Raw genomic sequence first — 57,671 nt, forward strand, 5'->3', positions numbered from 1 at the left:
TCGATAGTGGCCTGGGCAATCTCTTCCACAGCCTCCAGGCGCAGCATGCTGCGGGCAAATTTCAACAGTGTGGCCCCGTCCTGTCCCTTTTCAGCAAGGGTCAGTGCATCGAACTCCAGGGCACGGGTTTCCAGCTCATTGAACATCAGGATGCGGCCATCCCCACAGGTCACCTCGGGCATCAGCGCCGTGGCCCGGGCAAACAGATCGCGGCGCAGGGACGGTTTTTTATCCATCGCCTCCAGCAGCGCCCACACCCGTTGCGTCAGGTCCGCTGGCGTCTCAAGAAAGTCCTCGGTATTGCGCAATTGCGAGAGCGTGAAGAAAAAGTCGCCACTGCCTTCCTGGGCGAACAGTTGCTGCCACAGCCGGTGCTTTGACGAATACGGCGCGACACCGCCAAACCAGCGAGCTTTCTGCTCCTGGGGCGTTTCGATGTCGGGATGATTGAGGGAGTAATCCGGGGAGTCGAAAGCAGCCAGTTCGTCGCGTTCCTGATAGCTGCGGATCATGGCGTCGAGTTGCTCGGTGGAAAAGCCCAGGCCGCTGCCGGTCTGGGCTAGATAGACCTGTAGGCGCTCACAGGCAGCTTGCTCAAGGCGGTTGCCTGACAAACTGGTCCCCGCCAGCAGTTGCCGATACTGGAGTGCGAGTGCCGCCTCCGGCAGGTTCTCGATCCAGTTGTCTTGCAAGTTCAGGCTGCGTAGGTGTCGCAGTTCCAGGACCGCCATGGGCCAATCGTCCAGCAGGTTGTGCTGCAGATACAGTGTATTCAGCCGGGCCAGGCCGCCCAGTTCCACCTCGGTCAACAGGTTTTCGCTCAAGTCCAGCCACTCCAGTTCGCCCAGCTCCGACAGTGGCGCCGTGGTCTGCAGTTCATTGCTGGCCATATCCAGGTGTCGCAGCCCCCGAAACTCAGCGATGGCATCGGGTATGGCGCGCAAGCCGTTGTGGCTCAGGGTCAATTTACGCACATGGGTAAAGGCCCGCAGAAACCCATTGGAGCCCTGGGCGGTAAGCCGGATTCGGCTCAGGTTCAGTTCGCTGACATGCGCAAAATAGTCAGGCAACGTGGGCAGATCCCCCAACGAGAGCTGGGAAAAGTCCAGCAATTGCACGCCATCCAGCCCAGGTGCGGGCGGTGTGGCGCGCAGGGTGTGCCGCCAACTCTCCAACAGGCGATCCGCCGCCCGGCGGCGATCCAGGGCACTGACCCAACTGCCGTCCAAATAGCCGTGAACATCCATCCAGTCGTTGAGCAGCGACACCCATTGCGCGTATTGCGCTTCCCATTCATCCAGGCGGGCGTGGACCTGCTGCGCATCCAGGCCATGGCTGTGCAGCTCGTCTATGCGAGCCGCCGCCTGCAGGTCATCCAGGGCTGGGGCCAGCCGTTGCAAGCGGGCGCTTGGCGCTAACTGCACCGCGTCGGCAGCGGACGCCGTGGGCAGCGCCACCAGCAGCTCAGGACGGCGCAAGGCATCTTCGGGAAAATATTCGGGCTTGCCCCCCGTCAGCCCCTGGGCAAGAAGGTCGCGGGGGATACCCAGGGGGGGGTCCAGCCGGGTTGCTGGGTACCTGCGCGCAAAAAGCCGCGCCTCGGCGCGCGTCGCCATGTCGAGGCGGCAACCCCGCAGGTGGGTGTTGAGCAACAAGGGGTCATGCCCGCTCAAGGCCGCCTCGGGGATACCGGTCACGGCGCTGTAACTCAGATCCAGACGTTGCAACGACGTCAGTTCCAGCACCCCTTGCGGCCACTCGTCGAGCGCACTGTGGCTCAGGTCCAGAGTGTGCAGGTCATGCAGGTCACTGACATCCAGGCTGCGGATCGGGTTGTACGATAGGCGCAGCGACACCAGCCCCGTCAGTTGGCTGACCTGGGCCTGTATCGTCGGGCTGACGACCAGCCAGTTATGGGAAAGGTCCAAATGGCGCAGGGATGGGCATTGCGCAAGCACTGACGGCAGTTCGGCCAGATTGTTTCGGGCCAGGCTCAATGTGTCGAGCTGGGCGAATTGGCCGATCCAGCCATCGATGCCTTCCAATGAGACGCCTATATCACTCAGGTCCAGGCTGCGCACATGGCTGAACCCAGGGGCAGGCAACCGTGGCAAATCGACCAGTGTGGCGCCGGACAGATCCAGGTGCGCGCCCATGGCAGGCAACTCGCCGTCGGTCACCAAACGCGGCTGCAGCCCGTGGCGCCAGCAATCGAGGATTTTTTCAGTCGCCACCTGACGCTCGACCTCCACTCTACCGACACTGGACTCGTGATCCGACCATTGCTCCAGCACCTCGAACAACTCGCGGTATTCCTTGCGCAAGGTATTGACCCGATCCAAGCGTTGACGCGCGCTCAGGCCCTGGGCCCTGAACCCGGCGAGGACTTTATCGACAAAGCCCTGGTCGCCATCTTTCAAGCCGGACAAGGCCCCCTCGCAATAGGTTTGCACCAGGCGCTGTTCATCCACCAGGTGGGCCGGGTTGTCATGCAGGTGCTCATACACCCTCATGAAATCCTGGGGTTGGTATTCCGACCAATTCATGTGCAAGCCCCGCCACAGGCGATGGTGCCCGGCAAACATTTCGGGCGGCACGTTACGCAGCGGCGTGCCTGTGAAATCCACAAACTCCAGGTGCTCAAGTGCCAATAGCCCTTGAGGCCAGGCAGACAGCGTGCCGGATACGCTCAAGCGGCGTAATGAGGTCAGGCCACTGAGGTCCAGGGCCGGCAAGCTACCGACCAGGGACAGTTGCTGGAGGCCGGTCATGCGCTCAAGGGGCCGTAGCGCTTGCGGGGTGTAGGTCAGTTCCGGGCCGGTGATCGACACGGCCGTGAGGCCTGAAACGTCCGCCAGGCGCTGGGTAACGGCCTCGAGTTGCTCGGGGCTCACGTACAACTCCAATTGCTGCACACGGGGAAACGGTCGCAGTAGTTGTGTTGGCTCTTCGGCCAGCAAGCGCGCCCCCGACAAGTTCAGGGTCTGCACATGGGAAAAGTCCGCCTCCCACTCAGGCAGCACCTGATCCGCGCGCAGATTCAATGTGGCGTGGGGGGCGCGCTCCCGATCCAGGCCCTGGCGCCAACAGTCAATGACATCGTTCACGGCGGGCAGGCGCGCCGCATCATCCCCTGCCCATTGCTCCAGCGTCGCGCGCAAGGTCGTCAATTCGCGCTGTCGGTTGGCAAACAACAGGGCGATTTTCCGCTCGCTTTCGCCGTCGCGTCGGCGGGCCTCGATGAACCCCAGGACCTCATCGTCCGCCAAGTTCGGATAGACACCCCGAGCCAGGACAATCAAATACTCATCCATGCCCAGCAGCGGGCCGCGACCGGACAACGCATAGCCCAGGCGCCCGCGCTGCAGGCGTAGCGAAGGCCGGGACCTGGGGGCGCGCAGCTTCAGAAGCTGCTCGGCGACGATCTGCCGATGCGCCCTGGCGTAAGTCGCCAACAGCGTCTGCAAGTCCGTGCCCTGCCCCGTCAGCGCCAACGCCTGGCGGGTGTCATCGGGCAGCGCAGCAAGGATCGACGGGAAGAAGTTACGCCCTGGGGCGTCGGCGCTATTGAGCGCGTTGCCTGCGGCATCAAAGGCCTGGAAGTGATCGCCGTGCTTGACCAGGTAGCGGCGCACGGCGGCGTCGGCATCCCCGATGCTGTCCACCAGGGGCCCGCGATGACTGTCCAGGCGCAACTCAAGACGCAGGCACTGGGGCCAACCCGGCAGGCGCTCCAGGCCATGCAAGGCCAAGCGGTCGCTGTCAGGGCTGGCAAGCCGTTGGCGATGCAGCCCACTGATCGCACGGCTCACCCGGCTCTGTTGCACCGCGGTACGGGCCAGGTGATCAAGACGGGCACTGACCCGGGCGTGGTGGTGCAGGTTGGTCAGTTCCTGCGGGCTGGCGCGGTTCAGCACCTCACTGCGGGCGCGGTGGGTCAGCGTGGGAAACCGGCGCGCCAGTAACCCTGTATCGGCGGGGTGCGGCCCCTTGGCGCGCAGCAGGGCGTCAAACAGCGCCTGTTGCCTGTGCAGGGCATGCTCGGCGAGGCGCTCATTGAAGCGCTGCGCCCTGGTCAGCTCGCCTGTATTTGACGCAGTGCCTAACAAAGCGGCCGTTTCCTGCTCGTCCAGGCCCGCCAGCACCGCTTGGGCGAGCCTGCCTTGCAGTAGGTCGGCACGGGTGATTTTCAGGGTGGGCCGAAGGTCGTCGGCTGACGCCGGACTGCCATAACGCACAGAGCGGCCAGTGGGCTTCGGCGCGGTGACGGTGGGGCCGCCCCACTCATCGCTCAGGGGCACGCCATGTAGGTTTCGACGATCAGGCGTGCCGAGCAGGTAACGCGCCTGTGCTTCGCCCAAATCTGACAACGACTGCCGCTCTTCAACGGCAGGAAGATCTACAGCAGCCTGTTCAAACACTTCCACCACCCGCCCCCGTGGCCAGCCGCGCATTTCAAGCGCAAGGGGCACGGCGTAGGTATCGCGGCTGTCCAACCCGTCACCACGGCGCAGCCGGCCAATCAGCGCTTCGACCTCCTGATCGACCTGGAACTGCTCCAGGGTATCGGCCAGCGCCGCAGGTACTGGCAAACCATCCATGTGTACCTTGCGCAACACGTCGTCATCAACGCCGCTGACCTCGCCAATAACCCTCAAGGTCTCATCCGCGAAGCTATCAGTGATGTGCCCCAGGCGCCGCAGCAAGGTCAGGCGGTCCCACGCCAGGGGCGACTCATGACGATGGCGCCAGGCGCCCAGCCCGTTGTGTTCAAGGACCGGCTGATAGGCCATGGGGTCATGGGGATGTTGGATGCGCCATTTTTTCAGCTGCGGGTCAAAGGCCTTCTCGTAGAAGCCGTTATCGATACGCACGTAATGCCGGTTGCCGACCGTGTATTGCCCCAAGGCATTGGGCGTGTTCCCGGCAACAACGCTGTCGGCCTGCTTGTAGGGGCCCAGGTCAGGTTTCCACAGGCGTACCTTGGCGTTGGGCAACTGCACCGGCACCAGGCCCTCGATTACCGGCTCAGGCCTGAGCCGACTCAAAGCGGCACCACCCGCCGCCGTCAGCCCGATCAAGGCCAGGTTTTGCGCCAGATCGATGATATGCGCCTTGGCGGCCTTGCGGTCGCCTTCACTCCAATCCTGCGCGGCCTCGATCACCTCGCTCAACAGTTGCTCGACCATCACCGCCATCATGACCTCCCCCAGCACCGGCACGAACCCCGCAATTGTGCTGAACCCAAACAGCCCCACATTCAGCAGCATCGCCAGTTTGCGTTTACGCACCCTGGCGTCGACATCGGCTGTGGGCACCGCACGACTGGCTGCATCAGCGATGCATTTTTGCCGGTGCTGTTCATACAAATAGCTCCACAGATCGACCTTGTCGCTGCCATGCACCTGGCCTTTTAACGCCAGCGCTATAGGTGCCAGATGAGGCTGCGGGTTCGGGACCTGCGGCGCTACCGGCATGGCCGGCAGATTGTTCACGGTGAATGGCGTCAGTTTGCTGATCAGTTCGTATGTCTGCCCAAGACCAGCAAAGTTAGAACCGATTTTTTCCAGCAAGGTCGCATCGGCAGCATCCTCGGTGAACTCGCTGAAATAGTGAGGGCGATCGGCGTCGTCAACGAACTGACTGAAGAACCGTTGGTAATCCGTCGGGCGGGTCACGCGGGTTGACGCCGAGCCCGGCGTGATCAGGCGCTGTGTGAGGGTTTCCAGCATCTGCGCGAGGGAGGCGTAGCGCTTGAGCGGGGTATAGGGGTCGTGGGGGATGTACAAGATAGGGAAATGGGCGCGGGCCTGATCGAAAGCCAGAAACAACACGCACCCAGTCATGCGCAGCTTCATCAGGCCCAGGTCGCAGATCCATACCGGTTGGCCGCCATTGCGCGGCGAACGCTCGCCATCGATCACCGACAGCAGCATGTTGTAGTCGTCGTGGGTTATGTCCTCGCCCACCAGGGCCAGTTCGGCGGCCGCCCTCATCGCGGTCTTTTGACTGGCAATGAACTGTTGGCGCAGGGTTGTCTCGACTGCGGCATCGCTGGGGTTGAAGAATTTACTGATGTAACTGCGGTACTGGCCGCCGAGGTCCAGGGTCCGGCACATGCTCATGAACTGATGGACTTCAAGGCCTCGCATGCGCAACGGCAACAAGGAATGTTGGGGTGATACACCACGCGTCGGTACTTGCCACTTGAAACCCGATGACGGGTGAAACGCGCCCTGCTCGCACTCGGCTTCCTCAAAGTTATGCAGCGCCGCTTGCAGCAGTTCCAGTTTCAGAAAGTCATAGGCCAGCGTGTCCACGTTGAAGTGAGTCACTTGCAGTGATTTGCGCAGGCTCAGCCAGGTTTCGATCCGCGGGGCCAGCGTCACGCCGAACTGATCTTTGAGGGCGTTGACCAGCAGTGGCCGGGCAAAGGTCTCTATGTCCTGCAGGGCTGACATCGTCTTGTCCAGGGCAGTCTGCGCGGTGAAGCTGGCGACAATGCAGTCGCGCACTCGCTGGCGTTGCTCGGGGGGCGCGCGCCGGTAGGCTGGCGGCACAGGCGCATCGCTGCGCTTGAGTGCCTCGCGGCGTGGGGAGGTGGCGTCGATCAGCCATTGCGGCGTACGTGTCTTCAACAACCGCCCGTGGATGCTGGGGGTTGGGGGCAATACAGGAGAGTCGGTCATGGTGCGGCTCCAGGAAAAGCCACAGCACACCACGCTCACTGGAAATCGCGGCGGTAACTACGTCTGCACATTCCCGGGGGGTTGGCTATTCTCTGTGGAGTCGCCCACGTACCCACCCCAGCAGGAGGACCTATGGATGCCCCCGACAACAAACCGCCGACCTTCTGGCAGATGCTGCATAGCGTGATGGCCGCCGCGTTCGGCGTACAGAGCGGGAAAAACCGCGCCCGGGACTTTACCCATGGCAAGCCCAGTCATTTTGTGGTGCTGGGGATTGTGTTTACCGTGCTGTTTGCCCTGACCCTGTTTGCCATCGTCAAGCTGGTGGTGCATCTGGCCGGGGTCTAGGGGTTCAGTGCAGCACGCTCTGCATGCTGAAGGGATACTGATAGGTCGCAGCCTTGCCCTGGGCCGACAGCGCGCGAAAGTCCACGCCCTCGCCCTCGCGGCCCGCCCTGTCGAGCAAGCGTTGAGCCTGTGGCTCGGCGATCACCTGAAACAGCTTCACCTGGCGCTCGCGCCCGCCATGGCGCTGGATATCCACGCCCCGTGCATCATCATGCAGCAGCACCATCGCCCAGCCACCGACCGTGAAATGCCCGGCGACCAGGGCGCTGAGCTGCCCGTCGAGACGCGCTCGCAGGACGTCGGGCGAGCTGTTGACCGCGCTGAACAATACGTCCTTGCCGGGCGTGCGCCCACTGGCCTTGAGCGCCTGCATTGCGCCCAGGGCCATTTCATCATTGGCCGACCAGACGAGCGCGGTGCGCGGGTAGCGCTTGAACATTTGGATGGCCTGTTCAAACGCGCGCTCCCGCTTCCACTCGCCGTAGACCAGTTGGCGCAGATGCACTTGGGGGTGTTCGCGCAGGGCACGCTGCAGGCCCTGTTCACGCAGTTGCGCGGTGGGGGTGTTCTTGGCGCCGGAAAACGCCAGCACGTCGAGGGTCGTGCCCGCCGGGACCGGACCGTATTGGCGCAATAACTCCGTGAACATCAGGTAGCCGCCCTCCTCGTCATTGGCGACCATGCTGCCCAGCAGGTTGGGGTATTTGCCCGCGTCCAGCAGTTGCGCCTGGTCCGGCGTCAGCGCGTTGTTGACGATCAATAACTTGACCGTGCTGCCCTGGGCCATGCGCAGGATCTGCGGGGCAATGTATTGCTCGTTGACCAGCACCAGGTAATCCGGGCGCTGCGGCCCCTGCAATGCTTCGCGGGCCTGCTGCAGGGTATTTTGCGGATCACGCTCTGAATAGCGCACACGCAAATCCAGACCGAGGTCCTTGGCCGCAGCCTGCATGAATTGCGCGTAACTGACCCAGAAGGCTTCAGTGGACATTCCCGGGTTGAGAAACACCACTGACGTGGCATGGGCCATCGCCCCGAACGTCATTCCCACCCACCACACGCACCCGCAGAGAACCTTCAACATTACAGCCCAAGCCCCGGAAATTGACCGATCATGATAATGGCAACGAGCCTTTTGATCTTGGCTATTTACCGGCAGATCGGACAGCTTCGCAGGGATCAGCGCCGGTTATTGATGGCTGACCCAGAATACGGCGGTTGAAACCACCAGGATAATCAGAAACAGAATCGCCCAGGCGTCCACGGTACTGTCGGTTTTACGGGCTTTGATTGGATTGCTCATCGCATCGCCTCTTGTCGGTTTTATAGGTGATTGCACTAAGACTCGACCACAGTAAAGTCGATGATTGCCCTTATGACAAATGGGGGTATCGCGATAAACGTTCTCATTAGTCGATTTGGTTCTTTGCATATACTAAAACATCACTTTTGCGCATAAACGCAAGCTGGTATCGTGCGCCGGCTCCGTTGGGAGTGCGCGGCCGTGCGCGCAGATTTGCCGAGAACAGGACCTATATGTACGTATACGACGAATACGATCAGCGCATCATCGAGGACCGCGTCAAGCAGTTCCGTGATCAGACCCGACGCTATCTGGCAGGTGAACTGAGCGAAGAAGAGTTCCGCCCTCTGCGCCTGCAAAATGGCCTTTATGTTCAGCGCTTTGCGCCGATGCTGCGGGTGGCCGTGCCTTACGGCCAGTTGACCTCGCGCCAGACGCGCATGATGGCCAAGATTGCCCGCGACTTCGACAAGGGCTACGCCCACATCAGTACCCGCCAGAACGTACAGTTCAACTGGCCGGCCCTGGAAGACGTGCCAGACATCCTGGCTGAATTGGCCACCGTGCAGATGCACGCCATTCAGACCAGCGGTAACTGCTTGCGCAACGTGACCACCGACCAGTTCGCCGGCGTTGCCGCCGATGAAGTGATCGACCCGCGTCCGTGGTGCGAGATTGTTCGTCAGTGGACTACGTTCCACCCAGAATTTGCCTATCTGCCGCGCAAGTTCAAGATCGCCATCAACGGCTCGACTTCCGACCGCGCCGCGATCGAAGTCCACGATATCGGCCTGGAGCCGGTGTACAACGCCGCCGGCGAACTGGGCTTCCGCGTCCTGGTGGGTGGCGGCCTCGGTCGGACCCCGGTAGTTGGCGCGTTCATCAATGAATTCCTGCCCTGGCAAGACCTGTTGAGCTACCTCGACGCCATCCTGCGTGTGTACAACCGCTATGGCCGTCGTGACAACAAGTACAAGGCGCGCATCAAGATCCTGGTCAAGGCCCTCACTCCAGAGGTATTTGCCCAGAAGGTCGACGCCGAGATGGAACACCTGCGCGGCGGCCAGACCACCCTGACCGAAGCCGAAGTGCATCGCGTGGCCAAGCACTTCGTCGACCCGGACTACAAGGCCCTGGGCAACCAGGACGCCGAGTTGACCGCACTCGACCAGCAGCACCCCGGCTTTGCCCGCTGGCGGACCCGCAACACCCTGGCGCACAAGCAGCCGGGCTATGTGGCGGTGACCTTGTCACTCAAGCCCACCGGCGTGGCGCCTGGCGATATCACCGACAAGCAACTGGACGCCGTCGCCGACCTGGCCGACCGCTACAGCTTTGGCCAACTGCGCACCTCCCACGAGCAGAACATCATCCTTGCGGACGTTGAGCAGAGCCAACTGTTCACCCTGTGGGGCGAGCTGCGCGAAGGCGGTTTCGCTACGCCGAACATCGGCCTGTTGACCGATATCATCTGCTGCCCGGGCGGCGACTTCTGCTCCCTGGCCAACGCCAAGTCAATTCCCATTGCCGAGTCGATCCAACGCCGTTTCGACGACCTGGACTACCTGTTCGACATCGGCGAGCTGGACTTGAACATCTCTGGCTGCATGAACGCCTGTGGTCACCACCACGTTGGCCATATCGGCATCCTGGGGGTGGACAAGAAAGGCGAAGAATTCTACCAAGTGTCCCTGGGTGGCAGCGCCAGCCGTGATGCGAGCCTGGGCAAGATCCTCGGCCCATCCTTCGCCCAGGAAGCCATGCCCGAGGTGATCGGCAAGCTGATCGACGTCTACGTCGAACAGCGCACCGAAGATGAGCGCTTCATCGACACCTACCAGCGCATCGGCATTGACCTGTTCAAGGAGCGCGTCTATGCAGCGAATCATTAAGAACAACGAAGTCGTCGACGAAACCTGGCACCTGCTGCCCAAGGACGCGACGTTCGATGGCATCTCCAACTGCGACGACCTGATCGTACCGTTGGCCCTGTGGCGTGAGCATGGTCACGCCCTCAAGGCCCGCGATGGCGGCCTGGGTGTGTGGCTGGACGCCGATGAAGAAGCCGAAGAAATCGGTGATGACGTGCAGCACTTCCAAGTCATCGCCCTGAACTTCCCGGCCTTCACCGACGGGCGCAACTACTCCAACGCGCGCCTGCTGCGTGACCGCTATGGTTATAAAGGCGAACTGCGGGCGATTGGCGATGTGCTGCGCGACCAGCTGTTCTACCTGCACCGCTGCGGTTTCGATGCCTACGCCTTGCGCGCCGACAAAGACCCGTACGAAGCGCTGGAAAGCCTCAAGGACTTCTCGGTGACGTACCAGGCCGCAACCGACGAACCGCTGCCGCTGTTCCGTCGTCGCTAAGCCCTGACGGGAAACAAAAAAACCGAAACCTGGCATCGCAAGTTTCGGTTTTTTTATGGGCTCCGAGAGGCGCCGTTGTGTGCGTCAGCCCTTGTGCTGTGCGACCCAATGGCCATAGGCATCGATAAACGCCTGCAGGAACGGTTTGGTTTTCTCCGACAGTTTGCCCGACTCATCGAACGCACTGCCCGCGCCTCCGAGGTAGGCTTCCGGCTGCTGCATGCAAGGCACATTCAGAAACACCAGGGACTGGCGCAAATGATGATTGGCGCCGAAGCCTCCAATGGCTCCCGGCGAAACACTGATGACCGCCCCCGGCTTTCCGTTCCAGGCGCTCTGGCCGTAGGGGCGCGAGCCGACATCAATGGCATTTTTCAGGGCTGCCGGCACCGAACGGTTGTATTCAGGGGTGACAAACAGCACTCCATCGGCCGCCGCCACCTGCTGGCGGAACGTGGTGTAGGCCGCAGGTGGCGTTGCACCATCAAGGTCTTCGTTATAGAGCGCCAATTCGCCGATTTCGACGATGTTGAGCTTGAGGTTGGCCGGCGCCAACTGTGCCAATGCCAAGGCGACCTTGCGGTTGATCGACTCTTTTCTCAAGCTGCCGACCAGTACGGCAATCGTATAGACCTTGCTCATGGGGCTTTCCCGACATCTGACTAAAGGAACCTGTAGTTATAGAGCCTTCGCCGGCCTATCACCAGCAGGTTTTGCTCAATCGGCAGCGGTTTGGCCCCATCGTTGGCCCGTAGGAAAAATAAGCGGAACATCAACGAATAGTATTTTTTTGATGTAGGTAAACTACCCGCCTTAATGACGGTCTACAGAACCGCAAATCGGTGTTTTTCTCCAGAGGTTCTAAGCAGATGGCAGCAGTACTTGTCGGACAATTCCATGCTCGTGACGCGGAAGGTCGCGTTTATTCCGTGCATGAATTCCAGGAGTCCACCTCGTCAGGCGACGGTTCAGAACCGGTAATTTCCTACAAGCTGGCGATTGGCGACCGGGTCAACAAGGTCGATGAGAACACCTTCGTTTTGGTTCAGTCGCAGGTATCCCTGACCCGCGAGCCTGAAAACATGCCTGTTTGACAAGGCTGTGCCTCCAGGCAGAAGTCATATGAGCGGACTTGGGTTAGGATTCACCCGGTGAATCCCTTACCTGCTGAACATGGACTTCATGCATGCGTTTACGTCATATCGAAGTGATTCAAGCCATTTTGCAGACCGGACACCTCGGCACGGCCGCCGAATGGTTGCAACTGGCTGTGTCCGATGTGGACGCTACCCTGAGGGACGCTGAACAACAGTTGGGCTTCATGCTGTTTGCCAGCGTCCGCGGGCGGTTGCAGGCCACCCGTGAAACCCTGGCCATGCAGGCGCAGATCGCCCACCTCTACGAAGCACTGGAACCCATACAGCGCCTGGCCAGCAGCCTCAAGCACCACCATGCCCCGCCGCTGCGCACGCTCTGTACCCCGCCTTTGGCCAACCAGCTATTGCCGCAAAGCATCGCGTTGTTGCGCCGCCGCTTCCAGGACACGCCCTGCAACCTGTCCAGCCAACCGACACGCGACATCGTCAGGAGCCTGCTGCTGCACGAGGCGGACCTGGGGCTGAGCCTGCATGACCCTGAACACCCGCAAATCACCAGCACCCTATTGGGCCAGGGCAAGCTGCAGTTGCTGGCGCCCCATGGCTGGCTCAAGCCACGGCAAAAATACATCGCCCTGCAAGAACTGGCCGGCCAGGCAATGATCGGCCTGGAGGGGCAAGACCCGTTGAGTCAGTTGCTGGACAGCAAGCTGCAAGCGCTGCGGCCGTTGCCGGTGATCCAGACACGGGTGCAGACCTACCAGATGATGCGCAGCATGGTCGAAGCTGGCGAAGGGTTGGCAGTGGTCGACCCCTTCACCGCCAGTGGCGCACGGGAAGCCGGGCTGGATACTTGCCCATTGTCACCACCGATCCTGGTGAGTTTGTACGGGTTGACGGTCAAGGACAGCATCCCGAGCCCTGCGCTGAATGCGTTGCTGGAGATTGTCACGCAGAAGGCACAGGCCCTGCTGTCCCCGATCAATTAGGTGTGGAGTTGTGGAGCCAGTTGTGGCGAGGGGGCTTGTCCCCCGCTGGGCTGCAAAGCAGCCCCAAATTCTGGCTATGCGGCCTGCCTGATAAACCGCGGCGGTCTTATTGGGGCTGCTGCGCAGCCCAGCGGGGGACAAGCCCCCTCTCCACAAAAAGCGCCATAAAAGACCCATAGCCACCACCTGCGCCTGGTCAGTGGAACAGCCGATACCAGAAAATCGCCACCTCACGGGTCTGCGGATCAATCCCGCGATAGCGCAGGTGGTCGATGCCGCCCATCACATAGCCGCTGCGTTCGTACAGCCGGCACGCCCCCAGATTATTGTTCTGCGTCTCCAGCATCATCCCCGGCAGGTTTTTCTTGCGGCTCCAGAATTGCGCAACATCAAGCAAAGCCTTGGCCACGCCATGCCGACGGGCCGGGAGCACCACCGCCAGTTCATCGACATGGGCAAAGCCGTTCCAATTGGTGCTGACAACAATATGCCCAACCGGCCGATCATCCAGGTACGCCATGAATACCGCACTGTCGGTGGCATTGCGGTAACTGGCGAACTCCTCGGGATCGATGCCGTAGCATTTGCGGTACGGCAATATCTGCTCCACCGCCCACTGGTCAACAGGCTTGCCCAACTCCGGCGTGCCATACGTGCACACCTCGAAGCTGAAATCATTGCCCCACACGTAGGCGTCAAATCCCTCGTCGGCGACTCGCACACTGAGCCCCGGGTACTTCGGATTCATTACAGCTTGCATAACCATCCTTAACACTTGATGCAATCGACGGTGTAACAACGACCGTTGCCGTCGTCTTCGTGTTGTAAGCCATGCACATCGGCGACAAACCCAGGGAAACTGCTATCAAACTCCCGGGCGAAGGCCAGGTAGTCGATGATCGAGCGCGTCGATTCGGTAAAGCGCTCCCCCGGCATAATCAGCGGAATGCCGGGCGGATAAGGCACCAGCATCACGGCAGCGATACGCCCTGGCAAGGCGTCGATGGACACCGCCTCGACTTCGCCGCGCACCAACTGGTCATAGGCATCGGCCGGTTTCATGGCAATCTCCGGCAGCACCGTGTACATGCGTTTGAGGTGTTTGGCCGTGGCGTTGCTGCGATAGCAGCCGTGCAACTGGTCGCACAAGTCCTGCAAACCCATGCCCTGGTAGCGCGCCGGGCCTTGCTGGAACACCGACGGCAGGCAACTGGCCAGGCTGGTATTGGCGTCGTAACTGCGCTTGAACTCCAACAATTCGGTGAGCAGGGTACTCCACTTGCCTTTGGTAATGCCCATGGAGAACAGCACCAGGAACGAATACAGCCCGGTTTTTTCCACCACCAGGCCACGTTCCCAGAGGAATTTGCTGACCACCGCCGCCGGAATTCCGCAATCGCTCAACGCGCCACCCGCGGTCAGGCCGGGCATGACCAGGGTGACCTTGATCGGGTCGAGCAATACATAGTCCTCGGCAATATCGCCGAAACCATGCCAGTCGGCCTCGGGCTGCAGCAACCAGTCAGCCGTCGCCACCCGGTCGATACCTGCCACCGAAGGCGGTTGCCAGATGGAAAACCACCAATCGTCGGCGGCGATATGCTGGCGCAGATTGGCCAGGGCGCGGCGAAAGCTCAAGGCCTCATCGAACATTTCCTGAAGCAACGAACGCCCAGCGGGCCCTTCCATCATGGCCGACGCCACGTCCAGCGAGGCGATGATGCTGTACTGCGGCGAGGTGGAGATGTGCATCATGAACGCCTCATTGAAGCGATCACGATCCAGCTGCCGAGCGCCGCCGTCCTGGACATGGATCATCGAGGCCTGGCTGAACGCGGCCAGCAGCTTGTGGGTCGAGTGCGTGGTGAATACCAGCGGGCTGTCGGGCGTACGCGAGGTCCCCATGCCATAGCGCCCGGCGAAAAACTCGTGGAAGGCCGCGTAGGCGTACCAGGCCTCGTCGAAGTGCAGCACTTCGACACTGTTGCCCAATTGCTGCTTGATCAGTTCGGCGTTGTAACACAACCCGTCATAGGTCGAGTTGGTCACCACGGCCAACTTGACCTTGGGTTCGCGGCCACGGGTCAACGGGCTGGCCTCGATCTTGGCGCGAATCGATTCGCGGCTGAACTCAGTCAGTGGGATGGGGCCGATGATCCCCAGTTCATTGCGCTCCGGGCACAAGTACAGTGGGATCGCCCCAGTCATGATGATCGAGTGCAATACCGACTTGTGGCAGTTGCGGTCCACCAGCACTAGGTCATCGCGCCCGACCATAGAGTGCCAGACGATCTTGTTGGCCGTGGAGGTGCCGTTGATCACAAAAAAGGTATGGTCGGCGCCAAAGTTACGCGCCGCGCGGGCTTCGGCTTCAGCCAAGGGGCCGGTGTGATCCAGCAGCGAACCCAGCTCCGGCACTGACACCGACAAGTCCGAGCGCAGGGTGTTTTCCCCGAAAAACTGATGAAACGCCTGCCCCACCGGGCTTTTACGATAGGCAACGCCGCCGCCGTGACCGGGGGTATGCCAGGAATAATTGGAGTCGGCAGTGTGTTGCACCAGGGCCTTGAAGAAAGGCGGCAACAGGCCATCGAGATAGGTACGCGCCGCGCGGGCCACCTGCCTGGCAAGGAACGGTACGGTGTCTTCGAACAGGTAAAGAATGCCGCGCAGTTGGTTGAGCTCGCTCATGGCATCGGCCGGGGCGTTTTCCAGGGTGACTTGCTCGCCCAGGGCAAAGATCGGCAGGTTGGGTGCACGCAGGCGCGCCAGGCGGATCAGTTCCACCATGTTCTGCAGCAAATGGGTATTTTCCCCGGCGCCTTCGGCGGCGATCAGCATGCACGCCAGGCCATGGTGGGTCGAGGCCACCAAGCGGCCCTCGGCGTAATCCATGGCGGAAAAGATGCTGAAACCCTCTTGCTCCAACTCCCGGGCGATCCCCCGGACCCGATCACCGGCGACGGTGTCGGCCTTGATGTCGCGATGCACGATCAGGATGGGGAACTTCAGGTCTTTGTACATGAGGGCTTGGCGTCCTGAGGGCGATGTACTCAGGGTAGAAGCTGGGAGCGAATGTGGCGAATGAAGATAATAAGTAATGTAGGAATGGGCGTGTGTGGGCTTGCCCGCGATGGCGGTGGGTCAGTAACGAATGCGCTGACTGTCACACCGCAATCGCGGGCAAGCCCCACAGTTTTGACCGCGATTATTGCTGGGTCAGTTGGGTCCACAACGCCGGCGCACCCGCCGATTTGGCGATCGCCTCCAGGCGTGCCGCGTGCTCGGCCATGTCCTGCTCGCTGGCGCGGATGATGGCGGTGGGCTTACGGTCAGCCGGCAGGCGGCGGATTTCCGAAGGCCGGTTGCCCGAGCCTTCTGCCGAGCCGTTGCCATCGGAGGCGTTGCCGGCCAGGGACAGGCTGGTCTGCCCACCGGTCATGGTCAGGTAGACGTCCGCCAGAATCTCGGAGTCGAGCAAGGCGCCGTGAAGTTCACGGCCTGAGTTGTCGACGCCATAGCGCTTGCACAAGGCGTCGAGGCTGTTGCGCTGGCCCGGATGGCGCTCGCGGGCCATCATCAGGGTATCGAGGATCGAGCAGTGACGGGTGATGTCCGCCCGATCCGTCTGGCCCATCAGGGCGAATTCGTTGTTGATGAAGCCAACGTCGAACGCCGCGTTGTGGATGATCAACTGCGCGCCGTTGATGAACTCGAAAAACTCATCGGCAACTTCCGCAAAGCGCGGCTTGCCGACCAGGAATTCGTTGGTGATGCCGTGGACGCCAATGGCGCCTTCGTCACTTTCCCGGTCCGGTTGCAGGTACACGTGGAAATGGCGACCCGTGAGGCGACGGCCCATCAGTTCGACACAGCCGATTTCAATGATCCGGTGGCCATCGGTCACCGGCATGCCGGTGGTTTCGGTATCGAGTACAACAGATCGGATGGCCATCAGGGTTCAGCTCTCAACGGTGTGTGTATTTCAAGGTGCGGGATATTAACACGCTCTATACCCGACGCGTCCCATAGCGGAGCGCCATGCCCCGCCGCCCAACAGTTTTTAACAAGGTTTAGCAAAGCTTGCGCAGTTTGCCATCACGCCCTTTGGTAGCCTGCGCCGCTCTTTACTATGCGTAAAAACTACCCATGTCCACACCAAACTACCTGCTCGCCCTGTGCCTGATCAGTGCCGCCAATGCCCAGGCCACCAGCTTTGTGATGACCACGGATGCCCTGGTCAGCCTGTCGATGAGTGCCACCAAGGGCACCAGCAGCAGTTTCAAGGATGACAAAATCGTATTGGCGGCAAAGGACGATGCGGCGGCTTACGTCGCAAGCGGGGGTGAAATACGCGGTGCGCGGCTGGAGTCTGCATTGCTGCATATCCGCCGCACTTTGCCGGCGTTGCGCGAGACAGACGAGCAACTCGCCTGCGCAATGCTGGCGCTGTAACTTCCAGCCCCGGCGAGGCGATGGGGAGCTTCAGCTCTGTTTGTACCCGCGAACTTCATCCACGCCACGATTGGCCAACTGGTCTGCGCGCTCGTTGCCGGGGTGGCCGATGTGCCCGCGCACCCATTTCCAGGTGATGTTGTGGCGGTTGCACTGCTCATCCAGCAACTGCCACAGGTCAGCGTTCTTCACCGGCTCCTTGGCGGCGGTTTTCCAGCCGCGCTTTTTCCAGTTGACCATCCACTCGTTGATGCCCTTCATGACGTATTGCGAGTCCGTCACCAGTAATACATCGCAACGGCGCTTGAGCTCTTCGAGGCCGCGAATCGCGCCCATCAGCTCCATGCGGTTATTGGTGGTGTTGGCTTCGCCGCCCCACAACTCCTTCTCCACCCCCTTGCACACCAGCAAGGCGCCCCAGCCCCCGGGACCAGGGTTGCCCTTGCAGGCGCCGTCGGTAAAGAGTTCTACGCTATCGGTCATACGCTATCCATCAAAGCGGGTTACCGGCAATCGACCGGCAGTTCCCGAGGTCGAACATGGCGACCTGAATTCCAAAAAATGATTTATGGCTCGCTGGAGCGACGGTTGACCTTGGCCAGGGGCATCGGCACCAGTTTACCCATGGGCTCGCGCCTCACCTGGCTCACCGGCCGCAGCCCGACCACGATCTTGCGGGCTACCAACAGGTAGAAACCGCCACCGGACAACTGCCATGCACCGGCCCGGCGCTCGCAGCCAGCCAGGCGGCCCTGCCATTTGGGCGAGGCAAGCGGCGGACGATAGCACCCGAAGCGGCGTTTCTCCAGCGCGAAGCCCAGCAGGTTCAACCAGTCGCTGACCCGCGAGGGCGAGATGCAGCGGGCCTGACGCAGCGCATCATGGGCAAAGACGTGCCGCAGGCCCCACGAACTCCAGGGGTTGATGCCAACGATCAATAAATGCCCGCCTGGGCGCACGGCGCTGGCCGCTTCACGCAACAAACCATGGGGCGACAGGCAGAAATCCAGGCCATGCTGCATCACCACCACATCGGCGGCATGCTCGCTCAAAGGCCATGCCTGCTCTTCACAGACAATCTCGACCCCCGGCAACGGCGCACCCAGGCGCACATTGCGCTGCACCTGGGGTGCGGGCGGTGGGGTCTGGGCCGAAGGGCCGTAGTGCACCAAGTAACCGCCAAAGAAGCGTTCCAGCTCTTCTTCGAGCATAAGCCGCTCTTGTTCCAGCAGAAATTGCCCGATCGGCCCGGACAGCCACTCACGGGCTGCGCTGATCAAGGCCAGCCACTCAGGATCGGCCTGGGCGAACGCTTTATCAGTCATTGCATTCTCCAACTCGCCAAGACGTTCTAAGATGCACCAATGTGTTCAGCTTGGCGAATAGAAGAATGATACAGATCAGTGCCCTGCCCGCCTTCACCGATAACTACATCTGGTTGTTACAAGATCATCGCAGCCATCGCTGCGCGGTGGTTGACCCCGGTGATGCCGCGCCCGTACTGGCGTGGCTTGCGCAGCACCCCGGCTGGACCCTCAGCGACATCCTGGTGACCCATCATCACCCAGACCACGTCGGCGGTGTGGAGCAACTCAAGCAGGCCTCGGGCGCCACGGTCTATGGCCCGGCCAACGAAAAGATCCCGGCCCGTGACGTCGCGCTCCACGATAACGACCGTATCGAGGTACTGGGCTGGAACCTCCAGGTGTTGGCCGTGCCCGGACATACCCTGGGACATATAGCTTTTTATCATCATGGCTTGCTGTTCTGCGGCGACACCCTGTTCGCCGCCGGTTGCGGGCGTTTGTTCGAGGGCACGCCAGAGCAGATGTACCACTCCCTGGAACGCCTGGCCGCCCTGCCCGCCGACACGCTGGTCTACTGCACCCACGAATACACACAAAGCAACCTGCGCTTTGCCCAGGCAGTGGAGCCAGATAACGCCGATATAGCCGAACGAGTGGCAAAGGTCAGCGAGCTGCGGGCAGGCGGCAAGATGACATTACCTTCGACCTTGGCCCTGGAAAAGTTGACTAACCCTTTTCTGCGCACCGCTGAAACATCCGTTAAACAAAAAGCGGACGAGCGGAATGGCCGCGACAACCGCTCTGGGAGCGAGGTGTTTGCTAGCTTGCGCGCTTGGAAAGATACGTTCTAAGCAGAGAGGTTCTGGTACGAAATTTCTGAATGGTTGACCGGAACCAAAGCGCTTTCTAGAATCGCCCGACATTTTTGCCCGGAACTAACTTCCAGCCAATGTCGTCATCTATTCGTAAATCCAACCATTCAGACGCATTGACCCGCCTGGCTCAAGCCATTGCGGTGGCCGTATCCGCAACTCTGGCGGGCTGCCAAACCAATAATTTCGCTGCACAATCCACCGTGCAACCCAAACCCGTATTTGCTGCCAAGATCAAGCAAAAACCCCTTTGGCTCTCAGAGAAGCCAAGCCCGCAAGTACCCCAGGATGTCTGGGAACGCATGCGCCAGGGGTTCCAACTGCAGGACGGTGTCGGCGTCAACCCGCGTATCGAGCAACAGCGCCTGTGGTTCGCCAGCAACCCATCGTTCCTGGAGAACGCCGGCGAACGCGGCAGTCTCTATATTCATTACATCGTAGAACGCCTTGAAGAACGCAACATGCCCCTGGAGCTGGCGCTGCTGCCAGTGATTGAAAGTGCCTACAACCCAATGGCCTATTCACGCAGCGATGCGGTCGGCCTGTGGCAGTTCATTCCCTCCACCGGGCGCTACTTCAACCTGCGCCAGACCCGCGCCTACGATGGCCGCCGCGACATCACCGCCTCCACCACTGCTGCCCTGGACTATCTGACACGTCTGCATGACATGTTCAACGGCGACTGGTTGCTGGCCCTGGCAGCCTACAACGCGGGCGAAGGCACGGTCAGCCGGGCCATCGAGCGCAACGAGAAGCTTGGCCTGCCCACCGACTACTGGAACCTGCCGCTGCCCCAGGAAACCAAGGACTACGTGCCTAAGTTCCTGGCGCTGTCCCAGGTGGTGCTGGCCCCCGAGGCCTACGGCGTCAACCTGAACCCGATTGCCAACACGCCGTACTTCGAAATGGTTGAAGTCAAGCAAAGCATGGACCTGTCCCGGGTCGCCGCGCTGGCCGAGATCGACGAAGACGAACTGTTCCAGCTCAACCCGGCCTTCAAGCAACGCACCACCCTGGACGGCCCCCAGCATTTGCTGGTGCCCACTTCCAAGGCGCAATTGCTGGCCAGCAGCCTGTCCTCGATGAACCCCGAGGAACTGTTGAGCCTGCGCCCGAAAAAACCGGTGTTTGACGAAGTCGAGCACAAGGCCGTGGCCGGGCGTTCGCGCAGCTACAAGGTCAAGAGCGGCGACAACCTGACGCTGATTGCCAAGGCCAACAAGGTCGATGTGCATGACCTGCAGCGCTGGAACAAGCTCAATGGCCAGGCCTTGAAAGTCGGCCAGACCCTGGTGATGCAGGACACCCGCAAAGTCGTGGCCAAGGCTGGCGGCAAGAAGCCGGTGCAGTACAAGGTCAAGAAAGGTGACTCGCTTTACATGGTTGCCAAGCGCTTCAACGTTGAGATGCAACATCTCAAGCGCTGGAACCCACGCACTGGCCAGGCGCTGAAGCCGGGGCAGATGCTGGTGGTTTCCGGGCCACGCTGACCCCTTGTGGGAGCGGGCTTGCTCGCGAAAGCGGTGCATCAGGTGATACATTTTTCGCCTGACGCACCGCTTTCGCGAGCAAGCCCGCTCCCACATTGATTTTCGTCATTTTCAACAGTCTTTTTCCAAGTGGAACAAGCTGTTACTGTACCGATCATAAAGCCCAAGCCGCCCGGATCGGATCTCTGACTTGAAGCGTTCCCTCCTTCTACTAATAAGTCTGGCCTTGAGCTTTTCCGCGAACGCGACCATTACCGAGAACCACGGTTATGCGCAGTTCGGTACGCTCAAGTACCCGGCCAAATTCACCCACTTCGATTGGGTAAACCCCGCAGCGCCCAAGGGCGGTACCTTGCGGGTCATGGCGTTTGGCACGTTTGACACCCTCAACCCTTACACCTTCAAGGGCTCAAGCCCGGTTTCCACCGCCAATTTCCTGCAATACGGCGTCAATGAGCTCAACGAGCCGTTGATGGTCGGCACCGGCCAATACGCCCCTTCCGGCGACGAGCCCACGTCCAGCTATGGCCTGATTGCGCAATCGGTGGAGTACAGCGAAGACCGCAGCTGGGTGGTGTTCAACCTGCGCCCGCAAGCGCGGTTTCATGACGGCAAGCCCATCACCGCCGACGATGTGGCGTTTTCCTACCGCACATTGCTGACCGAAGGCCATCCGCAGTACCGCACCAACCTGCAGGAAGTGGCCCGGGTAGATGTACTCAACCCACACCGCATTCGTTTTGTATTCAAGCGCGCCGGCAACCCGCTGTTGATCCTGCGCCTGGGCGAACTGCCGGTGCTGCCCCAGCACTACTGGAAGCACCGTGACTTCAAGGCCACCACCTTCGAGCCGCCGCTGGGCAGCGGGCCCTATCGGATCAGCCAGGTCCAGCCAGGCCGGCAATTGGTGTTCGAGCGGGTCAAGGACTATTGGGGCAAGGACCTGCCGGTCAATCGCGGGTTCTACAACTACGACAAGGTCGAGGTGGAGTTCTACCGTGACAGCGACGTGGCCTTCGAAGCGTTCAAAGCCGGCGAGTTTGATATCTACATCGAACACCAAGCCAAGAACTGGGCCAATGGCTACAACTTCCCGGCGGTCAACCGTGGCGAGGTGATCAAGGCACAGATTGCCCACCAGATCCCGACCCAAAGCCAGGGCCTGTTCATGAACAGCCGCCGCGCCACCTTCAGCCAGGCCAAGGTGCGCGAGGCACTGGGGCTGATGTTCGACTTCGAGTGGACCAACCGCACGCTGTTCAGCGGCGCCTATAAACGTACCTTGAGCTATTACCCCAACAGCGAATTCTCCGCCAGCGGCCTGCCGGTGGGCCATGAATGGCTGATGCTCTCGCCTTACCGCGAACAATTACCGGCCAATCTGTTTACCCAGGCGTTCAGCCTGCCGCAGACCGACGGCCGCGGTATCCCCCGCGAAACCATGCGCCGCGCCCTCGGCCTGCTGGCCGAAGGGGGTTGGAAACTGTCCGGCCAGCGCCTGCTCAATAGCGACGGGCAGCCGCTGCGTTTCGAAATCCTGCTGGTCAATCCGAACCTGGAGCGGATCCTGCAGCCCTATGTGGAGAACCTGCGCTACATCGGCATCGATGCGCGCTTGCGCACCGTGGATCGCGCGCAGTACAAGCAGCGCCTCGACCAGTTCGACTTCGACATGATCCTGATGACGCTCAACCAGACCCTCAGCCCCGGCCTTGAGCAGTGGCAGTACTTCCACTCCAGCCAGGCCGGGATCAAGGGCAGCAAGAATTACGCGGGCATCGCCAACCCGGTGGTCGACCACCTGCTGGAGCAGTTGCTCGCCGCGCAGACCCGCGACCAACAAATCGCCGCCGGCCGGGCCCTGGATCGGGTCCTGCTGTGGCAGCACTACAGTATTCCCAATTGGTATCTCAACTATCATCGCCTGGCGTACCGTAACCGGTTCGCCTTCGTGACCACGCCGCCCTACAGCCTGGGCCTGAGCGCGTGGTGGCTGAAAGCATCGGAGAAACCCCAATGATGGCTTTGCGTACTGCGATTATCAGTGGCCTGTTGTTGTGCACCCAGGCTGTCGCCGCTCCCCAACATGCCTTGACCTTGTATGACGAACCGCCCAAGTACCCGGCCAATTTCAAGCACGTCGACTACGTCAATCCCGACGCGCCCAAAGGTGGCACCTTCCGCGAGTCGGCCATGGGCAGCTTCGACAGCCTCAATCCGTTTATCAGCAAGGGCGTGCCGGCGGATAACATCTCCCTGGTCTTCGACACGCTGGCCCAGCAAGGCCTGGACGAACCCATCACCGAGTACGGCCTGATCGCCGGCAAAATCGAAAAAGCCCCGGATAACAGCTGGGTACGCTTTTACCTGCGGCCCGAAGCGCGCTTCCACGATGGCCATCCGGTGCATGCCGAGGATGTGGTGTTCACCTTTGACACCCTGATCAAGCAAGGCAGCCCCATCTACCGTACCTACTACGCCGATGTCGCCGAAGTGGTGGCCGAAGACCCGCTGCGGGTGCTGTTCAAGTTCAAACACACCAGCAACCGCGAACTGCCACTGATCCTCGGCCAATTGCCCGTGTTGCCCAAGCATTGGTGGGCCGGCCGCGATTTTGCCAAGAGCAGCCTGGAGATCCCCCTGGGCAGCGGCCCGTACAAGGTGGCCGAGGTCAAACCGGGGCGTTCGATCCGCTACGAGCGGGTCAAGGATTACTGGGCCAAGGACCTGCCGATCAACAAGGGCCTGTACAACTTCGATTACCGCATCAGCGATTACTACCGGGACAGCACGGTGGCCCTGGAAGCACTCAAGGCCGGGCAATTCGACTATTGGCAGGAAACCACGGCGAAGAACTGGGCCAATGCCTACAACGTCCCGGCCGTCGCCGAGGGGCGACTGATCAAGGAAGAACTGCCCAACGGCAACCCCACCGGGATGCAGGGCTTTGTGTTCAATATCCGCAAACCGATGTTCCAGGACGTGCGGGTACGCAAGGCCATCAGCCTGTTGCTGGACTTTGAATGGAGCAACAAGCAACTGTTCAACGGTGCCTACACCCGCACCCGCAGTTATTTCGAAAACTCGGACATGGCCGCCACCGGCCTGCCCGGCCCCGCCGAACTGGCGATTCTCGAACCGCTGCGCGGCCGCATTCCGCCCCAAGCGTTCACCGAAGCCTTCGCCCCGCCGAAAACCGATGCCAGCGGCATGATCCGCAGCCAGCAGCGCGAAGCCTACCAACTGCTGCAGGAGGCCGGCTGGCGCATCGTCGACGACAAGATGGTCGACACCAATGGCAAACCGGCGAGCATCGAATTCATGCTGTTCCAGACCGACTTCGAGCGCATCCTCCTGCCCTTCAAGCGCAACCTGGCGGACCTGGGTATTGAACTGGTGATCCGCCGGGTCGACGTTTCACAGTACGTCAACCGCGTACGCTCGCGGGATTTCGACATGATGGTCGGCAGTTTCCCGCAGTCCTCGTCACCCGGTAACGAGCAGCGTGAATTCTGGCAATCGAGCAGTGCCGACAACCCCGGCAGCCGCAATTACATCGGCCTCAAGGACCCGGCCATCGACGAACTGGTGGAACAGTTGATCAACGCCGACTCACGCAACAGCCTGGTGGCCCACGCCAAGGCCCTGGACCGGGTCTTGCAGTTTGGCTACTACGTGATCCCCAACTGGCATATCAAGACCTACCGCGTGGCCTACTGGAATCACCTTGGTCACCCCGAAGTCCCGCCGCGCTATGACGTGGGTATCAATACCTGGTGGATCAAACCCAACACGCCACCGGCAATGACACCGCCCACAGACACCAGCGCCGACCCGGCGAGCGGAGGCGACTGACATGCTGGCTTATATTTTTCGCAGGTTGCTGCTGATCATCCCGACGCTGTTCGGCATTTTGCTGATCAACTTTGTCATCATCCAGGCCGCGCCCGGCGGCCCGGTGGAGCAAATGATCGCCAAGCTCGAAGGCTTTGAAGGCGCCACCAGCCGTATCGCCGGTGGCGGCGCCGAAGTTTCGGTGGCAGGTTCCAGCTACCGCGGGGCCCAGGGCCTGGACCCGACGCTGATCAAGGAAATCGAGAAAATGTACGGCTTCGACAAGTCGGCGCCGGAACGCTTGTGGATCATGGTCAAGAACTACGCCCAGCTGGATTTTGGCGACAGCTTCTTTCGCGATGCCAAGGTCATTGACCTGATCAAGGAGAAGATGCCGGTGTCCATCTCCCTCGGGTTATGGAGCACCCTGATCATGTACCTGGTCTCGATCCCCCTGGGGATCGCCAAGGCCACCCGGCATGGCAGCCACTTTGACGTGTGGACCAGTTCGGCAATCATCGTCGGTTATGCAATCCCGGCGTTCCTGTTTGCCATCCTGTTGATCGTGGTGTTTGCCGGCGGCAGTTATTTCGACTGGTTCCCCTTGCGCGGGCTGACGTCCAACAACTTTGACGAACTGAGCTGGGGCGGCAAGGTCCTCGACTACTTCTGGCACCTGGCGCTGCCGGTCACGGCCCTGGTGATCGGTAACTTCGCCACCATGACATTGCTGACCAAAAACAGTTTTCTCGACGAGATCAACAAGCAGTACGTGATCACCGCCAAGGCCAAGGGCCTGACCAATCACCGCGTGCTCTACGGCCACGTATTCCGCAACGCCATGTTGCTGGTGATCGCAGGCTTCCCTTCGGCGTTTATCGGGATCTTCTTTACCGGCTCGTTGCTGGTGGAAGTGATCTTCTCCCTCGACGGCCTGGGGCTGATGAGCTTCGAGGCGGCGATCAACCGCGATTACCCGGTGGTGTTCGGCACCCTGTTTATCTTCACCCTGCTGGGCCTGGTGGTGAAACTGATTGGTGATTTGACCTACACCCTGGTCGACCCACGCATCGACTTCGAAAGCCGGGAGCATTGAGATGAACCTATCCCCCCTCAATCGCCGCCGCTTCGAACGTTTCAAGGCCAACAAACGCGGCTGGTGGTCGCTGTGGCTATTCCTGATCCTGTTTGGCCTGAGCCTGGGCGCCGAGTTGATCGCCAACGACAAACCGCTGGCGGTGCATTACGACGGCGACTGGTACTTCCCGGCGCTCAAGCGCTACCCAGAAACCACCTTCGGCGGCGAATTCCCCCTGGAAGCCAACTACAAAAGCCCGTATATCCGCGAACTGCTCAAGGCCAAGGATGCCTGGACGCTCTGGGCGCCGATCCCCTACAGCTACCAGAGCATCAACTACGACCTGAAAGTCCCGGCACCGGCACCGCCGTCGGCCGATAACCTGCTGGGCACCGATGACCAGGGGCGCGATGTGCTGGCGCGGGTAATCTATGGCTTTCGGGTTTCGGTGCTGTTTGCCCTGACCCTCACCGTATTGAGCTCGATCATCGGCGTGGCGGCCGGCGCCTTGCAGGGTTTCTATGGCGGCTGGGTCGACCTGGCCGGCCAGCGCTTCCTGGAAATCTGGTCCGGTTTGCCGGTGCTGTACCTGCTGATCATCCTGGCCAGCTTCGTCCAGCCCAATTTCTGGTGGCTGCTGGGGATCATGCTGCTGTTCTCGTGGATGAGCCTGGTGGACGTGGTGCGCGCCGAGTTCCTGCGCGGACGCAACCTGGAATACGTACGCGCCGCACGGGCCCTGGGCATGCAGAACGGGGCGATCATGTTCCGCCATATCCTGCCCAACGCCATGGTCTCGACCATGACGTTTATGCCGTTCATCCTCACCGGCGCGATTGGCACCCTGACCGCCCTGGACTTCCTGGGCTTCGGCCTGCCCGCCGGCTCGCCGTCCCTGGGCGAGTTGGTAGCCCAGGGCAAATCCAATCTGCAGGCACCGTGGCTGGGCATCAGCGCCTTTGCGGTGCTGGCGATTATGTTGAGTTTGCTGGTGTTTATCGGCGAGTCCGCTCGCGATGCCTTCGACCCGAGGAAATGAGATGAACCAGGACAATCTGATCGAAGTCCGCGACCTCAGTGTCGAGTTCGTCACCGGCGAGCAGCATCAGCGCGTGGTGGAAAACATCAGCTTCGATATCCGCCGTGGTGAAACCCTGGCCCTGGTCGGCGAAAGCGGCTCCGGCAAATCGGTGACTGCCCACTCGATCCTGCGCCTGCTGCCCTACCCCCTGGCGCGGCATCCGTCCGGCACGATCGGGTATGCCGGGCAGGATCTGCTGACCATGAAAGAAAAACCCTTGCGCCAGATCCGCGGCAACCGCATTGCGATGATCTTCCAGGAACCGATGACCTCGCTGAACCCGCTGCACTCCATCGAGAAGCAGATCAACGAGGTGCTGGGCCTGCACAAGGGCCTGACCGGCAAGGCCGCGACCCTGCGCACCCTGGAGTTGCTGGAGCTGGTGGGCATCCCGGAGCCACACAAGCGCCTCAAGGCCCTGCCCCATGAATTGTCCGGCGGCCAGCGCCAGCGGGTGATGATCGCCATGGCCCTGGCCAACGAGCCGGAACTGCTGATCGCCGATGAGCCAACTACCGCTCTGGACGTAACCGTGCAGTTGAAGATCCTCGAACTGCTCAAGGAGTTGCAGGCGCGCCTGGGTATGGCGCTGCTGCTGATCAGCCATGACTTGAACCTGGTCCGGCGCATTGCCCACCGCGTGTGTGTGATGCAACGCGGTTGCATTGTCGAACAGGCGTCTTGTGAAGAACTGTTCCGTTCCCCGCAGCATCCGTACACCCAGGAGCTACTGGCCGCTGAACCCAGCGGCGGGCCAGTCAGCAACGCCATTGGTCCACCGTTGCTGGAAGTCGACGACCTCAAGGTCTGGTTCCCGATCAAGAAAGGCTTCTTGCGCAGCACCGTCGATTACGTCAAGGCCGTGGACGGTATCCACTTCAGCCTGCCCCAGGGCCAGACCTTGGGCATCGTCGGCGAAAGCGGCTCCGGCAAATCCACCCTTGGCCTGGCGATCCTGCGGTTGATCGGCAGCAAGGGAGGGATCCGTTTTGAAGGCCAGCAACTGGACCAACTGACCCAACAACAGGTGCGGCCATTGCGCCGGGAAATGCAGGTGGTGTTCCAGGACCCATTTGGCAGCCTGAGCCCGCGCATGTGCGTCAGCGAGATCGTCGGCGAAGGCTTGCGCATCCACAAGATCGGCACGGCGGCCGAGCAGGAAGCGGCGATTATCGCCGCGCTCAAGGAAGTGGGGCTGGACCCGCAGACCCGCCACCGCTACCCCCACGAATTCTCCGGCGGCCAGCGCCAGCGCATCGCCATCGCCCGCGCCCTGGTGCTCAAGCCACGCCTGATCCTGCTGGATGAACCGACCTCGGCCCTGGACCGCACGGTGCAGCGCCAGGTGGTAGAACTGCTGCGCAACCTGCAGGCCAAGTACAACCTGACCTACCTGTTTATCAGCCACGACCTGGCGGTGGTCAAGGCGCTGAGTCACCAGTTGATGGTGGTCAAGCAAGGCCAGGTGGTGGAACAGGGCGATGCCAAGACCATCTTCGCCGCTCCCCAGCATGCCTATACCCGGCAGTTGCTGGAGGCCGCGTTCCTGGTGCCGACCTCTCGCATCTGATTCAGGGGGATCCTGTGGGAGCCGTCTCGCCCGGCGAGGCTGCGATAGCGGTGGGTCAGGCAACACACCGCTATCGCAGGCAAGCCAGCTGCCACATTTGATCTGTGCAGATCTGCAGGCAACGTCTTTCGCAAAAGCAAACCAATATCATTTGCGCTGCCCGCAGCCCTTTGCTTTAATCGCGACCAATTCCTATTCACGTCATGGCGTCAGCGCCGGTTGGATATTGTGTCGACTTCCCCCACTTCATTCAGTCAGCTCTATGGCAGCCACCACTCGTGGCTGCTCGGCCTGCTGCGCCGACGCCTGAGCAATCGCTGGGATGCAGCCGACCTGGCGCAAGACACTTTTATCCGCGTGCTCAAACGCCCACCCGAGCAGGCCGATGCGGTGCGCGAGCGCTCGTACCTGGCGACCATCGCCCGGGGCCTGTGCATCGACCATTGGCGCCGCCGCCAACTGGAGCAAGCCTGGCTGCAAAGCCTCGCCGACCGCCCGCAAGCGGTGCAACCCTCGCCGGAGCAGCGGGCGATCATCGTCGAAACCCTGTACGAGGTAGACGCCATGCTCGCGCGCCTGCCGCGCAAGGTCAGCGACGCCTTCCTGCTGGCGCAACTGCATGGCCTGACCTACAAGCAAATCGCCGTGCAATTGGGGGTCTGTGAGCGCATGGTGAAAAAATACATGGCCCAGGCGCTGTTGCACTGCGCGGTGCTGGAAGCCGAACTCGACGGGTTGCTCGTGGAATGAACCCCAGCGCAAAACTCAGCCACGCCAGCTTGCAGCAGGCAGCCCTATGGTATGTGCGCCTGCAAGACCCTCAGGGCGGCAGCCAGGCACAACAGCATTGGCAGACATGGCTTGGACAGAACCCAGAGCATCAGGCGGCTTGGCGGTACGTCGAGCGCGTCAGCCAGCGCTTTGCGCCCCTGACCGACGAGCCCATCGGCGCCAGCCGGGCCCTGCGCTGTACTCGACGGCAAACCCTCAAGACGCTACTGGTGCTGGGTGTAGGTTCGGCATTGGCCTGGGGCACCTGGCGCGGCACCGCCCTGCCCCGGGTGGTCGGCGGCTGGAGCGCCGACTACGCCACGGCCAGCGGCGAGATCCGCGATGCCTTGCTCGGTGACGGCACGCATATCTGGCTCAACGCATTAAGCGCCATGGACGTGCGCTTCGATCCATATCAACGCTTGCTGCACCTGCGTTTTGGCGAAGTGCTGATCGACACCGCCAAGGACCTCCAGCGCCCGTTCCTGGTCGACACCGCGCACGGCCGCCTGCGTGCCCTGGGCACCCGCTTCAGCGTGCTGCAAGGCGAGCACGACACTGCCCTCAATGTCTTCGATGGCCGGGTAGAAGTGCGTACCGCCGACGGCCAACAGGTGCGCATTATCGAGGCAGGGCAACAGGCGGTATTCGATCGCCACGCCATCCGCGGCACCAGCACGGCATCCGCCACCCGCGAGGCCTGGAGCCGGGGCGTGCTGCTGGCGGACAACTTGCCACTGGGCCAATTGATCAGCGAACTGAATCGCTACCGCCCCGGCCACCTTGGATGCGATCCGGCCGTGGCCCACCTGCCGGTGATGGGCTCATTCCCGCTCAAGGACAGCGAGCACGCGTTGCAACTGCTGGAGGCCGCGCTGCCGATCCAGATAGACAAAGTGATGCCATGGTGGGTCAGCGTGGGACCGAAAATACACGCCACCTGACTGTCGGGCTGCCAGGCTGTTGTGGGGGCTTTTGTGGCGAGGGGGCTTGTCCCCCGCTGGGTTGCGAAGCGACCCCAAAAATGGGCCTGCTACGCAGTCCAACGGGGGACAAGCCCCCTCGCCACAAAGCCCCATTGCCATGCGAATTGCGTTCCCCCAGTTCCCCTTTTCAACGTTCGTTCGGTTAACCCAGCAGACGCTTTCAAATTCGCCGAACCCCTAGGGAACCTTCCATGCCGCAACCCGCTGCTTTCACGCTGCGCCCTCTGGCGCTGGCCATCACCGCAACCCTGCTCTGCCTGGGCCCGCTTACCGTGCAGGCGACAGAAACGCCGGCAACCCAGGAAACCGCCCGCAGCTACAGCATCGGCGCAGGATCCTTGGTCAGTGTGTTGAACCGCTTTGCCGAACAGTCGGGGATTTTCATCGCCGGCCACAATAGCCTGGCGGCAGGCAAGACCAGCCCGGGCCTGAGCGGCAGCTACACCCCGGCTGCCGGTCTACAACGCTTGTTGCAAGGCAGCGGTCTGCAGGCCCAGCCCCAGGGCAACAATGGCTATGTGCTGGAACTTGCGCCGCTCAATACCGGCGAACTTGAACTGGGCGCTACCACTATTTCCGGCGTGGCACTGGGGGCCACCACCGAAGACAGCCACTCCTACACCACCGGCTCGATGGCCTCGGCCACCGGCCTGCCATTGTCGATCCGCGAAACCCCACAGTCAGTCACCGTGATCACCCGCCAGCAGATGGACGACCAGGGTTCCAACAACATCGCCGACACCCTGCGCCGCGCCCCTGGCGTCAGCGTGCAGAACTACGACAGCGAGCGCTGGGAATTCTCCAGCCGGGGCCTGCCAATCACCAACTTCCAGTACGACGGCGTCAACTCCACCTATGACGGCGTGTATGACTACGGCACCACCAGTACCGACATGGCGGTGTACGACCATCTGGAAATCATCAAGGGCTCGTCGGGCCTGATGAGCGGTTCCGGCGACCCCTCGGCCACGGTCAACCTGATCCGCAAAAAACCCACCAAAGAATTCAAGGCCTCGGTGACCGGCACCGTGGGCTCCTGGGACAACTACCGCACCGAAGGTGATATCTCCGGGCCGTTGACCGAGTCGGGCAATGTGCGTGGGCGTTTTGTCGGGGTCTATCAGGATCGCTCGTCCTACCTGGACCACTACCAGAACACCAAGGACATTGCCTACGGCATCCTCGAAGCCGATCTCACCCCCGACACCCTGCTGACCTTCGGTATCGACCAGCAGGACACCCGCTCCCGTGGCGCCAGCTGGACCGGGTTCCCGATGTACTTCAGCAACGGCAATCGCACGAACTTCTCGCGCTCGTTCAACCCGGCCGCCGACTGGAGCCGCCGCGACTTCCAGAACCAGACGATCTTCGCCTCGGTCCAGCAAAAGCTGGCCAACGACTGGTCACTCAAAGTCAGCCTGGACCGCAAGCGCAGCCAGCACGACACCCTGCTCGCCTCCGCCAGCGGCGGCAACCCGGACCAGGTCACAGGCGAAGGCATGTACATGTTCATGGGCAAGTACAAGGGCGACCAGGTGCAGAACACCCTCGACGTCAACCTCAGCGGCCCGTTCAGCCTGTTGGGCCGCGAGCATGAGTTGATCATGGGCTTTATGGCGACCCGCTCCAAACAGGACGTGCCGGTCTACGGTTCGGTCTACCCGCCGGTGGGCGGCAGCATCTATGACTGGCGTGGCGAGTATGCCAAGCCGAACATTCCACGCAGCGGCCAGAACGACATTGTGCAACGCCAGACCGGCGCCTACCTGGCGACCCGCCTGAAACCTACCGATGACTTGTCGGTGATCCTCGGCACCCGCGTGAGCAATTTCAGCAACAACGACACCACGGATTTCTACGATCCGACCGCCACCGACGCGCGCACCAGTTACAAGCAGACCGGCGTGGTGACACCCTATGCCGGGGTGGTCTACGACCTCAACGATATCTGGTCGGTGTACAGCAGCTACACCAAGATCTACCGCCCGCAGAACACCAAGGACGCCGACCGCAAGCTGCTTGACGCGATTGAAGGCGACACCTACGAAGCCGGGCTCAAGGCGGCCTTTTTCGACGGCCGCCTGAATGCCAGCTTCGCCGCCTTCCGTATCGAGCAGGACAATGTTGCGCAATACGTCTCGGGCTTTGAAAGCGACTCGATCTACCGCCCGATTGCCGGCGCCACGACCAAGGGCTTTGAAGTGGAGCTGGCCGGCGAAGTACTCGACGGCTGGAATGTCTCGGCCGGCTATACCTACCAGCACACCCGTGATGCCAACGACGACTATGTCTACAGCTCCGTCCTGCAAACCACCACGCCGCAGCAGGTGGTGCGCCTGTTCAACTCCTATCGCCTGCCGGGGGCGCTGGATAAGGTGACGATCGGTGCCGGTGTCAACTGGCAGAGCGAGTTCTTCGGCAATGTGTTCCAGCCCAACCCGAATGACACGGTCAACTTCGGCCAATACGCGCGCATCACCCAGGACAGCTATTACCTGGTGGACCTGATGGCACGCTATCGCTTCAACGAGCACTTGAGCACCACGTTGAACGTGAAGAACGCCTTCGACAAAAAGTACTACACAGGCCTGGGCAACTTCGGTACCGGTTTCTACGGCGAGCCGCGCAGCCTGCAACTGGCCACACGCTGGGACTTCTAACCCAACACAAACGTAGGAGCCGGCTTGCCGGCGCCTACATAAGGTCGGCGGCGTATTTATGTGCAATCATCGAGGCCCTACAAGGCCCATTGGAGATTGCCATCATGTCGCTGCCCGACCTGGCCGCCCCGCGCTTCTGGCGTGATGCCAGCCTGCCGTTTATCGAAGCACGTACCATCGATGATGGGCGCAAGGTCTGCTACACCCGGCATGCACACGACCATTTCTCGATTGGCGCGATCACCGCCGGGCAGAGCCTGTATATCCATGGCGCAGACACCTTCCATATCCATACCGGCACCGTGGTGCTGATGAACCCCGGCGACGTGCACGCCTGCAACCCGATCGACGACCAACCCTGGTCGTATCACATGCTCTACATAGACACGCCCTGGCTGACCGACCTGCAACACCAGTTGGGGTTTGCCAGCGAGTTGGACTTTCGCCGTTTCAGCACCACCCACACCGATGACCCGCAGCTGTTTGCCGGCCTGCTCGAACTGTACGCCGTGCTGACCGACGAACACGCCGAGCACCTGCACAAACACAGCGCCGTGGTGAGTTTTTTCAGTGACGTGCAATTGCGCCTGAACCCAGCGGCAACAGTGGTGCGGGAGGTCAATCACAAGTTGGAGCGCGCCGCCGAGTACATCCGCGAACAGTGCACCGAGGCGCTGAAACTCGAAGATATCTGCCAGGCCGCGCAGCTGTCGCCGTCGTACCTGATCCGCGCGTTCAAGCAGTATTACGGCATGACGCCCCACGCATTCCTGGTCAACCAGCGTATCCAGTTTGCCCGCCAGCAACTGCGCAGCGGCCAGTTGATTGCCGATGTGGCACTGGCCGCGGGCTTTGCCGACCAGGCGCACTTCCAGCGCACGTTCAAGCAGCACCTGGCAGCCACGCCGGGGCAATATCGCGGCTGAATCAGCCCAGCAACAGGTACGCCACACTGATCACCAGCAACAACGCCATCACCCGGTTGAACAGGCGCATGCCCCGCGCATTGCTCAGGTAACGCCGAAAAAAAGTGCCCACATACGACCAGCACGCCACCGACAAATAGCAAATCACCAGGTACACCGCCGCCAGTTGCCAGACCCGCGCGGCTTCGCCGTCGGCCGCAAACAGGCCCATACCGGCGACACATGCCAGCCAGGCCTTGGGGTTGAGCCACTGCATGACCGCGCCATACAGCATCGAAGGCGCAACGCTGGCATCTTGCGCATCCAGCCGGCCGTCATCGGTCGCCAGCTTGTAGGCCATGTACAGCAGGAATATCACCCCACCCCACTGGATACCCTGGGTCAACAGCGGCCAACGGATCAATAATTCGTGCAAGCCCAGGCCGATCAACACCAGCAACAATGTGAACCCCAGCGCCGCGCCAGCCACGTGTTTCTGGCTGGCGACAAAACCAAAGCGCGCCCCCGAGCCGAGGGCGACGATATTGACTGGGCCGGGGGTGATAGAGGTCGCCAGGGCGAAGGCGGCCATGGACATGATCAAACTCATTGCATTTCCTTTTTGTAATCACAGGGAGCGAGGCCTGTACGCTACGTTCCTGTAGCCAATGCGTATTGAACAAAATGCCCCTGCAGGAGCCGGCGCCTACCTTCCCGCCAGGGTTGCCTTGAGCAATCGCAGCTCCAGGTATTGCAGGAGCATGATGGTCTTGCCATCGACAATCTCACCGCGCGCAACCATGGCGATTGCCTCGTCGAAGCCCAGCTCCAGCACGTCGATATCCTCGCCTTCCTCCGCAAGCCCACCGCCTTCGCTCACGCGGTCGCCGGGTTGATACTCACCGATAAAGAAATGAATGCGCTCGGTCACCGACCCGGGGCTCATGAACGCCGAGTAGATTTTTTCGACATGGCCGATGCGGTAGCCGGTCTCTTCCTCGGCTTCCAGGCGGATACGTTCCTCTGGGCTGGCGTTGTCCAGCAGGCCTGCAGCGGCTTCGATCAGGTAGCCGTCATGGCCATTGACGAAGGTCGGCATGCGGAACTGGCGAATCAGCAACACCGTGCGCTGCTGGGTGTTGTACAGCAGGATGGTCGCTCCGTTGCCACGGTCATACACCTCCCGCGTCTGGGCTTGCCAACTGCCATCACGGCGGCGCAGGTCAAAGCTGTACTTTTTCAGCAGGTACCAGTTGTCCGAGAGCAGCTCTTGGGAGGTGATGCGTACGGGGCTGTTGTCCATGGCAGGTCCTTTTGGTCGCAGGGGGCGCAGCATGTCGGGGACATCCTGTCAGCGTCAAGCTGTCCATCGGCCAGCATCGGCGCGCGTTATCCGGCTACAATCGCGCCCTTTCTGTACCGGATGACCGCCCACGCGTGTGGCTGACGGGGTTATCTCGACAATGCATCTTGCGGGGTCAAGGACATGATGCTGCACATACCGACGCTCTTGATGGTCGCGGTCTTCGTTTTCTGCCTGATGGGCCTGCTTACCGTCCACGCCTGGCATCGCGTGCGTGAGCCGACCCTGGGCTACCTGGGGGTGATGCTGTTGCTGGCTTCCCTCGGCACCACGCTGATCGTGGTGCGCGGCGTGGGCGTGGATTTTGTCGCGCTGGTGCTGGGCAATGTGGTGCTGCTGCTCAGTGCCGCCATGAACTGGACCGCCATGCGCCTGTTCGTCCATGGCAGGCCGCACCTGCCGGGCATCCTCGCAGGCCCCGCGCTATGGCTGTTGATGTGCCTGGTGCCGCAGTTCTATGGGTCGATGTCCAGCCGGGTGTCGCTGTATTCCCTGCTGGCTGCCAGCTATGGCGTGCTGTCGGCGCTGGAGTTGTGGCGCCATCGCCGACACCTGGAAGTGGCCTATCTGCCAGCGATGGGGCTGATGCTGTTTCATACGACGTTTTACTGCGTACGGGCGGTGATTGACCCCGGCATGCCGCTCAAGAATGAACATGCGCTGATGGGCGAAGGCGTGCCGTTTTTTTCGTTCATGCTGTTCGAATCCATGCTGTATGCGATCGGCATCGCCTACGTCACCCTGGCGATGGTCAAGGAGCGCGCCGAACTCAACTTCAAGGCCGCTGCATTCAGCGATGTGTTGACCGGCATCGGCAATCGCCGGGCGTTCATGCTGCATGGCGAGCAACTGCTGGCCGACAGCCAACAACGCGGCAAGCCGGTGACACTGCTGTTGTGTGACCTGGACTACTTCAAGCGCCTTAACGACAGTTTCGGCCACCCCATGGGCGACCAGGCATTGATAGCCTTCAGCCAACTGACCTCGTCGATTTTGCGCAAGCACGATCTGTTTGCGCGCATCGGCGGTGAAGAATTTGCCTGCCTGCTGGCCGACACCGATGAACAAGGCGCGGTGCAGGTGGCCGAACGTATCCGCCAGCGGTTCGCCGAACTGGACTTGTTGGCCCCCGGGTTCCTCAGTGTGAGTATCGGGGTGGTGACCAGCACCGCCGCGTGCCACGATCTGTCACGGCTGCTGTCCCAGGCAGACCAGGCGCTGTATCGCGCCAAGGATCAGGGGCGCAACCGCGTACAGACGGCCTGTAACACTTTGCAAGCAATCGCCCCCTGACGGCGGTCTGAATAATTCCTTCACGGGCAAGGCTTCTGGTAAAAAACCTGCTTCGCTTCTGTCCTGGAACCTCCATGTCCTCACGTTCTCTCTCGCGCTGGCGCTGGCTACCGCTGCTGTGCATGGCGCTACTGATCCTCGGCCTGCCAGTAGGGTGCAATGTGCTGCAACACAAGGAGCGGGAGCTGGTGTTTCGTATCGAACCCGGCCCTGCCAGTTGGTATCGCGGGCTGCCCAGCGATGTGCAGGAGTTCGAGCTCAAGCCCGCCAGCTTCAAGTCCGGGCAGAGCCTGCATGGCTGGTGGTGGCCGGCGGCGAAAAAAGACGCACCGGCGATCCTGTATCTGCACGGCGTGCGCTGGAACCTTACCGGCCAGCTGTTTCGCATCGAGCAACTGCATGCCCAGGGTTACTCGGTGCTGGCCATCGACTATCGGGGCTTTGGCCAAAGCCGGGGCGACCTGCCCTCAGAGTCCAGTGTCTACGAAGATGCACGGGTGGCCTGGGAGCGCTTCCAACTGCTGCAACCCGACCCGGGCAAGCGCCTGATCTACGGCCACTCCCTGGGCGGCGCCGTGGCCATTGACCTGGCGGCCGAACTGGGCCAGCAGGCCGTCGCTGAACACCTGCCGCCGCCGGTGCGTGGGCTGGTGATCGAATCCACCTTTACCTCCCTGGCCGATGTCGCGGCGGCGGTGGCCAACACCTCGCTGCCGGTGCGGTGGTTGCTGTCACAGAAGTTTGACTCCATCGACAAGATCGCCGATATCCACATGCCCTTGCTCGTCGTGCATGGCCTGGATGACCGCTACGTGCCGCCGCGTTTCAGCCAGCAACTGTTTGATGCCGCGCAAGAACCCAAGCACTTGCTGTTGGTACCGGGAGCCAGTCACAACAACAGCCTGAGCCTGGGCGGCCGCAGCTATCGCCAGGCACTCCAGGGTTTGCTGTAGAACGGCGAATCCGGCACCGGTTGGAGCGACGCGTGTCAAGCGCATGCCACGCGCCAAAAGGCCTGCAAACGTTCCTGATCAAATATTGATCGCAGGTCGAATCGCCAGTGGCGCCGGGGCCACGCAAGGTTATCCACAGAGATACCCACGGTTTTCGTGGACAACTCTTTTTGCATTTAAACGATTTTTTTACGCTGATGGTTCACCGGCTGACGTCAGCCTTTTGCTTGGCAATCGCCTTGGGGCCAGTGATCGCCCATAGAATCACGCCCAGCAGGGGTACGAAGACAATCACCACAACCCATAGCATTTTGGTTTCGGCTCGACTGGCACTGCGCAGTACACAGTTGATGGCCCACAACTCCACCAGCACCAACAGCGTGGCCAAAATAATCCAGACGTATTCGATTTGCATGGTTCACCTCCTGAGGTCATACACCTTAGGGCCAGGGGTGAACGCGAGGGTTCAGAAAAAATACCAACGACTGCTCAGATTTGTGGCGAGGAGGCTTGTCCTCCGCTGGGCTGCAACGCAGCCCTAAAACCTGCCGCCTCGGTATATCTGGCAGAACGTGGTGAGGCTGTTGGGGCGGCTTCGCCGCCCAGCGCGGGGCAAGCCCGCTCGCCACAAAAAAGCCAGCAGTGGGCTGCAAGTTGCAGGCTCAGGTCAACCAGGGTCTGGCACCTTGTCTGTTGCAATCGGCAGTTCAATCCCCCAATCGCCATGCAAGTACCAATCCTCACCGATCATTTCGGCCGGGTGCATGGTGCGGTCGGCACCGTTGCCGCAGGCCAGGGCGCTAGTCGCACAATAACGGTCGCAGCCCCAGCAGATACGCTCAGGGTGTTTGGGGTTTAGCGGGAATGGCTTGGCCATGAGCAGGCTCCACGGCAGTGGGCGGTGATTTGATCCTACGGCCGCCGCCCGCCCACAGCCTTGACCAACGTCAAGAATGGTTGTGGTTATATCCCTGGAAACTTGACAGGAATCATTATTATTTACAGCAAAGCTTTCTAGACTCGGACTCTCTTTTGCCCTGTCAGGAAGCCCCCATGCGTATCCCCTTCACGCTGTCACTGGCCTTGCTGTTGTCGACTGGCGCGGCCGTCGCCAAGGAATACCCGATCGGCGAGCCACAAATGTGCCCCGGCCTGGAAGTCGGTGCGGTCTATCTGCAACCGATCGAGATGGCGCCACCGGGCATGATGCGCGCCACCGCCGATTCGGATGTGCATCTGGAGGCCGATATCCGCGCCACTGCCGACAATCAGCAGGGCTTCCAGGAAGGCAGTTTCGTGCCTTACCTCAACGTCTCGTTCCGTCTGCAGAAGCAAGGTGCAGCCAGCCCGATCATCGGTGAGTTCCACGCCATGGTGGCCAACGACGGGCCGCACTACGGCGATAACGTCAAGCTGCTGGGCCCTGGCAAGTACCAGCTGACTTTCACCGTGATGCCACCCAGCGGCCACGGCTCACTGGGCCGGCATACCGACAAGGAAACCGGGGTCGCGCCGTGGTTCGAGCGCTGTGAAGTGCACTACGAATTCGTCTACGCGGGTATTGGCAAGAAAGGCGGCTACTGAATGCGCCGCGCCCTCGCCCTGTGCGCCCTGTGCGCCCTGCTGGCCGCTGGTGCGGCCCTGGCAGCACCTTTGCCGACCTATAAATTGACGCTGCAGGACGGCCACTTCAACCCGGCGCAGCTCAAGGTGCCGGCCGGCCAGCGCTTCAAGATCGTGTTGAAAAACATCGGCCAAGGCCCGGCCGAGTTCGAGAGCACGCCGCTACGCGTGGAGAAAGTGCTGTCGCCTGGGGTCACCACCTTTGTGGTGATCCACCCGCTCAAGCCGGGCACTTATGGGTTTTTCGACGAATTCAACCCACAGTTGCCCGAGGGCAGCATCCTCGCCGAATAACGGCCCAGGAGCATTTGATGAATCAATCGATGTTTATCGTCTGGCGCGAAAGCGTCGAGGCGTTGCTGGTGATCGGCATCCTCCAGGCCTGGATCAGCCAACAATCCGAGGGCTCGCGCCTGGGGCGTTTCCTGTGGGCCGGAGTGCTCCTGGGGCTGCTGTGTTCCGCCGGGTTGGCGGGCTTGATGCTGTGGGCCGGTGAAGCCATGAGCGGGCCCAGCGGTGAATGGTTCCAGGCCGGCATGACCCTGGTGGCAAGCCTGTTGATGGTGCAGATGGTGTTCTGGATGCACCGCCACGGGCCGGGCCTCAAGCACACACTGTTACGGGACGCCGAGCAGCGCGCGGCGCGCCAGGGCGGCCTCGGTGTGTTGTTGCTGGCGTTGTTGGCAGTCAGCCGCGAAGGCAGCGAGACCGTGGTGTTCCTGTATGGCGCCGGCGCCCAACTGCATGGCCCGGCATTGGGTCTGTTCGCCATTGGCGGGGGGCTGGGCCTGGTGTTGGCCGGGTTGACAGTGATGCTGCTGCGCAGCACGCAGCGGTTGATTTCGTGGTCGCGGTTTTTCGCCCTCAGTGAGGTGCTGTTGCTGCTTTTGGCGGCCTCCTTGCTGGTCGCTGCCGCAGAACGCATCGGCGGGCAACTGTTGGCGATGGACATGCCCGATTGGGTCTACACCCTGGTGGGCGAAGCCTGGTGGGACAGCAGCGCCCTGCTCAGTGACAGCCACGGCCTGGGCGCAGTGCTCGCCGGCTTTGCCGGGTACCGCGCAACGCCCAGCACGGTCACCCTGCTGGTGCTGGCCGGCTATTGGTTGCTGGTGGGCCAAGGGCTGTATCGCACCCGACGAGCAACGCTGTGAACACCCCCTGGCTGCAACGCCTGGGGGATGGCATGCGCCGCCACGCGCGGCTGATTCGCGGTATGCAATGGGCGGTGGTGCTGTTCTACGCGGGATTGCTGGTGCTACCCGCGCTGCTGCCGCTGCCCGCCAGCCAGGCGCGTTTGTTGGATAACCTGACGCTACTGGCACAGTTCCTGTTCTGGGGCGTGTGGTGGCCGTTCGTGGTGCTGTCCATCGTCGTGTTCGGCCGCGTGTGGTGCGGCGTGCTCTGCCCTGAAGGCTCGTTGAGCGAATGGGCCAGCCGCCATGGGCGCGGCCTGCGCATTCCGGGGTGGATCCGCTGGGGCGGTTGGCCCACCGTGGGTTTCTGCCTGACCACTCTCTACGGGCAATTGATCAGTGTGTACGACTACGCCCAGGCGGCCTTGCTGATCCTCGGCGGCTCGACCGTCGCCGCCGTGCTGGTAGGGCTGCTGTTTGTGCGCGGCAAACGGGTGTGGTGCCGCTACCTGTGCCCGGTCAGCGGTGTGTTCGCCCTGCTCGCGCGCCTGGCACCCGTGCATTTCCAGGTTGATGAACAACGTTGGAAAGCCAACGACGGCCCACGGCTGCCCCTGCCCAACTGCGCGCCACTGCTGGACATCCGCCGCTTGCAAGGTGCCAGCGATTGCCACGCCTGTGGCCGCTGCAGCGGGCAACGTGGCGCGGTGCAGTTGATTGCGCGCTCGTGCAATAGCGAAATCCTCCAGGCCCCACGCAAACCCGCCTTGGCCTGGGATACGCGCTTGTTGTTGTTTGGCGTGATCGGCCTGGCGATGGGCGCCTTCCAGTGGACCGTCAGCCCGTGGTTCATCACGTTCAAGCAAGCCCTGGCGCAATGGTTGGTGGAGCACGACTGGTTGTGGCCGTTGCAGGACAACGCGCCCTGGTGGCTGTTGACCCATTACCCCCAGGCCAACGACAGCTTCAGTTGGTTGGATGGGTTTTGTATCGTTGCGTACCTGGGTGCCAGCAGCCTGCTGATCGGCGGCGCATTGATGGGGCTGGTGCACCTCGCCGCACGACTGAGCGGTGAGCGTGCACGGTATTGGGCCCTGGCGCTGACCTTCACGCCCCTTGGCGGTGCAGGACTGTTCCTGGGGCTGTCGGCAACCACCGTCAAGTTATTGCGCTATGAAGGGTTGTTGCTCGACTGGGTACAGCCGGCACGCGGCGCGCTGCTGGTTGGGGCGATAGGCTGGTGTTTGTGGCTGGGGTGGAAACAGCTGGCCGACACGCCACTGCCACGACAGTGCGCCGCCTGGACTTGCCTGCTACTGGGCAATGGGCTGGTGGGGTACGGCTGGTGGCTACAGTTCTGGGGTTGGAAACTCTAGGAGCCCGCTTGTCGCAGTGAGCGGGCTTATTGTGGCGAGCGGGCTTGCCCCGCGCTGGGCTGCGTAGCAGCCCCAAAACCAGACGCTACGGAGTATCTGATACACCGTATCCGGCTTACTTGGGGCTGCTGCGCAGCCCAGCGCGGGGCAAGCCCGCTCGCCACAACAAGCCCGCTCGCCACAATGGCCCGTCTTGCGCGGTTAGACGCGGAACCTGGCAACCGTCAGGTGCAGTTCCCCTGCCATTTGCGCCAGTTCATGGCCTGCCGTATCGGTATGCCGTGCGCCGAGCAAGACTTGCTCCGACAGATTGCGAATCCCCACCAGATTGCGATCCACCTCCCGCGCCACCAGTGCTTGCTCTTCGGTGGCGCTAGCGATCATCAGGTTGCGTTCGTTGATCTGCGAGATCGACTGGGTAATCGCTTCCAGGGCCTGGCCCGAACGCTCGGCCACGCTCAAGGTAGCCCGTACCAAATCACTGCTGCCCTGCATCGCGGTCACAGCTTGTTCGGTGTCCAGGCGGATATTGCCGATCATCTGCTCGATCTCCTGGGTCGAGGCCTGGGTGCGATGGGCCAGGGCCCGCACCTCATCGGCCACCACGGCAAACCCGCGCCCGGCATCCCCGGCCCGTGCCGCCTCGATGGCCGCGTTGAGGGCCAGCAGGTTGGTCTGGTCGGCAATACTGCGGATCACCTCCAGCACGCCGCTGATGTCCTGCACCCTCCCGGCCAGTTGCTGGATGCGCACTGAGGTGCCACTGACGCCCTCTGCCAGGGTGTTGATGGACGCGACGGTTTCTTGCACCTGATCGCGCCCCAGTTGGGCCGTCTGCGCCGATAACCGTGAGGCTTCACTGGTGCTCACTGCATTGCGCGCCACTTCATCTACCGCCGCCGTCATCTCATTGACCGCCGTGGCGGCCTGTTCGATCTCCATGCCTTGCAGTTGCAAGCTGCTGCTGGTCTGGCTGCTGACCGCGCTCAACTCCTCGGAAGAACTGGCCACGCGGTCTACCGACGTGGCGATCTGGCGCACCATTTCATTGAGGTTGTCCTGCATCTGTTGCATGTTTTTCATCACGCTGCCGTCGGCGCTGCCCGCCGTTGGCACTTCGGTAGTCAGGTCGCCCTGGGCAATCTGGCTCAATACCCGCGCGGCCTCGTCGGGCTCGCCGCCCAAGGGCCGGGTCACGCTGCGGGTGACAATCACCCCCGCCGCCACCACCAGGGCCACGCACAGCAGGAACAGCCCCAGCATGTTGCGCCGCGCCTCGCTGTACAGGGTCTGCGCCGCGCGCTCGCGCTCGGTAAAGATCTGCCCCTGCAAGGCCATCATCGCCTCCAGGCTCTTGAATACGGCCTGCTCGGCGGGTTGCACATTCTGCTTGAGCTGCGCCACACCCTCGGCATGGGCGCCCTGGCGGATAAGTGCCTGCACCTGGGTAAAGGCGCCCACATAGGCTTCGCGACGCTGCTTCAGGTCGGCATAGGCCGCCTGGCCCGCAGGTGTGTTGAACAGCGGCTCCAGTTGGGTGAAGGCATCAGTAATACGTTGGCGGGTGGTACCAATGGCCTGTTGTGCGGCCTGGTTGTCCTCATCGATCAGCAAGTCGCGGGTGTTACGGCCGTTGTCGCGCACACCGGTGGCAATCACCATGATCGGCGCGATTTTCGGCCAGTCCTGCTGCACGATCAGTTCCGATTGTTCCTTGAGGGTGCCCAGGTCGTGCAAGGCGTAGAGCGCCATGCCCGCCAGGGCCAAGGGGGCGATGGCAAAGCCGATCGCGATGCGGCGGGCGGTGGTTAGTCGAGTCATGTCATAAGCTCCCTGATGAATACCTGCCCCCAGGGGGCAGCATCTTTGATAATCCGGTGGGAGTTCAATCGCCACGCTTGAAAGGGCTCCGCGAAGGGATCAACCCCGTAAAACAAATGCCGGGAACAGTGCCCGCATTTTCTCCCATAGTTCAGGCAGCAAGGCCTGTGCCGAAACGCTCGGCAATTGCTCATCGAGCATGCGCGCGGTGCGCACCAGCTGTACGGCGAAGCGCTTGACTCCCCGCTCTTGCAAACGCTGGGCCAGCAGCAGCAGGCGCTGCGGGTCGATCAGGTGCCAATGCACGGTGGTGCGGCATTCGTAGTCCACATCGCTGTGCAGCAGCAGGTCGAGGCTGCGCCAATTGGCGGTGCCGCTGCCCTTGACCTGGGTGATCAACTGGCAGTCCTCGGCCAGGGCCTTGACGTCGAAGCCAACCCAATCGGCATGGGCCAGGGCATTGGCGAACGCCGCAGGCTTGATCCCGGCACTGTGCAGGCCGATGCGAAAGCCCATCTTGCGCACTTCGTCCATGGCTGCCGGCAGGCCTTCCTGCAGGGTCGGTTCACCACCGCTGAACACCACGGCATCCAGCAGGTCCTGGCGCCGTTGCAGAAACAGCAAAACCCGGCGCCAATCCACCTCATCGCTACCGCGAGGGGGGATCAGGTCCGGGTTATGGCAATACCGACAACGCCAGGCACAGCCCTGGCAAAACAGCACGCAGGCGAGCATGCCGGGGTAGTCGAGGGTGGTCAGGGGCACGAGGCCCCCGACCCGTAGTGCTCGACTCATTGGCGCCCGGCCGCCGCCGCACTTTCGGTAAAGTGCGCGCGCTCACGGTGCTCCGATTGTTTGCCGGGGTTAAAGGCCGAAACCGGTCGGTGGTAGCCCATGACACGGGTCCAGACTTCACAGCGTTGGCGTTGTGGCTGGGTGGTTTGCATGGTGAATCTCCTTGGGGTTGGAAAACGGTTAGCACCTTGCTCTGTAGGAGCGAGCTTGCTCGCGAAGAACGTCAACGATCACGCGTGCTGCCTGGTTAAACGCGGTGTACTTGAGTGCTTCGCGAGCAAGCTCGCTCCTACAAGGTGGCGTTAAGGGCCAGGACCTCGTCGCACTTGGGGCAGAATTCATGTTCGCCCGCCAGGTAGCCGTGCACCGGGCAGATGGAGAACGTCGGCGTCACCGTCAGGTAAGGCAGGCGGAAACGCCCCAGGGCCTTGCGCACCAGCTGCTTGCAGGCCTGGGCCGAGGAAATCTGCTCGGCCATATACAGGTGCAGCACGGTGCCGCCGGTGTATTTGCATTGCAGTTCGTCTTGCAGCTCCAGGGCTTCGAATGGGTCTTCGGTGAAGCCCACCGGCAACTGCGAAGAGTTGGTGTAATACGGCGCGCCAAGGCTGCCGGCCTGGAGGATCGCGGGGAAACGCTTGAGGTCTTCCTTGGCAAAGCGGTAGGTGGTGCCTTCGGCCGGCGTGGCCTCCAGGTTGTAGAGGTGGCCGGTGTCTTCCTGGAAGCGCAGCAACGTGGCGCGCACATGGTCCAGCACCTGCAGCGCAAACTCGCGCCCGCGGGCGGTATGGGTGCCCTCCTCGTCGCCAGTGAAATTGCGCAGCATCTCGTGCATGCCATTCAGGCCGATGGTTGAGAAGTGATTGCGCAAGGTCCCCAGGTAGCGCTTGGTGTAGGGGTACAGGCCGGCGTCCATATGGTGCTGGATCACCTTGCGCTTGACCTCCAGGCTCTCCATTGCCAGCTCCATCAGGTGGTCCAGGCGTTGCAGCAGGCCGCTGGTGTCGCCCTTGAACAGGTAGCCCAGGCGGGCGCAGTTGATCGTCACCACCCCCAATGAGCCGGTCTGCTCCGCCGAACCGAACAACCCGCCGCCACGCTTGAGCAACTCGCGCACATCCAGCTGCAAGCGGCAGCACATCGAGCGCACCTGGTTGGGCTGCATATCGGAATTGAGGAAGTTCTGGAAGTACGGCAGGCCGTAGCGCGCGGTCATCTCGAACAGGCGGTCGGCGTTTTCGCTGTCCCACGGGAAGTCATGGGTGATGTTGTAGGTGGGGATCGGGAAGGTGAACACCCGGCCCTTGGCGTCGCCGGCCTGCATCACTTCGATATAGGCGCGGTTGATCAGCTCCATTTCCGCTTGCAGGTCACCGTAGGCAAACGGCATTTCTTCGCCGCCGATAATCGGGATCTGCTCGCGCAGGTCTTCCGGGCAGACCCAGTCGAATGTCAGGTTGGTAAACGGCGTTTGCGTGCCCCAGCGCGAGGGCACGTTGAGGTTGTAGATAAACTCCTGCACCGCCTGGCGAATCTCGGGGAACGTCAGTTGGTCCTTGCGCACAAAGGGCGCCAGGTAGGTGTCGAACGAGCTGAAAGCCTGGGCACCGGCCCACTCGTTCTGCAGGGTGCCGAGGAAGTTGACCATCTGCCCCAAGGCACTGCCCAGGTGCTTGGGCGGCCCGGCTTCGACGCGGCCGGGCACGCCATTGAGGCCTTCGTGCAGCAGCGTGCGCAGGGACCAGCCGGCGCAGTAGCCGGCGAGCATGTCCAGGTCATGGATATGCAAGTCCGCCTCGCGATGGGCCTGGCCGATCTCCTGGCTATAGACCTCGTCCAGCCAGTAATTGGCGGTGACCTTGCCCGACACGTTGAGCACCAGCCCACCCAGGGAGTAACCCTGGTTGGCGTTGGCCTGCACACGCCAGTCTTCACGGTCGAGGTACTCGTTCATCGAGGTGGCGACTTCCACCAGGGTCTTGCGATCCCGGCGCAGGCGCCCGTGCTGCTCGCGATAGACGATATAGGCACGCATCGCCAAAAAGTACCCGGCGTCCATCAACACCCGCTCGACACTGTCCTGGATCTGCTCCACATCCAGGCGGGTAATCCCGCGTAGACGGGCGAGCACCGCCCCTAACAACAGATCGACTTCGGCGTCCTGATACTCGCCAGTGGCGTTACCCGCGGCGATCATCGCCTGGCGGATTTTCTCGGCATCAAAGGCTACGAGGGTGCCATCGCGCTTGTGTAGGCGGGTACTGACCAGCGGGCTTGAGGTGATCTGCATGGGGGCTCCAAAACACTACATATAGATTTAATAGTTCGTATAGACACAAGATGCAGTGATGGTACGCAGTGAAAGATGGGTTGCAATTGACCAGGGTCAAGTTTGCGTAGAGGTATCGTCACGGGCCAGTTCACGTTCAATCTGTTCGATGCTGGGTAAGCTGGTTTGGAGTTCTGCCGGGAGGGAGCCGACCAACTGGTACTCCGCCACCCCGATGGGTCGAGCGCTGTCACGCAAGGCATATTCAGCCACTATCTTGTTTTTGCTTTTGCACAGCAGCAAACCAATGGTGGGGCTGTCTTGCGGGTGCTTGAGTTGGGCGTCCACCGCTGCGAGGTAAAAACCCAACTGCCCCAGATGCTCTGGCTTGAACTTGCCGGCCTTGAGCTCAATAGCGACGTAACAGCGCAGTTTCAAGTGATAAAACAGCAGGTCGATGAAGAACTCCTCGCCGCCCACATCCAGCAGGACCTGCTTGCCGACAAAAGCAAAGCCTGCCCCCAACTCCAGCAAAAAGTCGGTGACATGCCTGATCAGAGCGCTTTCGATCTCACGCTCCTGCGCGTCCAGGGTCAGCCCCAGAAAATCGAAACGATAGGGATCTTTCAGCGACTCGCGGGCCAAGTCCGACTGGGGCTTGGGCAGCAGGGTTTCGAAGTTGCTGACAGCATTGCCACTGCGCTCCAGCAAACGGGTCTCGATCTGCATGACCAGAATGTTGCGTGACCAGTTGTGTTCAATGGCTTGGGCGGCGTACCAGCGGCGGGTTTCGGGGCCGGGCAGTTTATCGAGCAGTGCTATTTGGTGATACCAAGGCAATTGTGCAAGCACCGCTTGCACAAACTCAGGTTCCGGCCAAGCCTCGGCAAATGCGCGCATGTACTTGAGGTTGCGCGGCGAAAAACCTTTCATATCAGGAAAAGCTGAACGCAAATCCTGCGCCAGGCGCTCAATGACTTTTGCTCCCCACCCTTGCTGCGCCTGGCGGGTCAAGATGTCCTGGCCAATCTGCCAGTACAGCAGCACAAGCTCACGGTTTACTGCCAGCGATGCACGCTGCTGGGCAGAGTGAGTACGGTTTTTCAGCTCCTTCAACCAGTCGCCATATCCCTCAGGAGGTGTAGTGAGGCTGTCAGCGGATCGATTCATTCCGGGTTCCTTGTCGATATTGCCCGTTGTAGAAACCAGCAATGGTAACGACGGAAAAACGCCACGCGGGCCAGCGGAATGCCCTTGATACAAAACAACGGGAACTACTGTTCGACAGGGTTCCAGCACCTCCTCACCCCCCACTCATGTTCATAAACCGCACCACCTGCACCTCGCCCTCCCCGGTAAAGTCATGGCGCAGTGGTTTACCGCGCAACGCCTTGTGCAGCGCTTCCACCAACGGCCGATCATCCAACGGATAGCGGCGCAGCAACGCACGAAAATCCACCGCGTTGTCCTGCCCCAGGCACAGCAGCAACTGCCCTTCCACCGTCATCCGTACCCGGTTGCAGCTGGCGCAGAAGTTGTGGGAGTTGGGCGAGATAAAGCCGATGCGCGTCTGCGAATGCCGGGCCAGGCGCACGTAACGTGCCGGGCCGCCGCTGTTTTCGGTGCTGTCGAGCAGCGAGTGATGCTCGGCAATCAAGGCCCGAACCTGCTCGCTGGAACAAAAGGATTCGCCCCGCGAGCGCCCCACATCCCCCAACGGCATCTCTTCGATAAAGCTGATATCGATGCCCTGGTCGATGGCGTACTGCACCAGCGCCGGCACTTCATCAAAGTTGCGGCCCTTCATCACCACGCAGTTGAGCTTGACCCGCTCGAACCTGGCATCCCGTGCGGCCTCGATGCCGTCCAGCACCTGGCGCAAGTCGCCGTTGCGGGTGATCGCGCGAAAACGTTCGGGGTCGAGGCTGTCGAGGCTGATATTCATGCGTTTGACCCCAGCCTCCACCAGCGGCCGCGCCAGGCGGCCCAGTTGCGAGCCGTTGCTGGTCATGACCAGTTCGCGCAAGCCGGGCAACGCGGCGATGTGGCGGCACAGCTCGACAATGCCGGGACGGATCAGCGGCTCGCCCCCGGTCAGGCGGATCTTGCGCACACCCTGGCTGACGAACACCGTCGCCAGCCGTTGCAGCTCCTCCAGGGTCAACACTTGCTGGCGCGGCAGGAAGGTCATGTTTTTTGCCATGCAGTACACACAGCGAAAATCACAACGATCAGTCACCGACAACCGCAGGTAGTCAATGGAACGGCCCACACCATCCACCAGGCTCATGTCACTGCACCAACGGCGAGTCGGCGCCCTGCAGCGCGATGCCACGTACATCGGCCGCGCCAATCAGGGTTTGCAGGTATTGCACCAGTGCCTTCTGCCACACCCCTTGCTGCAACTGGGTGCGAATCGCCGTGGCGACTGCCTCGTAGGGCAGCGGCTGGCCTTCGATGCGCTGATCGACGCAGATCACATGCCAGCCGTAGCGGCTTTCCAGGGGTTTGCTGGCCAGGCCCGGGGCCAGGGTAAACAATTGGCGCTCCAACTCTGGCACGGTCTGGCCTTTGCTCACCTGCCCCAACGAACCGCCCTGGGCCTTGGACGGACACGCCGAGTACTTCAAGGCCAGGTCGGCAAAGCTGGCCGGTGACTCTTGCAGGCTCAACAACAACACCTCGGCCTGGGAATGCGCGACATGCCGCGCCTCGGCGTCGTCCGGCGCACACTCCAGCAAAATGTGCCGTACCGCGAGCAACGGCGCGCTGTGAAAGCGCCCGCGATTGCTTTCGAAGTAGCGCACACAGGTGGCCTCGTCGCAGTCCGGCACCTTGACTTCACGCTCCAGCAACAGGCGGGTCGCTGCCTCTTCTTCGTTCTCGCCGGCGCCGACTTCCAGCAACACTCCCAGCTCACGAATCCGCTGCTGTAGCAGCTCACGGATCACCAAGGCGCGGGCGGCGAGGAACACCGCCTCCTCGCGACTCTCAGCCGGGTGATATTGCAGTTCCTGAGCCATCGCCTCGGGGGTAATCTGCACCCCGTTGACGCTGACAATCGGCCATTCCTGTTCACTGCTGGCGATCAGTTGCGGCTCGACGGCCACCACCACTTCCGGCTCTTTGGCCGAAGAGCTGCAACCACCACCGCCGCTGCCGCCACCACATCCGCATCCTGTAGTCATGACGTTCTCCTCACTTCTGCCGCACGATTTGATAACGACGGCCCAGGTACCAGATCGGCGCACTGACCATGTGCACCAGACGGGTAAACGGGAACAGTACAAACAGGCTCAGGCCCAGCGCCACGTGCGCCTTGTAGATCAGGCTCACCGGGGCAATCGCCGCCGCTGCTTCCACCGGCCGCAGCAACACCACGTTCTGCGCCCAGTCCGCGAGCATCACCATCACCGAACCGTCCATATGCCCGGTCGACGCAACGATAGTCAGCAAACCCAGGACCAACTGCGCCAGCAACACCAGCAAGATCAGGATGTCCGATGGGCTTGATGTGGCCCGGACCCGTGGATCAGTGAGGCGACGATTGACCAGCATCACCAGGCCCACCAGGCACAGCAAGCCGAAGAAACCACCGGAGACCATCGCCAGCAGCTGCTTGTTTTCGGTACTGATCACATGGTGGTAGATCGACGCCGGCGTCAGCAGGCCGACAAAATGCCCGGCCAGCACGAACAGCACGCCGATATGGAAGAAGTTGCTCGCCACACGCATGCCACGGTTATTGAGCATCTGGCTGGAGCCGGCCTTCCAGGTGTACTGCGACAGGTCAAACCGCGCCCAACTGCCCAACAGGCAGATGGCCAGGGCGACATACGGATACACGCCAAATACCAGCAAATTCCACTTAGACATTACCCACCTCCTTGGCTGGCACGGCGGCCAGCCCTTCGTGCTGAAAATCCACCCAGTGCAACGGCACCGCACTTTCTTCGCGGGCCTTGCCCGGCGCGCTGGGCATGGCGCTGCAACGGTCCTGCTGCTCGGCCTGCATGAAGTCCACGGCCTCCTCTTCCCAGACCTTGTCCAGGGCTTCGAGGGAGTCGTCGCGCACTTCGGCGGCAACCTGGGCGCGCAACTCGGCAATCGCCTGGTGCGGCTCGGCGCCGCTGATCTGCAACAGCGCACGGAAGCAACTGGCATAGGCGCTTTCGCGCTCGTCCAGGCGCGCCGCCAGCAAGGCCAGCAGGTGCGCCACATCCGCCAGGCCCTCGCGGGCCTCGATGTCTTCGCGGGTGGACAGAAACTCCAGGTACAACGGGATGTAGTCCGGCAGCTCCTTGACGCCGATGGCAAACCCGGCCTCCTGGTACTGGGCCATCATGTCGACCATAGCCTGGCCGCGATCGCGCGACTCGCCATGCACGTGTTCAAACAACAGCAGCGACAGCGAGCGACCGCGGCCAAACAACGCACCGTAGTGCTCCTGGCCATCCATCAGGTCATTGCTGCAGATCAGCTCCAACAGCTCGAACAACGCACCACGCTGCTTGGGGCTGATTTCCCGCGATTCGAGAATCGCCTGCTCCAGTTCATCGCGGCCGTTCACCAGGGTTTCGGTGGGATAGTCCAGCAGCAACGAGATCACTTTAAGAATGCGCATGGCTCAGTCCTCCCAGATCTGTACGGTTTTCAGCACGTCGCGGCGGTTGGCCTTCTTCGCCCCGAACATATTGGTGTCGGAGCTGCCACTGCAGCCGCTGCCAAAGCTGAAACCACAACCGGAACGCTCGGCAAACGCATCGCTCATCGCGTCTTCACGGTGGGCGCTGGGCACTACAAAACGGTCTTCGTAGTTGGCAATCGCCAGGTAGCGGTACATCTCTTCCACCTGGGCAACGCTCAGGTCGACGTCGGCCAGCACTTGCAGGTCCTCCACACCGTCCACTTGCTGTGAGCGCTTGAAGGCGCGCATGGCCAGCAGGCGTTTAAGCGCACGCTTGACCGGCTTTTCGTCACCGGCAGTCAGCATATTGGCCAGGTAGCGCAGCGGGATGCGCAGGCTATCGACATCCGGGATCACCCCGTTCATGCCCACGGTGCCAGCAGCGGCGGCGTTCTGGATCGGCGACAGCGGCGGCACGTACCAGACCATCGGCAAGGTGCGGTATTCCGGGTGCAGCGGCAGCGCCAGCTTCCAGTCCACGGCCATTTTGTACACCGGCGAACGCTGGGCCGAGTCGATCACCGACTGCGGTACACCATCGGCCAGGGCCTGGCGGATCACCGCCGGGTCATTGGGGTCGAGGAAGATTTCCAGCTGCTTCTCGTACAGGTCGTGCTCGTTGGCGGTGCTCGCCACTTCGCTGATGCGGTCGGCGTCATACAGCAACACGCCGAGGTAGCGGATCCGCCCGACGCAGGTTTCTGCGCAGACGGTGGGCATGCCCGCTTCGATCCGTGGGTAGCAGAAGATGCACTTCTCGGATTTGCCGCTTTTCCAGTTGAAGTAGATTTTCTTGTACGGGCAACCGCTGATGCACATGCGCCAGCCGCGGCATTTTTCTTGGTCGATCAGGACGATGCCGTCCTCTTCACGCTTGTAGATCGCGCCGCTGGGGCACGATGCCGCGCACGCCGGGTTCAGGCAGTGCTCGCACAGGCGCGGCAGGTACATCATGAAGGTGTTTTCGTACTCGCCATAAATGTCGGCCTGGATCTGGTCGAAGTTCTTGTCCTTGCGGCGCTTGGCGAACTCGGTGCCGAGGATTTCTTCCCAGTTGGGGCCCCACTCGATTTTCTCCATGCGCTTGCCCGACACCACCGAACGCGGGCGCGCAGTGGGTTGGTGCTCGCCCAGGGGCGCGGTGTGCAGGTGCTGGTAGTCGAAGTCGAACGGCTCGTAGTAGTCGTCCAGGCTCGGCAGGTCCGGGTTGGCGAAGATGTTCGCCAACACGCGGAACTTGCCGCCGATACGTGGGTTGATCGAGCCGTTGGCGTTACGGATCCAGCCGCCCTTCCACTTGTCCTGGTTTTCCCACTCCTTGGGGTAGCCGATGCCCGGCTTGGATTCAACGTTGTTGAACCAGGCGTATTCCATGCCTTCGCGGCTGGTCCAGACGTTTTTGCAGGTGATGGAGCAGGTGTGGCAGCCGATGCACTTGTCCAGGTTCAGGACCATGCCGATTTGTGAGCGAATCTTCATCTCAGTTCTCCTCGATATCGGTCGGCAATGGACGCGGCAGATCATCACCGCTGGAACCATCGAGCCAATCGACCTTGACCATCTTGCGCACCACCACGAATTCATCGCGGTTGCAGCCGACTGTGCCGTAATAGTTGAAACCGTAGGCCTGCTGGGCATAGCCGCCGATCATGTGGGTCGGCTTGAGCACCACGCGGGTCACCGAGTTGTGGTGGCCGCCACGGGTCTTGGTGGTTTCCGAACCCGGTACGTTCACGATGCGTTCCTGGGCGTGGTACATCATCACCATGCCTTCCTTGACCCGCTGGCTAACCACCGCACGGGCGGTCAGGGCGCCGTTGACGTTGAAGCACTCGATCCAGTCGTTGTCCTCGATCCCGGCGCGCTTGGCGTCGATTTCCGAGAGCCACACAATCGGGCCGCCACGGCTGAGGGTGAGCATCAGCAGGTTGTCGCTGTAGGTGCTGTGGATCCCCCACTTCTGGTGCGGAGTGATCCAGTTCAGGACGATTTCGGTCTCGCCATTGCTGCGCTTGCCCTTCACCCCTTCGATGGTGCGGGTGTTGACCGGTGGCCGGTAGCTCATCAATTGCTCGCCGAACGCCTGCATCCACGGGTGATCCTGGTAGAACTGCTGGCGGCCGGTGATGGTGCGCCATGGGATGTTTTCATGGACGTTGGTGTAGCCGGCGTTGTAGCTCACGTGCTCATCTTCCAGGCCCGACCAGGTGGGGCTGGAGATGATCTTGCGCGGCTGCGCCTGGATATCGCGGAAGCGGATCGCTTCGTGGGCCTTGGAAATCGCCAGGTGGCTGTGGTCGATGCCGGTGAATTCCGACAGCGCGGCCCAGGCTTTCAAGGCCACCTTGCCGTTGGTTTCCGGGGCCAGGGACAGGATCACTTCGGCGGCGTCGATGGCTGTGTCGATCTTTGGCCGGCCATGGCTGATGCCCGCATCGCCTTCGTGGTGGTTGAGCTCGCCAAGGAACTCGACCTCCTCATCGGTATTCCAGTTGATGCCCTTGCCGCCGTTGCCGAGTTTTTCCAGCATCGGGCCCAGGGACGAGAACTGCTTGTAGATGTTCGGGTAATCGCGCTCCACCACCGCCATGTTTGGCGCGTTCTTGCCCGGTACCGGCGCCACACCGGCGCTTTTCCAGTCGGTGCCGCCAAACGGCTGGGCCAGTTCGCCGACGCTGTCATGCATCAACGGCACGGTGACCAGGTCTTGTTCCACGCCCAAGTGGCCGACCGACATGGCCGAGAACGCCTTGGCGATGCCTTTGTAGATTTCCCAGTCCGAACGCGACTCCCACGCCGGATCAATCGCCGCCGACAGCGGGTGAATGAACGGGTGCATGTCCGAGGTGTTCATGTCGTCTTTTTCGTACCAGGTTGCGGTCGGCAACACGATGTCGGAATAGACGCAGGTGGAAGACATGCGGAAGTCCAGGGTGGTCACCAGGTCCAGCTTGCCGATGGCGCCGTCTTCGACCCACTCGGCCTCGGTCGGCTTGCATTCGGTGCTGTGGCCGATGTCTTCGTTCATCACCCCGTTCTTGGTGCCCAGCAGGTACTTGAGCATGTACTCATGGCCCTTGCCCGACGAACCGAGCAGGTTGGAACGCCAGATAAACATGTTGCGCGGGAAGTTCACCGGGCTGTCCGGCTGCTCGCAGGCAAAACGCAAGCTGCCGTCCTGCCAGGACTTGACCACGTAGTCTTTCGGGTCCATGCCAGCGGCCGCGGCGTCGCGGCAGATATGCAGCGGGTTGGTATTGAGTTGTGGCGCGCTGGGCAACCAGCCGGCGCGTTCGGCGCGGATGTTGTAGTCCAGGGCATGCTCGGGGAACTGCGACTTGTCAGCCAGCGGCGAGAGGATGTCGTGCATGCTCATCTTCTCGTGGCGCCATTGCGAGCTGTGGCCATAGAAGAAGCTGGTGCCGTTCATCTGGCGTGGCGGACGGTTCCAGTCCAGGCCGAACGCCAGGGGCAGCCAGCCGCATTGCGGGCGCAGTTTTTCCTGGCCCACGTAGTGCGCCCAACCGCCGCCGGTCTGGCCGACGCAACCGCAGAGCATGAGCATATTGATCAGCCCGCGGTAGTTCATGTCCATGTGGTACCAGTGGTTCATCGCCGCGCCGACGATGATCATCGAGCGACCACGGGTCTTGTCGGCGTTGTCGGCAAACTCGCGGGCGATCTGGATCGCCTTCTCGCGGCTGACGCCGGTGATTGCTTCCTGCCAGGCCGGTGTACCCGGCACGCTGGCGTCGTTGTAGTCCTTGGCCACATTGCTGCCGCCCAGGCCACGGTCGATGGCCAGGTTCGCGGCGGACAGGTCAAACACCGTCGCCACTTTAGCCACCGTGCCATCAGCCAGGGTCACGCTGTGCACCGGCACCCGACGGAACTGCACGGCATCGCCGGCCACGTGCTGGAAGTAGTCGTGGGCTTCACCGGCAAAATACGGGAACGCCACTTCGGCGACGTCATCGCCGATCAGGCTCAGTTTCAGGTCGATCTCGCGGCCTTCACCGCCTTCTTTGGCGAGGATGTTCCACTTGCCCTTCTCGCCCCAGCGATAGCCGATGGCGCCTTGTGGCGAGACCAGTTCGCCACTCTCGTCGAGGGCGATGGTTTTCCATTCCGGGTTGTTGTCCTGGCCCAGATTGTCGACCAGATCCGACGCGCGCAAAAAGCGGTCGGGCTGGAAGCCTGCGCCCGGGGCAAAGCCGGTCATGGGCTTGAGCATCACCAACACCGGCAAGTCGGTGTAGCGCTTGGCGTAGTCGGTGAAGTACGCGCTGGGCTTGTCCAGGTGAAATTCTTTGAAGATCACATGGTTGAACGCCTGGGCCAACGCGGCGTCAGTGCCCTGCTTAGGGTTGAGCCACAGGTCGGTAAGCTTGGCCACTTCCGAATAGTCGGGGGTGATGGCCACGGTCTTGGTGCCCTTGTAGCGCACCTCGGTGAAGAAGTGCGCGTCTGGGGTACGGGTCTGCGGGACGTTGGAGCCCCAGGCAATGATGTAGTTGGAGTTGTACCAGTCGGCCGATTCCGGCACGTCGGTCTGCTCGCCCCAGACCATCGGCGAGGCCGGTGGCAGGTCGCAGTACCAGTCGTAGAAACTCAGGCACACGCCACCAATCAACGACAGGTAACGGGAACCGGCGGCATAGCTGACCATGGACATGGCCGGGATCGGCGAGAAGCCGACGATGCGGTCCGGGCCATATTGCTTGATGGTGTAGACGTTGGACGCAGCGATGATCTCGTTGACTTCATCCCAGTTGGAGCGGATGAAGCCGCCCATGCCGCGTTTGCTTTTATAGGAGTCGGCCTTGACCTTGTCCTCGACAATGCTCGCCCAGGCCTCGACCGGCGACAGGGTCAGGCGCGCCTCGCGCCACAGTTTGAGCAATGGCTTGCGGATCTTCGGGTACTTCAGGCGGTTGGCGCTGTAGATGTACCAGCTGTAGCTCGCGCCACGGGGGCAGCCGCGCGGCTCATGGTTGGGCAAGTCGTTGCGGGTGCGCGGGTAATCGGTCTGCTGGGTTTCCCAGGTGATCAGGCCGTTCTTCACGTAGATCTTCCACGAGCACGAGCCGGTGCAGTTCACCCCGTGGGTGGAACGCACGATCTTGTCGTACTGCCAGCGCGAACGGTAGACGTTCTCCCAGTCGCGGGACTCTTTGCGGGTCTCGCCGTGACCTTCGGAGAATTCGTCTTGCTTGCGATTGAAGAACCGCAGTTGATCGAGTAAATGACTCATGGTGCTTTCCTCTCAGGCTTGCTGCGGGGTTCTGTGCCCCGCCCACGCAAGGTTTGAATTCGGGGTCGACTCAGCAGGGGGTCTCGGCGCCTTTGCGCGCATACCACCACCAGGTCACGACAATGCAGCTCAGGTAGAAGCCGACGAACATGTAGAAGGCCAATGCCGGGCTGCCGGTGTAGGCCATGGACGAGCCAAAGGTCTTGGGAATGAAGAACGCACCGAAGGCGCCCATGGCCGAACTGAAGCCCAGCACGGCTGCCGATTCCTTGGTCGCATCCTTGAGGGCTTGCTCACGCACGGCGGCAGGTTTGCCGGCGCTGGCTTTTTCATGCTGGGTGCGGAAGATCACCGGGATCATGCGGAAGGTGGAGCCGTTGCCGATGCCAGTGGTAATGAACAGCAGCATGAACAGGCCAAGGAAGCCGTAGAAGCTGCCGCCCTGGCCGTTCAGTGGCAGAAAGTGCAGGACGCCAAACACCATCACGATCATCAGCACGAAGTTCCACAGGGTCACCCGCGCACCGCCCAGCTTGTCTGCCAGCCAGCCGCCCAAAGGGCGTACCAGGGCGCCTACCAGCGGGCCGAGGAATGCGAATTTCAAAGCGTTGACGTCCGGGAACGAAGTCTTGATCAGCATCGGGAAGGCGGCCGAGAAGCCTATGAAGGAACCGAAGGTCGCCAGGTACAACCAGCACATCAACCAGTTGTGCTTGCGCTTGAAGATCACTGCTTGCTCGCTGAACGAAGCACGGGCGCTGGACAGGTCGTTCATGCCGAACCAGGCAAACAGGGTCACGGTGATAATGAACGGCACCCAGATAAAGCCAGCGTTCTGCAGCCACAACTGGCTGCCGTCTTCCAGGGTCTGCGGCTGACCACCGAGCAGGCCGAACACACCAAAGGTGATCACCAGCGGCACGCAGAACTGCATCACCGACACGCCGAGGTTACCCAGGCCGGCGTTCAGGCCCAGGGCCGTGCCTTGCTGGGCCTTGGGGTAGAAGAAGCTGATGTTGGACATGCTTGAGGCGAAGTTGCCGCCACCAAAGCCGCACAGCAGCGCGATCAGCACAAATACGCTGTAGGAAGTGCTGGGGTCCTGCACCGCAAAGCCCATCCACAGCGAGGGGATCAGCAGCGACGCGGTGCTCAGGGCGGTCCAGCGGCGGCCGCCGAAGATCGGCACCATGAACGAATAGAACACGCGCAAGGTCGCACCGGACAGGCCCGGCAAGGCGGCCAGCCAGAACAGCTGATCGGTGGTGAAATTGAAGCCGATGGCGTTCAAGCGCA

47 protein-coding genes (2 of these 47 cut by a window edge) are annotated in these 57,671 nt (G+C 61.6%); 23 read left to right on the forward strand and 24 right to left on the reverse strand.

Annotated elements, in window-relative coordinates:
• A protein-coding gene (locus GDV60_RS14245) for an NEL-type E3 ubiquitin ligase domain-containing protein (RefSeq protein ID WP_159907781.1) crosses the window boundary here: on the reverse strand, positions 1 to 6,689 show its 5' portion. It extends 421 nt beyond the left edge of the window; only the first 6,689 of its 7,110 coding nucleotides appear in the window; the start codon lies at positions 6,687 to 6,689; its stop codon lies beyond the left edge, outside the window.
• Positions 6,690 to 6,821: 132 nt separating this feature from the next.
• Between GDV60_RS14245 and GDV60_RS14250 the strand changes: the two genes are divergently transcribed.
• Positions 6,822 to 7,037, forward strand: coding sequence for a DUF2970 domain-containing protein (locus GDV60_RS14250; RefSeq protein WP_029291403.1), 216 nt, complete (start codon positions 6,822 to 6,824; stop codon positions 7,035 to 7,037).
• A 4-nt stretch (positions 7,038 to 7,041) separates the two neighbouring features.
• Here the strand turns inward: GDV60_RS14250 and GDV60_RS14255 are convergent, their stop codons facing one another.
• On the reverse strand, positions 7,042 to 8,121 hold the full coding sequence (locus tag GDV60_RS14255; RefSeq protein WP_159907784.1) for an ABC transporter substrate-binding protein: 1,080 nt from the start codon (positions 8,119 to 8,121) through the stop codon (positions 7,042 to 7,044).
• 452 nt (positions 8,122 to 8,573) lie between these two features.
• Here GDV60_RS14255 and GDV60_RS14260 point away from each other — a divergent pair, with 452 nt between their 5' ends.
• Positions 8,574 to 10,232 carry a nitrite/sulfite reductase gene (locus tag GDV60_RS14260; protein WP_029291399.1) on the forward strand — a complete coding sequence of 553 codons (1,659 nt, stop codon included), beginning with the start codon at positions 8,574 to 8,576 and terminating at the stop codon, positions 10,230 to 10,232.
• Entirely contained in the window at positions 10,216 to 10,710 is a 495-nt protein-coding gene (locus GDV60_RS14265; protein WP_029291397.1) for a DUF934 domain-containing protein, read from the forward strand. Before GDV60_RS14260 ends, GDV60_RS14265 begins: the two co-directional genes overlap by 17 nt.
• A gap of 84 nt (positions 10,711 to 10,794) precedes the next feature.
• Here the strand turns inward: GDV60_RS14265 and GDV60_RS14270 are convergent, their stop codons facing one another.
• Positions 10,795 to 11,352, reverse strand: coding sequence for an NADPH-dependent FMN reductase (locus GDV60_RS14270; RefSeq protein ID WP_104912449.1), 558 nt, complete (start codon positions 11,350 to 11,352; stop codon positions 10,795 to 10,797).
• 227 nt (positions 11,353 to 11,579) lie between these two features.
• Here GDV60_RS14270 and GDV60_RS14275 point away from each other — a divergent pair, with 227 nt between their 5' ends.
• Positions 11,580 to 11,804, forward strand: coding sequence for a hypothetical protein (locus GDV60_RS14275; RefSeq protein ID WP_029291392.1), 225 nt, complete (start codon positions 11,580 to 11,582; stop codon positions 11,802 to 11,804).
• Between the two features lie 92 nt (positions 11,805 to 11,896).
• Positions 11,897 to 12,796, forward strand: coding sequence for a LysR substrate-binding domain-containing protein (locus tag GDV60_RS14280; protein WP_159907786.1), 900 nt, complete (start codon positions 11,897 to 11,899; stop codon positions 12,794 to 12,796).
• Between the two features lie 196 nt (positions 12,797 to 12,992).
• Here GDV60_RS14280 and GDV60_RS14285 read toward each other — a convergent pair whose 3' ends face one another.
• From GDV60_RS14285 to dnaQ, 3 genes are all read right to left on the reverse strand, one after another.
• Positions 12,993 to 13,556, reverse strand: a complete 564-nt coding sequence (locus tag GDV60_RS14285) for a GNAT family N-acetyltransferase (protein WP_071609994.1) — start codon at positions 13,554 to 13,556, stop codon at positions 12,993 to 12,995.
• An 8-nt stretch (positions 13,557 to 13,564) separates the two neighbouring features.
• Positions 13,565 to 15,820 (reverse strand): Orn/Lys/Arg decarboxylase N-terminal domain-containing protein, encoded by a 2,256-nt coding sequence (locus GDV60_RS14290; RefSeq protein ID WP_159907789.1) that lies wholly within the window; start codon positions 15,818 to 15,820, stop codon positions 13,565 to 13,567.
• 184 nt (positions 15,821 to 16,004) lie between these two features.
• Positions 16,005 to 16,745 carry a DNA polymerase III subunit epsilon gene (gene dnaQ, locus GDV60_RS14295; RefSeq protein ID WP_166647897.1) on the reverse strand — a complete coding sequence of 247 codons (741 nt, stop codon included), beginning with the start codon at positions 16,743 to 16,745 and terminating at the stop codon, positions 16,005 to 16,007.
• Positions 16,746 to 16,945: 200 nt separating this feature from the next.
• On the opposite strand from dnaQ, the gene GDV60_RS14300 reads away from it, so the two are divergent.
• Positions 16,946 to 17,251 carry a DUF2388 domain-containing protein gene (locus tag GDV60_RS14300; RefSeq protein WP_070994263.1) on the forward strand — a complete coding sequence of 102 codons (306 nt, stop codon included), beginning with the start codon at positions 16,946 to 16,948 and terminating at the stop codon, positions 17,249 to 17,251.
• A gap of 30 nt (positions 17,252 to 17,281) precedes the next feature.
• Here the strand turns inward: GDV60_RS14300 and rnhA are convergent, their stop codons facing one another.
• The gene (gene rnhA, locus GDV60_RS14305) at positions 17,282 to 17,734 is read right to left on the reverse strand and encodes a ribonuclease HI (RefSeq protein WP_029291380.1); all 453 of its coding nucleotides are present in this window, start codon (positions 17,732 to 17,734) and stop codon (positions 17,282 to 17,284) included.
• An 83-nt stretch (positions 17,735 to 17,817) separates the two neighbouring features.
• Positions 17,818 to 18,576 (reverse strand): class I SAM-dependent methyltransferase, encoded by a 759-nt coding sequence (locus tag GDV60_RS14310; RefSeq protein WP_159907792.1) that lies wholly within the window; start codon positions 18,574 to 18,576, stop codon positions 17,818 to 17,820.
• Between the two features lie 65 nt (positions 18,577 to 18,641).
• Here GDV60_RS14310 and gloB point away from each other — a divergent pair, with 65 nt between their 5' ends.
• The 11 genes from gloB to GDV60_RS14365 all read left to right on the forward strand — a co-directional run bounded on the left by gloB (position 18,642) and on the right by GDV60_RS14365 (position 33,826).
• Positions 18,642 to 19,409 (forward strand): hydroxyacylglutathione hydrolase, encoded by a 768-nt coding sequence (gene gloB / locus GDV60_RS14315; RefSeq protein ID WP_029291376.1) that lies wholly within the window; start codon positions 18,642 to 18,644, stop codon positions 19,407 to 19,409.
• Positions 19,410 to 19,507: 98 nt separating this feature from the next.
• Positions 19,508 to 20,920 carry a lytic transglycosylase domain-containing protein gene (locus GDV60_RS14320; RefSeq protein WP_029291374.1) on the forward strand — a complete coding sequence of 471 codons (1,413 nt, stop codon included), beginning with the start codon at positions 19,508 to 19,510 and terminating at the stop codon, positions 20,918 to 20,920.
• A gap of 190 nt (positions 20,921 to 21,110) precedes the next feature.
• On the forward strand, positions 21,111 to 22,940 hold the full coding sequence (locus tag GDV60_RS14325; RefSeq protein ID WP_029291373.1) for an extracellular solute-binding protein: 1,830 nt from the start codon (positions 21,111 to 21,113) through the stop codon (positions 22,938 to 22,940).
• On the forward strand, positions 22,937 to 24,775 hold the full coding sequence (locus GDV60_RS14330; protein WP_092236988.1) for an extracellular solute-binding protein: 1,839 nt from the start codon (positions 22,937 to 22,939) through the stop codon (positions 24,773 to 24,775). The genes GDV60_RS14325 and GDV60_RS14330 overlap by 4 nt, the downstream gene beginning before the upstream one ends.
• Before the next feature lies 1 nt (position 24,776).
• A complete protein-coding gene (locus tag GDV60_RS14335; RefSeq protein ID WP_029291370.1) occupies positions 24,777 to 25,850 on the forward strand; it encodes a microcin C ABC transporter permease YejB in 1,074 nt (357 codons plus the stop codon).
• Position 25,851: 1 nt separating this feature from the next.
• Entirely contained in the window at positions 25,852 to 26,871 is a 1,020-nt protein-coding gene (locus GDV60_RS14340) for an ABC transporter permease (protein ID WP_029291368.1), read from the forward strand.
• Position 26,872: 1 nt separating this feature from the next.
• Positions 26,873 to 28,483, forward strand: a complete 1,611-nt coding sequence (locus GDV60_RS14345) for an ABC transporter ATP-binding protein (protein ID WP_159907795.1) — start codon at positions 26,873 to 26,875, stop codon at positions 28,481 to 28,483.
• Between the two features lie 219 nt (positions 28,484 to 28,702).
• Complete coding sequence (locus GDV60_RS14350; protein ID WP_092236993.1) at positions 28,703 to 29,233, forward strand: sigma-70 family RNA polymerase sigma factor; 531 nt, start codon at positions 28,703 to 28,705, stop codon at positions 29,231 to 29,233.
• Positions 29,230 to 30,198, forward strand: a complete 969-nt coding sequence (locus GDV60_RS14355; RefSeq protein WP_092236996.1) for a FecR domain-containing protein — start codon at positions 29,230 to 29,232, stop codon at positions 30,196 to 30,198. The genes GDV60_RS14350 and GDV60_RS14355 overlap by 4 nt, the downstream gene beginning before the upstream one ends.
• 233 nt (positions 30,199 to 30,431) lie before the next feature.
• Positions 30,432 to 32,900, forward strand: a complete 2,469-nt coding sequence (locus GDV60_RS14360; RefSeq protein ID WP_092236999.1) for a TonB-dependent siderophore receptor — start codon at positions 30,432 to 30,434, stop codon at positions 32,898 to 32,900.
• 104 nt (positions 32,901 to 33,004) lie between these two features.
• On the forward strand, positions 33,005 to 33,826 hold the full coding sequence (locus GDV60_RS14365; protein WP_092237001.1) for an AraC family transcriptional regulator: 822 nt from the start codon (positions 33,005 to 33,007) through the stop codon (positions 33,824 to 33,826).
• A 1-nt stretch (position 33,827) separates the two neighbouring features.
• Here the strand turns inward: GDV60_RS14365 and GDV60_RS14370 are convergent, their stop codons facing one another.
• Together GDV60_RS14370 and GDV60_RS14375 are read right to left on the reverse strand one after the other, a co-directional pair.
• Complete coding sequence (locus GDV60_RS14370) at positions 33,828 to 34,415, reverse strand: LysE family translocator (protein ID WP_070994258.1); 588 nt, start codon at positions 34,413 to 34,415, stop codon at positions 33,828 to 33,830.
• A gap of 96 nt (positions 34,416 to 34,511) precedes the next feature.
• Positions 34,512 to 35,108, reverse strand: a complete 597-nt coding sequence (locus GDV60_RS14375; RefSeq protein ID WP_029291354.1) for an NUDIX domain-containing protein — start codon at positions 35,106 to 35,108, stop codon at positions 34,512 to 34,514.
• A gap of 183 nt (positions 35,109 to 35,291) precedes the next feature.
• Between GDV60_RS14375 and GDV60_RS14380 the strand changes: the two genes are divergently transcribed.
• Complete coding sequence (locus GDV60_RS14380) at positions 35,292 to 36,461, forward strand: GGDEF domain-containing protein (protein WP_070994257.1); 1,170 nt, start codon at positions 35,292 to 35,294, stop codon at positions 36,459 to 36,461.
• 74 nt (positions 36,462 to 36,535) lie between these two features.
• Complete coding sequence (locus tag GDV60_RS14385; RefSeq protein ID WP_092237003.1) at positions 36,536 to 37,414, forward strand: alpha/beta hydrolase; 879 nt, start codon at positions 36,536 to 36,538, stop codon at positions 37,412 to 37,414.
• A gap of 202 nt (positions 37,415 to 37,616) precedes the next feature.
• Here the strand turns inward: GDV60_RS14385 and GDV60_RS14390 are convergent, their stop codons facing one another.
• Positions 37,617 to 37,829 carry a PLDc N-terminal domain-containing protein gene (locus GDV60_RS14390; RefSeq protein WP_029291348.1) on the reverse strand — a complete coding sequence of 71 codons (213 nt, stop codon included), beginning with the start codon at positions 37,827 to 37,829 and terminating at the stop codon, positions 37,617 to 37,619.
• Between the two features lie 252 nt (positions 37,830 to 38,081).
• Positions 38,082 to 38,291, reverse strand: a complete 210-nt coding sequence (locus GDV60_RS14395) for a DUF3079 domain-containing protein (RefSeq protein WP_029291346.1) — start codon at positions 38,289 to 38,291, stop codon at positions 38,082 to 38,084.
• A gap of 176 nt (positions 38,292 to 38,467) precedes the next feature.
• Here GDV60_RS14395 and GDV60_RS14400 point away from each other — a divergent pair, with 176 nt between their 5' ends.
• From GDV60_RS14400 to GDV60_RS14415, 4 genes are read left to right on the forward strand one after another with little or no spacing between them, the layout of a single operon-like run.
• Positions 38,468 to 38,998 (forward strand): iron transporter, encoded by a 531-nt coding sequence (locus GDV60_RS14400; RefSeq protein WP_029291344.1) that lies wholly within the window; start codon positions 38,468 to 38,470, stop codon positions 38,996 to 38,998.
• Entirely contained in the window at positions 38,999 to 39,331 is a 333-nt protein-coding gene (locus tag GDV60_RS14405) for a cupredoxin domain-containing protein (RefSeq protein ID WP_092237007.1), read from the forward strand.
• A 17-nt stretch (positions 39,332 to 39,348) separates the two neighbouring features.
• The gene (locus GDV60_RS14410) at positions 39,349 to 40,191 is read left to right on the forward strand and encodes an FTR1 family protein (protein WP_104912459.1); all 843 of its coding nucleotides are present in this window, start codon (positions 39,349 to 39,351) and stop codon (positions 40,189 to 40,191) included.
• 32 nt (positions 40,192 to 40,223) lie between these two features.
• Positions 40,224 to 41,549, forward strand: coding sequence for a 4Fe-4S binding protein (locus GDV60_RS14415; RefSeq protein ID WP_159909239.1), 1,326 nt, complete (start codon positions 40,224 to 40,226; stop codon positions 41,547 to 41,549).
• Positions 41,550 to 41,750: 201 nt separating this feature from the next.
• On the opposite strand, the gene GDV60_RS14420 is transcribed toward GDV60_RS14415, so the two are convergent.
• The 12 genes from GDV60_RS14420 to GDV60_RS14475 form a co-directional block, all read right to left on the reverse strand.
• Positions 41,751 to 43,370 (reverse strand): methyl-accepting chemotaxis protein, encoded by a 1,620-nt coding sequence (locus GDV60_RS14420; protein ID WP_070994254.1) that lies wholly within the window; start codon positions 43,368 to 43,370, stop codon positions 41,751 to 41,753.
• Between the two features lie 99 nt (positions 43,371 to 43,469).
• Positions 43,470 to 44,165, reverse strand: a complete 696-nt coding sequence (locus tag GDV60_RS14425) for an anaerobic ribonucleoside-triphosphate reductase activating protein (RefSeq protein ID WP_092237015.1) — start codon at positions 44,163 to 44,165, stop codon at positions 43,470 to 43,472.
• The gene (gene nrdD / locus GDV60_RS14430) at positions 44,162 to 44,317 is read right to left on the reverse strand and encodes an anaerobic ribonucleoside-triphosphate reductase (RefSeq protein ID WP_029291331.1); all 156 of its coding nucleotides are present in this window, start codon (positions 44,315 to 44,317) and stop codon (positions 44,162 to 44,164) included. The genes GDV60_RS14425 and nrdD overlap by 4 nt, the downstream gene beginning before the upstream one ends.
• Before the next feature lie 137 nt (positions 44,318 to 44,454).
• Entirely contained in the window at positions 44,455 to 46,455 is a 2,001-nt protein-coding gene (locus tag GDV60_RS14435) for a ribonucleoside triphosphate reductase (RefSeq protein WP_029291329.1), read from the reverse strand.
• A 96-nt stretch (positions 46,456 to 46,551) separates the two neighbouring features.
• On the reverse strand, positions 46,552 to 47,604 hold the full coding sequence (locus GDV60_RS14440) for a YhcG family protein (RefSeq protein ID WP_104912460.1): 1,053 nt from the start codon (positions 47,602 to 47,604) through the stop codon (positions 46,552 to 46,554).
• Between the two features lie 133 nt (positions 47,605 to 47,737).
• Positions 47,738 to 48,724, reverse strand: a complete 987-nt coding sequence (gene moaA / locus GDV60_RS14445) for a GTP 3',8-cyclase MoaA (RefSeq protein WP_104912461.1) — start codon at positions 48,722 to 48,724, stop codon at positions 47,738 to 47,740.
• A 1-nt stretch (position 48,725) separates the two neighbouring features.
• A complete protein-coding gene (locus GDV60_RS14450; protein WP_092237027.1) occupies positions 48,726 to 49,622 on the reverse strand; it encodes a peptidylprolyl isomerase in 897 nt (298 codons plus the stop codon).
• 10 nt (positions 49,623 to 49,632) lie between these two features.
• Entirely contained in the window at positions 49,633 to 50,310 is a 678-nt protein-coding gene (gene narI, locus GDV60_RS14455; protein WP_029291319.1) for a respiratory nitrate reductase subunit gamma, read from the reverse strand.
• Positions 50,303 to 51,058: a nitrate reductase molybdenum cofactor assembly chaperone gene (narJ, locus tag GDV60_RS14460; protein WP_029291318.1), complete on the reverse strand. Its 756-nt coding sequence runs from the start codon at positions 51,056 to 51,058 to the stop codon at positions 50,303 to 50,305. The genes narI and narJ overlap by 8 nt, the downstream gene beginning before the upstream one ends.
• A gap of 3 nt (positions 51,059 to 51,061) precedes the next feature.
• Positions 51,062 to 52,600 carry a nitrate reductase subunit beta gene (narH, locus tag GDV60_RS14465; protein ID WP_029291316.1) on the reverse strand — a complete coding sequence of 513 codons (1,539 nt, stop codon included), beginning with the start codon at positions 52,598 to 52,600 and terminating at the stop codon, positions 51,062 to 51,064.
• Position 52,601: 1 nt separating this feature from the next.
• Positions 52,602 to 56,375 carry a nitrate reductase subunit alpha gene (locus GDV60_RS14470; RefSeq protein ID WP_029291314.1) on the reverse strand — a complete coding sequence of 1,258 codons (3,774 nt, stop codon included), beginning with the start codon at positions 56,373 to 56,375 and terminating at the stop codon, positions 52,602 to 52,604.
• A 70-nt stretch (positions 56,376 to 56,445) separates the two neighbouring features.
• A protein-coding gene (locus GDV60_RS14475) for a NarK family nitrate/nitrite MFS transporter (RefSeq protein WP_159907797.1) crosses the window boundary here: on the reverse strand, positions 56,446 to 57,671 show its 3' portion. It continues 172 nt past the right edge of the window; 1,226 of the gene's 1,398 nt are visible here — the last part of the coding sequence; its start codon lies off the right edge, out of view; the stop codon is at positions 56,446 to 56,448.

The organism is Pseudomonas sp. DTU12.1, assembly GCF_009873475.1.
GTDB classification, from domain to species: Bacteria; Pseudomonadota; Gammaproteobacteria; order Pseudomonadales; family Pseudomonadaceae; genus Aquipseudomonas; species Aquipseudomonas proteolytica.

Coding starts and splice junctions, on each gene's coding strand:
- GDV60_RS14335 (WP_029291370.1), top strand. CDS start 24,777: ATGCTGGCTTATATTTTTCGCAGGTTGCTGCTGATCATCCCGACGCTG.
- GDV60_RS14310 (WP_159907792.1), bottom strand. CDS start 18,576: ATGACTGATAAAGCGTTCGCCCAGGCCGATCCTGAGTGGCTGGCCTTG.
- GDV60_RS14280 (WP_159907786.1), top strand. CDS start 11,897: ATGCGTTTACGTCATATCGAAGTGATTCAAGCCATTTTGCAGACCGGA.
- GDV60_RS14250 (WP_029291403.1), top strand. CDS start 6,822: ATGGATGCCCCCGACAACAAACCGCCGACCTTCTGGCAGATGCTGCAT.
- GDV60_RS14265 (WP_029291397.1), top strand. CDS start 10,216: ATGCAGCGAATCATTAAGAACAACGAAGTCGTCGACGAAACCTGGCAC.
- GDV60_RS14420 (WP_070994254.1), bottom strand. CDS start 43,370: ATGACTCGACTAACCACCGCCCGCCGCATCGCGATCGGCTTTGCCATC.
- narI (WP_029291319.1), bottom strand. CDS start 50,310: ATGTCTAAGTGGAATTTGCTGGTATTTGGCGTGTATCCGTATGTCGCC.
- GDV60_RS14290 (WP_159907789.1), bottom strand. CDS start 15,820: ATGTACAAAGACCTGAAGTTCCCCATCCTGATCGTGCATCGCGACATC.
- GDV60_RS14340 (WP_029291368.1), top strand. CDS start 25,852: ATGAACCTATCCCCCCTCAATCGCCGCCGCTTCGAACGTTTCAAGGCC.
- GDV60_RS14360 (WP_092236999.1), top strand. CDS start 30,432: ATGCCGCAACCCGCTGCTTTCACGCTGCGCCCTCTGGCGCTGGCCATC.
- rnhA (WP_029291380.1), bottom strand. CDS start 17,734: ATGACCGATAGCGTAGAACTCTTTACCGACGGCGCCTGCAAGGGCAAC.
- GDV60_RS14390 (WP_029291348.1), bottom strand. CDS start 37,829: ATGCAAATCGAATACGTCTGGATTATTTTGGCCACGCTGTTGGTGCTG.
- GDV60_RS14395 (WP_029291346.1), bottom strand. CDS start 38,291: ATGGCCAAGCCATTCCCGCTAAACCCCAAACACCCTGAGCGTATCTGC.
- GDV60_RS14275 (WP_029291392.1), top strand. CDS start 11,580: ATGGCAGCAGTACTTGTCGGACAATTCCATGCTCGTGACGCGGAAGGT.
- GDV60_RS14400 (WP_029291344.1), top strand. CDS start 38,468: ATGCGTATCCCCTTCACGCTGTCACTGGCCTTGCTGTTGTCGACTGGC.
- GDV60_RS14255 (WP_159907784.1), bottom strand. CDS start 8,121: ATGTTGAAGGTTCTCTGCGGGTGCGTGTGGTGGGTGGGAATGACGTTC.
- GDV60_RS14405 (WP_092237007.1), top strand. CDS start 38,999: ATGCGCCGCGCCCTCGCCCTGTGCGCCCTGTGCGCCCTGCTGGCCGCT.
- GDV60_RS14300 (WP_070994263.1), top strand. CDS start 16,946: ATGTCCACACCAAACTACCTGCTCGCCCTGTGCCTGATCAGTGCCGCC.
- GDV60_RS14375 (WP_029291354.1), bottom strand. CDS start 35,108: ATGGACAACAGCCCCGTACGCATCACCTCCCAAGAGCTGCTCTCGGAC.
- GDV60_RS14285 (WP_071609994.1), bottom strand. CDS start 13,556: ATGCAAGCTGTAATGAATCCGAAGTACCCGGGGCTCAGTGTGCGAGTC.
- GDV60_RS14355 (WP_092236996.1), top strand. CDS start 29,230: ATGAACCCCAGCGCAAAACTCAGCCACGCCAGCTTGCAGCAGGCAGCC.
- GDV60_RS14450 (WP_092237027.1), bottom strand. CDS start 49,622: ATGACTACAGGATGCGGATGTGGTGGCGGCAGCGGCGGTGGTGGTTGC.
- nrdD (WP_029291331.1), bottom strand. CDS start 44,317: ATGCAAACCACCCAGCCACAACGCCAACGCTGTGAAGTCTGGACCCGT.
- GDV60_RS14435 (WP_029291329.1), bottom strand. CDS start 46,455: ATGCAGATCACCTCAAGCCCGCTGGTCAGTACCCGCCTACACAAGCGC.
- moaA (WP_104912461.1), bottom strand. CDS start 48,724: ATGAGCCTGGTGGATGGTGTGGGCCGTTCCATTGACTACCTGCGGTTG.
- GDV60_RS14380 (WP_070994257.1), top strand. CDS start 35,292: ATGATGCTGCACATACCGACGCTCTTGATGGTCGCGGTCTTCGTTTTC.
- narJ (WP_029291318.1), bottom strand. CDS start 51,058: ATGCGCATTCTTAAAGTGATCTCGTTGCTGCTGGACTATCCCACCGAA.
- gloB (WP_029291376.1), top strand. CDS start 18,642: ATGATACAGATCAGTGCCCTGCCCGCCTTCACCGATAACTACATCTGG.
- GDV60_RS14440 (WP_104912460.1), bottom strand. CDS start 47,604: ATGAATCGATCCGCTGACAGCCTCACTACACCTCCTGAGGGATATGGC.
- GDV60_RS14365 (WP_092237001.1), top strand. CDS start 33,005: ATGTCGCTGCCCGACCTGGCCGCCCCGCGCTTCTGGCGTGATGCCAGC.
- GDV60_RS14345 (WP_159907795.1), top strand. CDS start 26,873: ATGAACCAGGACAATCTGATCGAAGTCCGCGACCTCAGTGTCGAGTTC.
- GDV60_RS14425 (WP_092237015.1), bottom strand. CDS start 44,165: ATGAGTCGAGCACTACGGGTCGGGGGCCTCGTGCCCCTGACCACCCTC.
- GDV60_RS14470 (WP_029291314.1), bottom strand. CDS start 56,375: ATGAGTCATTTACTCGATCAACTGCGGTTCTTCAATCGCAAGCAAGAC.
- narH (WP_029291316.1), bottom strand. CDS start 52,600: ATGAAGATTCGCTCACAAATCGGCATGGTCCTGAACCTGGACAAGTGC.
- GDV60_RS14320 (WP_029291374.1), top strand. CDS start 19,508: ATGTCGTCATCTATTCGTAAATCCAACCATTCAGACGCATTGACCCGC.
- GDV60_RS14415 (WP_159909239.1), top strand. CDS start 40,224: ATGCGCCGCCACGCGCGGCTGATTCGCGGTATGCAATGGGCGGTGGTG.
- GDV60_RS14370 (WP_070994258.1), bottom strand. CDS start 34,415: ATGAGTTTGATCATGTCCATGGCCGCCTTCGCCCTGGCGACCTCTATC.
- GDV60_RS14270 (WP_104912449.1), bottom strand. CDS start 11,352: ATGAGCAAGGTCTATACGATTGCCGTACTGGTCGGCAGCTTGAGAAAA.
- GDV60_RS14385 (WP_092237003.1), top strand. CDS start 36,536: ATGTCCTCACGTTCTCTCTCGCGCTGGCGCTGGCTACCGCTGCTGTGC.
- GDV60_RS14330 (WP_092236988.1), top strand. CDS start 22,937: ATGATGGCTTTGCGTACTGCGATTATCAGTGGCCTGTTGTTGTGCACC.
- GDV60_RS14410 (WP_104912459.1), top strand. CDS start 39,349: ATGAATCAATCGATGTTTATCGTCTGGCGCGAAAGCGTCGAGGCGTTG.
- GDV60_RS14260 (WP_029291399.1), top strand. CDS start 8,574: ATGTACGTATACGACGAATACGATCAGCGCATCATCGAGGACCGCGTC.